The organism is Tannerella sp. (assembly GCF_030528505.1).
In the GTDB taxonomy this organism is placed as follows: Bacteria; Bacteroidota; Bacteroidia; order Bacteroidales; family Tannerellaceae; genus Tannerella.
In genome coordinates, this window is sequence record NZ_JAUMYS010000004.1 from 1 (window position 1) to 57,671 (window position 57,671).

At 47.7% G+C, this 57,671-nt stretch carries 36 protein-coding genes, 3 tRNA genes and 1 other RNA gene (1 of these 40 running past the window's edge); 30 read left to right on the forward strand and 10 right to left on the reverse strand.

Annotated features, from left to right (window positions below):
• Window positions 1–346 precede the first annotated feature (346 nt).
• The 11 genes from Q4A89_RS01120 (at window position 347) to Q4A89_RS01170 (ending at window position 13,397) form a co-directional block, all read left to right on the forward strand.
• Window positions 347–994 carry an outer membrane lipoprotein carrier protein LolA gene (locus Q4A89_RS01120; RefSeq protein ID WP_303183087.1) on the forward strand — a complete coding sequence of 216 codons (648 nt, stop codon included), beginning with the start codon at window positions 347–349 and terminating at the stop codon, window positions 992–994.
• Window positions 972–1,541, forward strand: coding sequence for a hypothetical protein (locus Q4A89_RS01125; RefSeq protein WP_303183089.1), 570 nt, complete (start codon window positions 972–974; stop codon window positions 1,539–1,541). Before Q4A89_RS01120 ends, Q4A89_RS01125 begins: the two co-directional genes overlap by 23 nt.
• Window positions 1,531–1,902: a hypothetical protein gene (locus Q4A89_RS01130; protein ID WP_303183091.1), complete on the forward strand. Its 372-nt coding sequence runs from the start codon at window positions 1,531–1,533 to the stop codon at window positions 1,900–1,902. The genes Q4A89_RS01125 and Q4A89_RS01130 overlap by 11 nt, the downstream gene beginning before the upstream one ends.
• On the forward strand, window positions 1,899–2,681 hold the full coding sequence (locus Q4A89_RS01135) for a glycosyltransferase family 2 protein (RefSeq protein ID WP_303183093.1): 783 nt from the start codon (window positions 1,899–1,901) through the stop codon (window positions 2,679–2,681). Before Q4A89_RS01130 ends, Q4A89_RS01135 begins: the two co-directional genes overlap by 4 nt.
• Entirely contained in the window at window positions 2,678–6,163 is a 3,486-nt protein-coding gene (locus Q4A89_RS01140; RefSeq protein ID WP_303183095.1) for a 1-acyl-sn-glycerol-3-phosphate acyltransferase, read from the forward strand. Before Q4A89_RS01135 ends, Q4A89_RS01140 begins: the two co-directional genes overlap by 4 nt.
• Before the next feature lie 261 nt (window positions 6,164–6,424).
• Window positions 6,425–6,509, forward strand: a tRNA-Ser gene (locus tag Q4A89_RS01145).
• Between the two features lie 183 nt (window positions 6,510–6,692).
• Window positions 6,693–7,283 carry a porin family protein gene (locus tag Q4A89_RS01150; RefSeq protein WP_303183097.1) on the forward strand — a complete coding sequence of 197 codons (591 nt, stop codon included), beginning with the start codon at window positions 6,693–6,695 and terminating at the stop codon, window positions 7,281–7,283.
• Between the two features lie 22 nt (window positions 7,284–7,305).
• Window positions 7,306–9,771 (forward strand): primosomal protein N', encoded by a 2,466-nt coding sequence (gene priA, locus Q4A89_RS01155; RefSeq protein ID WP_303183098.1) that lies wholly within the window; start codon window positions 7,306–7,308, stop codon window positions 9,769–9,771.
• A gap of 167 nt (window positions 9,772–9,938) precedes the next feature.
• Window positions 9,939–11,927, forward strand: a complete 1,989-nt coding sequence (locus tag Q4A89_RS01160; RefSeq protein WP_303183100.1) for a glucosamine-6-phosphate deaminase — start codon at window positions 9,939–9,941, stop codon at window positions 11,925–11,927.
• Window positions 11,928–11,972: 45 nt separating this feature from the next.
• Window positions 11,973–12,881, forward strand: coding sequence for a bile acid:sodium symporter family protein (locus tag Q4A89_RS01165; protein ID WP_303183101.1), 909 nt, complete (start codon window positions 11,973–11,975; stop codon window positions 12,879–12,881).
• Window positions 12,882–12,887: 6 nt separating this feature from the next.
• Window positions 12,888–13,397 carry a nitroreductase family protein gene (locus tag Q4A89_RS01170; protein ID WP_303183158.1) on the forward strand — a complete coding sequence of 170 codons (510 nt, stop codon included), beginning with the start codon at window positions 12,888–12,890 and terminating at the stop codon, window positions 13,395–13,397.
• A gap of 12 nt (window positions 13,398–13,409) precedes the next feature.
• Here Q4A89_RS01170 and Q4A89_RS01175 read toward each other — a convergent pair whose 3' ends face one another.
• From Q4A89_RS01175 to rnpB, 4 genes are all read right to left on the reverse strand, one after another.
• Window positions 13,410–14,615 (reverse strand): cofactor-independent phosphoglycerate mutase, encoded by a 1,206-nt coding sequence (locus Q4A89_RS01175; protein WP_303183103.1) that lies wholly within the window; start codon window positions 14,613–14,615, stop codon window positions 13,410–13,412.
• 6 nt (window positions 14,616–14,621) lie between these two features.
• On the reverse strand, window positions 14,622–17,060 hold the full coding sequence (gene thrA, locus Q4A89_RS01180) for a bifunctional aspartate kinase/homoserine dehydrogenase I (protein WP_303183105.1): 2,439 nt from the start codon (window positions 17,058–17,060) through the stop codon (window positions 14,622–14,624).
• Window positions 17,061–17,302: 242 nt separating this feature from the next.
• On the reverse strand, window positions 17,303–18,667 hold the full coding sequence (locus Q4A89_RS01185; protein WP_303183107.1) for a YihY/virulence factor BrkB family protein: 1,365 nt from the start codon (window positions 18,665–18,667) through the stop codon (window positions 17,303–17,305).
• Between the two features lie 31 nt (window positions 18,668–18,698).
• An RNA gene (gene rnpB, locus Q4A89_RS01190) (RNase P RNA component class A) lies at window positions 18,699–19,069 on the reverse strand.
• A gap of 182 nt (window positions 19,070–19,251) precedes the next feature.
• Between rnpB and Q4A89_RS01195 the strand changes: the two genes are divergently transcribed.
• From Q4A89_RS01195 to Q4A89_RS01215, 5 genes are all read left to right on the forward strand, one after another.
• On the forward strand, window positions 19,252–19,908 hold the full coding sequence (locus tag Q4A89_RS01195; RefSeq protein ID WP_303183109.1) for a toxin-antitoxin system YwqK family antitoxin: 657 nt from the start codon (window positions 19,252–19,254) through the stop codon (window positions 19,906–19,908).
• A 69-nt stretch (window positions 19,909–19,977) separates the two neighbouring features.
• Window positions 19,978–22,137, forward strand: coding sequence for an HRDC domain-containing protein (locus Q4A89_RS01200; RefSeq protein WP_303183111.1), 2,160 nt, complete (start codon window positions 19,978–19,980; stop codon window positions 22,135–22,137).
• Window positions 22,138–22,297: 160 nt separating this feature from the next.
• Window positions 22,298–22,370 (forward strand) — tRNA-Lys (locus Q4A89_RS01205).
• Window positions 22,371–22,628: 258 nt separating this feature from the next.
• Window positions 22,629–23,438, forward strand: coding sequence for a glycogen/starch synthase (locus Q4A89_RS01210; RefSeq protein WP_303183113.1), 810 nt, complete (start codon window positions 22,629–22,631; stop codon window positions 23,436–23,438).
• A gap of 1 nt (window position 23,439) precedes the next feature.
• Window positions 23,440–24,858, forward strand: a complete 1,419-nt coding sequence (locus Q4A89_RS01215) for a DUF4270 domain-containing protein (RefSeq protein ID WP_303183115.1) — start codon at window positions 23,440–23,442, stop codon at window positions 24,856–24,858.
• 281 nt (window positions 24,859–25,139) lie between these two features.
• On the opposite strand, the gene Q4A89_RS01220 is transcribed toward Q4A89_RS01215, so the two are convergent.
• From Q4A89_RS01220 to Q4A89_RS01245, 6 genes are all read right to left on the reverse strand, one after another.
• Entirely contained in the window at window positions 25,140–26,132 is a 993-nt protein-coding gene (locus tag Q4A89_RS01220; protein WP_303183116.1) for a glycosyltransferase family 2 protein, read from the reverse strand.
• 16 nt (window positions 26,133–26,148) lie between these two features.
• The gene (locus Q4A89_RS01225; RefSeq protein WP_303183118.1) at window positions 26,149–28,299 is read right to left on the reverse strand and encodes a S46 family peptidase; all 2,151 of its coding nucleotides are present in this window, start codon (window positions 28,297–28,299) and stop codon (window positions 26,149–26,151) included.
• Window positions 28,296–29,657, reverse strand: coding sequence for a TIGR00341 family protein (locus Q4A89_RS01230; protein WP_303183120.1), 1,362 nt, complete (start codon window positions 29,655–29,657; stop codon window positions 28,296–28,298). The genes Q4A89_RS01225 and Q4A89_RS01230 overlap by 4 nt, the downstream gene beginning before the upstream one ends.
• A complete protein-coding gene (locus tag Q4A89_RS01235; protein WP_303183122.1) occupies window positions 29,657–31,171 on the reverse strand; it encodes a lipopolysaccharide biosynthesis protein in 1,515 nt (504 codons plus the stop codon). The genes Q4A89_RS01230 and Q4A89_RS01235 overlap by 1 nt, the downstream gene beginning before the upstream one ends.
• 5 nt (window positions 31,172–31,176) lie before the next feature.
• The gene (gene ruvB, locus Q4A89_RS01240; protein WP_303183124.1) at window positions 31,177–32,208 is read right to left on the reverse strand and encodes a Holliday junction branch migration DNA helicase RuvB; all 1,032 of its coding nucleotides are present in this window, start codon (window positions 32,206–32,208) and stop codon (window positions 31,177–31,179) included.
• A gap of 298 nt (window positions 32,209–32,506) precedes the next feature.
• Window positions 32,507–32,582, reverse strand: a tRNA-His gene (locus Q4A89_RS01245).
• A 443-nt stretch (window positions 32,583–33,025) separates the two neighbouring features.
• On the opposite strand from Q4A89_RS01245, the gene Q4A89_RS01250 reads away from it, so the two are divergent.
• From Q4A89_RS01250 to Q4A89_RS01315, 14 genes are all read left to right on the forward strand, one after another.
• Window positions 33,026–33,940 (forward strand): dihydrodipicolinate synthase family protein, encoded by a 915-nt coding sequence (locus Q4A89_RS01250; RefSeq protein WP_303183126.1) that lies wholly within the window; start codon window positions 33,026–33,028, stop codon window positions 33,938–33,940.
• A gap of 7 nt (window positions 33,941–33,947) precedes the next feature.
• On the forward strand, window positions 33,948–35,126 hold the full coding sequence (locus Q4A89_RS01255; protein ID WP_303183159.1) for an AGE family epimerase/isomerase: 1,179 nt from the start codon (window positions 33,948–33,950) through the stop codon (window positions 35,124–35,126).
• A gap of 24 nt (window positions 35,127–35,150) precedes the next feature.
• Complete coding sequence (locus tag Q4A89_RS01260; RefSeq protein WP_303183160.1) at window positions 35,151–36,389, forward strand: MFS transporter; 1,239 nt, start codon at window positions 35,151–35,153, stop codon at window positions 36,387–36,389.
• Between the two features lie 132 nt (window positions 36,390–36,521).
• On the forward strand, window positions 36,522–39,812 hold the full coding sequence (locus tag Q4A89_RS01265; protein WP_303183127.1) for a TonB-dependent receptor: 3,291 nt from the start codon (window positions 36,522–36,524) through the stop codon (window positions 39,810–39,812).
• 30 nt (window positions 39,813–39,842) lie between these two features.
• Window positions 39,843–41,411, forward strand: a complete 1,569-nt coding sequence (locus Q4A89_RS01270; RefSeq protein ID WP_303183129.1) for a RagB/SusD family nutrient uptake outer membrane protein — start codon at window positions 39,843–39,845, stop codon at window positions 41,409–41,411.
• 82 nt (window positions 41,412–41,493) lie between these two features.
• Window positions 41,494–43,113 (forward strand): sialidase family protein, encoded by a 1,620-nt coding sequence (locus tag Q4A89_RS01275; RefSeq protein ID WP_303183131.1) that lies wholly within the window; start codon window positions 41,494–41,496, stop codon window positions 43,111–43,113.
• Window positions 43,110–45,107, forward strand: a complete 1,998-nt coding sequence (locus Q4A89_RS01280; RefSeq protein ID WP_303183133.1) for a family 20 glycosylhydrolase — start codon at window positions 43,110–43,112, stop codon at window positions 45,105–45,107. Before Q4A89_RS01275 ends, Q4A89_RS01280 begins: the two co-directional genes overlap by 4 nt.
• 17 nt (window positions 45,108–45,124) lie before the next feature.
• Window positions 45,125–47,203 carry a GDSL-type esterase/lipase family protein gene (locus Q4A89_RS01285; RefSeq protein WP_303183135.1) on the forward strand — a complete coding sequence of 693 codons (2,079 nt, stop codon included), beginning with the start codon at window positions 45,125–45,127 and terminating at the stop codon, window positions 47,201–47,203.
• 7 nt (window positions 47,204–47,210) lie between these two features.
• Complete coding sequence (locus tag Q4A89_RS01290) at window positions 47,211–48,425, forward strand: cyclically-permuted mutarotase family protein (RefSeq protein WP_303183137.1); 1,215 nt, start codon at window positions 47,211–47,213, stop codon at window positions 48,423–48,425.
• A 2,161-nt stretch (window positions 48,426–50,586) separates the two neighbouring features.
• Entirely contained in the window at window positions 50,587–50,883 is a 297-nt protein-coding gene (locus tag Q4A89_RS01295) for a hypothetical protein (protein ID WP_303183138.1), read from the forward strand.
• Window positions 50,880–51,413, forward strand: coding sequence for a hypothetical protein (locus Q4A89_RS01300; protein WP_303183140.1), 534 nt, complete (start codon window positions 50,880–50,882; stop codon window positions 51,411–51,413). Before Q4A89_RS01295 ends, Q4A89_RS01300 begins: the two co-directional genes overlap by 4 nt.
• A 145-nt stretch (window positions 51,414–51,558) precedes the next feature.
• Entirely contained in the window at window positions 51,559–52,779 is a 1,221-nt protein-coding gene (locus Q4A89_RS01305) for a tail fiber domain-containing protein (protein ID WP_303183141.1), read from the forward strand.
• A gap of 21 nt (window positions 52,780–52,800) precedes the next feature.
• Window positions 52,801–53,274, forward strand: a complete 474-nt coding sequence (locus tag Q4A89_RS01310; RefSeq protein ID WP_303183143.1) for a hypothetical protein — start codon at window positions 52,801–52,803, stop codon at window positions 53,272–53,274.
• Between the two features lie 61 nt (window positions 53,275–53,335).
• Window positions 53,336–57,671 carry the 5' portion of an FG-GAP-like repeat-containing protein gene (locus Q4A89_RS01315; protein WP_303183144.1) on the forward strand. The gene runs 1,727 nt beyond the window's last position, so only the first 4,336 of its 6,063 coding nucleotides appear in the window; it begins with the start codon at window positions 53,336–53,338; its stop codon lies off the right edge, out of view.

Below are 57,671 nucleotides of genomic sequence, written 5' to 3' on the forward strand. Positions count from 1 at the left end.
TGTTGAATTGTTGAGTCGTTTGGTTGTCTGAAAACCGACCGCTGTCGGCTAATGATCCGACCGCAAATGACGCAAATTGCGCAAATGAACGCAAACTAAATTTGTAGTCAAACGAAAAGTGAAAAGTGAAAAATGAAACCTTTCGGGTGTTTGAATGTTTAGTTGTTGGATTGTTTATTTATTGAGTTGTTGAATTGTTGAGTCATTTGGTTGTCTGAAAACTGACGGCTGACGGCTGAAAGCTAACCGTTAATCAATCAAAAAGTGAAAAAACCGAAATCATCTCCTTTTTCTTCCTTTTATGCGATTTGTGGACTATCTTTGCCCTCAATTCATTAGGAGGAAAATGAAAACAACGAACAAAATACTTCTGTCGCTGCTTATGTGGTCGTCTGTCGTAACCCTTTCGGCACAAAACAGCTATCAAAAGGCAACCGAAACGCAGAAAAAAGAGATTACGGACAACATCAGACGCGTCGCGCGCGAAATGAAGACGCTCAAAGCGGATTTTACGCAGGTCAAAGAGCTCTCGTTTATGAAAGATCAAGTCACTTCGGAAGGTAAAATGCTGTATAAGCCGAACGACAAGATCCGATGGGAGTATACGCGGCCTTATGCTTACGTCTTTGCGATGGACGGGGATAACGTGCGTATGATATCGGGCGGAAAAACGAACAAAATTCCGGTGCGAGGGAGCAAACTCTTTACCGAAATCAGCCGGGTGATGATAGGAGGCGTCAGCGGCGCGGGGCTGATCGATTCGCCGGACTTTGCGACAGCGTTTATGATCGGTAAAAGCGACTGTAAAATCATGCTGACGCCGCGAAAGAAAGAAGTGAAAGACTTATTCTCGTCGATACAGCTCTATGTAGACCGTTCGGACAGCCGCATTCGTCGTGTGGAGCTGATCGAGAAAAGCGGCGACAAAACAATTATCACGCTAAAGAACATCCAACTCAACACGCCTGTCGATGATTCGGTATTTGCTCATTAGTCTGTCGCTCCTGCTGGCCGGATGCAGTACCGTGCCGGCGTTGCGACGCTCAGCCGATGCCCAACCTTCCGACGCTCCCGTCTGGACGTCCGCGCGACGCTCGGAAACGGAACGAAACACGTACCGGGTCGTGCTGCGGACACCGAAAAACGAACTGTCGGGGCTTTGCATCCTCCGGAAGAATGGCGATACGTGGCGCGGCACGCTGATGAACGAATTCGGCTTTAAAGCGTTCGATTTTTCGACAACGAATCGCCGGTGCGAGTTGCAGGATGTGCAGTCGATGCTCGATAAATGGTATATCCGTCGCACCATCGCGTCGGATCTGCATTTTCTCATCGAGTGCGACCATCCAGAAGCGCCTTTTGCCCGCAAAATCGTACGGTACGAACAACATAACATGCTTGTGGTGAGTCATGGAAAAAAGGAATTGACGGTTTTACCGGACGGCATGCTGCGGCTCGTCAACCGTCGGCATAATCTGACGTACGAATTGCGGAAATTAACGGAAACGGAGACTGATAACACGACACCATATGCTGAATAATACATTTTATACCATCCGTAAGCGTACCGATAGGGAAGGAGGCGTCGACTACCGTGTGTCGCTCAACGCTTCGCACGTCATTTACGAGGCTCACTTTCCCGATAATCCCGTTACGCCCGGCGTGTGCATCATCCAGATGATCAAAGAACTCGTCGAAGCATACCGCGGCACGACGTTGTTTCTCCGGACGATTAAGAACGTGAAATTCGTGAAAGTCATCGACCCGCGAATCGTCAGCGAACTCACCTTCGCGCTCAACGTAACGATACAGGACGACGGGATGATCGCCGTTTCGGGCATCGTAGGCGAAGGCGACACTGTTTTTTCAAAAATAAACCTGCTATTTGAAGAGATGAAATGATGCCGGACCGTGAAACGGACATACGACCGGGAACGGAAGCATTATCCGTCTGCGTAATCATCCCGACCTACAACAACGCCAAGACGCTGCGCGAAGTTTTGGACGCCGCGTTACGACAAAACCTCCCGGTGATCGTCGTAAACGACGGTTCGACCGACGAAACGGCCGCTATCCTGACAGATTTCGCCGGTCGCGTCGAAATAATTTCCTATCACCCTAACAAAGGCAAGGGGCACGCGCTCAAAAACGGATTCGACCGCGCCGAAAAGCTTGGTTATGCCTATGCCATAACGATGGATTCGGACGGACAGCATGCCGCGACCGACATCGCGCGTTTTACGGAGGCCTTGAGCCGGTATCCCGACGCGCTGATCATCGGCCAACGCATCGTCGAAGGCAATATGCCTCCCAAAAACTCGTTCGCCAACCAATTTTCGAACTTCTGGTTCGCCGTACAGACCGCCCGACGCCTGCGCGACACGCAAAACGGCTTCCGTCTCTATCCGCTGCGCGCCATGAAAGGGATGCGACCCTTCTCATCGCGCTACGAAGCCGAGTTGGAACTGCTCGTGCGCTGCCGATGGAAAGGCATACGCATCGTTTCCGTGCCCACGCACGTCTATTACGCGCCCGAAGGGGAACGCGTGACGCATTTTCGGCCGGGAAAGGATTTTGTGCGTATCAGCGTTCTCAACACGATTCTCGTAATCGCCGCGATGCTCTACGGATATCCTTCGATGCTCTATCATTCCCTCTTCAAACGCAGCCCGAAGCCATGACAAAGTTCTTTCTTTCCGTCTACGATTATTTTTCATCGCGCAAAAGCTTGCTTTTTATCCTTTTGCTCGTGCTGATCGCGGTCTTTCTGGGATTAGCTTCGCAAGTGCGTTTTACGGAAGACATCTCACGGTTCCTGCCCTCGGATAAAACGAACGAGCGCATCAACAACGCTTATCGTTACGTCGCTTCTTCGAACAAAATCACGATTTATTGCACCGCGAAGGATTCGACCGACCGCGAAAAGCAGATGCGAGCCGTCGATGCGCTCGTCGAACGGCTGCAAACGGCCACCGACACCACCCAAGTGAAGCATATCCTCTACAAAATAGACCCGGCCGAGATGATGTCTGTCGCCCTGTTCGTCATAGAGAATATGCCTTATTGTCTTGACGATGATGATTATCGCCGGATGGATACGCTTGTAACGCGTAAGGCCTTAGCACGGCAATTAGAGATGGATCGAAACATCCTGACCTCCTCGGCCGGCATGATGGTGCGTCAGCATCTCCTCGCCGATCCCCTCCAACTGACCGCGAACCTCATGAGCAAGCTCCGAGACTTTCAGGCGGGCGCACGATTCGACCTGTATCAGGATTATATCTTCTCGGACGACGGCCAAGCGCTGATCGTTGTGGACTGTGCCATCCCCGCGAGCGAAACATCGGCCAACAAACACTTCGTCGAAACGCTGAATACCTGCATGAGGGAAACGGAGAAAGCCTTCGACGGCATCTCGTTCCGCAGTTTCGGCGCCGCGGAGATCGCTTTGACCAATGCCGGACAAATCCGACGCGATACGCTCCTCTCAAGCCTCTTCGCCGTGGTAATCGTACTCGCGCTCCTGATCTTTACGTTTCGCGACGCGCGAAAAATCGGGCTGATCTTCGCCTCCGTCACCTTCGGCGGTCTGTTTGCTCTCGGACTGATGCACCTTATCCGGGGCGAAGTCTCCATTATCGCCGTCGGCATCAGCTCCATCATGTTCGGCATCGCCATCAATTATCCGCTGCATTTCATCGGACATCATGGAAGCGTGCCCGACTCTCGGTTCGTGATCAAAGACATCATCCAACCGCTCACGATCGGTAACATCACGACCGTAGGCGCTTTCATGAGCCTTGTATTCGTCGGCTCGGATGCCATGTGCGATCTGGGCTGGTTCGCATCCCTGTTGCTTGTCGGTACAATCCTGTTCGTGTTGCTGTTTTTGCCCCATCTGTTGCCTCGTCACGGTCGGAAACCGGTCCGTTCGCACGCGCCTTTCGGACGATTCGTAGACCGCCCCTTCGAAAAGAATCGCTGGCTTGTCGCAATCATCATCGTCGTTACCGTTTTGCTTGCTTTCTCGGGCGATGAGTCGCACTTCGAGGCCGATATGCGAAAAATCAACTACATGACCGATACGCAGCAGCAAGAATACGAACGGATGAGAGGTTTGCTCAACGATCACCGTCATGTACTTTATTACGTGACCGAAGGAAACACGCCCGAAGCAGCCCTGACGGCCAACGAAGAGAGTTTAGCCGGATTAAAGGAGCTGCTGACTGCAGGAGAAATATCGAAAATCGGAGGCATCGGCCATTTTTTGCCTTCGCCCTCACGACAAACCGCGCAGGTGAAGCGCTGGAACAATTTCTGGGAGCAACATCGCGACAGCGTTCGGACTTATCTCGCCGAAGAGGGACAAAAACTCGGTTTTCGTGCCGACGCATTCCATCTCTTCGAGGGAATAATCGGTCACACGTGGGAAAAAACCACTTTGTCGCACTTCGATCCGATCAAAGAAACGTTGGCGCGAAACTACGTCCTCGAAAATGACGGTAAAACGATGATCGTAAACCTGCTTTATGTCGATGGGGACAAAGCGCAGTCGATCGAAGAAAAACTGAATGGACCGAAAAGCGCGTCGTCGTCCATCGCTTTCGATGCCGGCTCGATCACTCGACGTATGATCGCCTCCCTTTCCGATAATTTTAACTACGTTCTCTATATCTGCGGACTGATTGTCTTCGTCTTCCTGCTCTTTTCGCTCGGACGCCTCGAATTGACGCTTATGGCCTTCACACCATTGGCGCTGAGTTGGGTATGGATACTCGGACTGATGGGGCTATTCGATATCAAGTTTAATATTGTCAACATCATTCTGGCTACATTCATTTTCGGGCAAGGAGATGACTATACGATTTTTATGACGGAAGGACTGATGTATGAATATACGTACCGGCGCAAAACTTTATCGTCGTACAAGAACAGTATTGCCCTTTCGGCCGCGATTATGTTCGTCGGGATGGGGATGCTGATCTTTGCCAAACACCCGGCATTGCGTTCGCTGGGCGAAGTAACCGTAGTCGGGATGCTTTCGGTCGTGGTGATGGCCTACGTTTTCCCGCCGTTCCTGTTCGGACTCCTGACGATGCGAAAAGGACGCAAGCGTCTGATGCCCGTAACGCTGAAAAACCTGTTCAGTACCGTATACGCCTTCCTTGTTTTCCTTGTCGCCAGTCCTTTTATCACGTTGGCGGGATGGGGAATGGCAACCTTCGGACGCGCGACGGAAAAGAAGAAGATGGCATACCATCGGTTGCTGTATCGAATCGCCCGGTTTGTGATTTATCGCATTCCGCAAGTGAAAACAACGTTCAACAACTTGTCCGGCGAGACGTTCGAGCGTCCGGGAGTGATTATCTGTAACCATCAATCGCACCTCGATCTGATGTGCATCATGATGCTCACGCCCAAACTCATTATCCTGACGAACGATTGGGTGTGGAATTCGCCTTTTTACGGACAATTGATTCGATATGCCGACTTTTATCCCGTCTCGAACGGTATCGAACAGATGATCGACCGTTTGCGCGACGCCGTCGAACGCGGTTATTCCATCGTAATTTTTCCCGAAGGCACACGATCGCCCGATTGCTCCATCCTTCGCTTTCATCGCGGGGCATTTTATCTCGCCGAACAGTTGCAAATCGATCTCATTCCAGTGATGATTCACGGCGTAGGACATGTATTGCCCAAGCAAGAGTTTATGCTTCGCAAAGGAGAGATCCATATTCAAATCATGTCCCGCATTACTCCCGATGACGCCCGATTCAGTCGTAACTATTCCCAGCGAGCGAAAGAAGTACGCCAATATTACCGACGCGAATACGGAGCAATCTGCCGTGAATACGAGACACCGGCTTATTACGCCGATCTGGTGAAGCATAACTACATCTATAAAGGCCCCGCGGTAGAGCGCGAGGTGCGTGCCAATCTGCGAAAACACAACAATTACGTCGCAGAGATCGCCGCCCTGCCCGACGAAGGAGAAGTGACGATCGAAAACACGGGCTACGGAGAATTTGCTCTCTTGTTGGCTTTGGTAAAAAAGAAACTTCAAATCATTGCCGTAGAACCTGATGACGATAAACGCGAGCTGGCCGAAAATTGCGCTTCCGTGCCTCCGAATTTGCGGTATGTCGCTCGAATTTCTTGATGTGAGAAGGGATAAAAGGTCACAAAAAGGCGCATAAACGTGTGTCGTTGTCGCTTTTTTCATTCGTTACACAGCTATATTGAGTTGGTCGATATAGAAAAAAGATTGTATTTCATTACTTCTTCTTTCTTTTTATTCCATTGTTAAAGATAGAGTTGTAGATGCCGCTTGAATTGTTTGATATGTAAAAATGATTTTGTCGGTAGGGAATTACAGAAAAACAACTATCTTTGCACGACTTTTAGGAAATCCAAACTATTTGGAAAGATGGCAGAGTGGTCGATTGCGGCGGTCTTGAAAACCGTTGAACTGTGAGGTTCCGGGGGTTCGAATCCCTCTCTTTCCGCTGGAGAAGGGGTGTAAATCAGTGATCTGTACGATTTCACCCTTTTCTGTATCCAAAAACTTACGCGCAATAAAAACTACAGAAATTACCTCTTGGCTCTTGGGTTTGTTTATTGAACGGATTGTAATACCTTTGCAATCGAATATAAACATATAATGATAGGAGATAGAGATGATGAAAAAAATGAAGTGGTTTTTATTGGTTGCGGCATTGTTGGCTGCCCCCGCGATGCAGGCACAGTTGCGCTTCGGTGTGAAAGGCGGGGTAAACATTGCCTCCGTGAAGTTTAATCAGGATGTGATCGATTCGGAGAACATCACCGGATTTCATATCGGTCCGATGATTGAGATGGTGATTCCCGTAGCCGGTCTGGGTGTCGATGCGGCAGTAGTGTACAGTCAGAAAGGATTCGGATTGAAAGATAAAGGATACCGAAATGATTACATTGATGTACCGGTCAATCTGAAGTACAAGATTATGTTGCCGCTTGTCAAACCTTACGTGGCGGCCGGCCCGTATGCTTCGTTCCGCGTGTCGGGCGACAAGCTGAGAGATATCCCCGGAAGCATCAGTGAACAATTGAAAACAAAGAGTTTTGGGGCTGGTCTCAATTTTACGGCCGGTGCCGAGGTATTCGATATCGTACAAGTAGGATTGACGTACAGTCTGGGGCTCACGGACAATTATGAAAAGCTTGACACAAAGAACTTCGATGTTGTTTCTACCCTCGGTAAGCCGCATACGTGGATGATTTCGGCTGCCGTATTCTTCTAAAGGAAGATTCCCCTTAGAACGTATGAAATATGCGGATGTCATCCTGCCCTTGCCTTTGGCACAAACGTACACGTATGCGATTCCCGAAAGCATGGAGTCGCAGGTGTGGCCGAACGGCAGGGTGATCGTTCCGTTCGGGGCCAAGCGTTATTATACGGCGATCGTACGGGAGGTACACGAGCGGCCTCCCGACGATTCGTACGCGGTCAAATCCGTTTTTACCACGCTTGATGAGGCGCCTGTCCTGCGCGACCGTCAGCTGCATTTCTGGGAATGGATGGCCTCGTACTACCTCTGTACGTTGGGTGATGTGTATAAAGCGGCTGTTCCTTCCGGCCTGAAGCTCGGAAGTGAAACAGTCGTTTCGCTTTGTGACGATTTTGAAGCTGCCCGGCCTTTGTCGCCCAAGTCGCAGACCGTACTCGATATGCTTGCGACGACGGACAAACCGCAAACCGTGGCGGAGCTTGAGAAGAAAACCGGCTTGCACAACCTGATTCCTGCGTTGACGCAACTTGTGAAGCAAGGAGCTGTAACCGTTCGCGAAGAGCTTAAACGCGGTTTCGTGCCCAAGACGGAAATTTACCTGCGCCTGTCTTCCCTCTATGAGAAAGAAGCGGATCTCGTCTCAGTATTTGAAGCGTTGAGGCGAGCACCGAAACAGGAGAAGCTGTTGCTCTTATTCCTCGACGAAACAAAACCTTTTCGGGGGGGAGAAGGCATACCCGAAATTTCCCGTAAAACTTTACTGAAAACATCGGGTGCCGATCCGTCGGTGCTGAACGGACTGTTGCGGCGCGGAGTGCTCGAGTCGTACCGGAAAGAAATCAGTCGATTACATCTTACGTCGGATCTGCATCCGCCTTATCCTCTGAGCGCGGCACAGCAAACGGCGCTTACCTCGATCAATGAAACGTTTGCGGCGAAATCCGTTTGCCTGTTGCACGGGGCGCCTTCGTGTGGAAAAACGGAGATCTATCTGCATCTGATCCTTGCGACATTGCGGGAGGGGCGGCAGGTCTTGTATCTGTTGCCTGAGATTGCCGTTACGACTCAGATCACCGAACGGCTGGCGCGTGTGTTAGGCACGCGTCTGCTGGTGTATCACTCCGGGATGTCTGACGCGGAGCGAGTGGAGGTATGGAACAGGCTGCTTGAGGCTGGTGAGCCGTTAGTGGTAGTAGGCGTACGTTCGTCGTTGTTTTTGCCGTTTTCCGCTCTGGGGTTGGTCATCGTGGACGAGGAGCAGGAGCCGTCATATAAGCAGCAGGACCCGTCGCCCCGTTATCACGCGCGCAACGCGGCCATTATGCTGGCCTCGATGCACGGCGCCCGAACGCTGCTCGGCTCGGCGACACCTTCGCTCGATTCGTTTTATAATGCCAAAACCGGAAAATACGGGCTGGTCACGCTGCGTGAACGTTACGGTCCCACGTTAGTCCCGCAAATTCATATTGTCGACGTGAAAACGTTGCGACGCAAAAAAATCATGAAGGAGACGCTGTTTTCTCCGTTATTGCGCGAAAAAATCGACGAGGCGCTGACGCACGGACAGCAGGTGATTTTGTTTCAGAACCGGCGCGGGTTTGCTCCCATGCTGGAATGCAAGGTGTGCGGCTATGTGCCGCACTGCATGAACTGCGACGTGACGCTCACGTATCACCGTAGCCGGCATCGGCAGGTTTGCCATTATTGCGGTTATTCGCAGCCTGTGCTGTCGCGTTGCCCCTCGTGTGCGAGCGATGAGCTCAAGATGGTAGGCTTCGGAACGGAGAAAGTCGAAGAGGAGATCGCTATCCTGTTTCCTGACGCCGCCACAGCGCGTCTCGATCTCGACAATGCCCGTACGCGCCGCGCCTACGAGCGTATCCTAACCGATTTTGAAGAGGGGAAGACGCAGATCCTGATCGGAACGCAGATGCTCTCGAAAGGATTGGACTTCAGGAACGTCAGTGTGGTCGGGGTGTTGAACGCCGACAGCCTGATGAACTTTCCGGATTTCCGCGCTTACGAGCGGGCTTTTCAGCTGATGATGCAGGTGAGCGGACGTGCCGGTCGGCGCGCCGGACAGGGAACGGTTATCATTCAGACATCACAGCCTCACCATCCGCTGCTGCGCATGGTGCAAACCTTCGACTACGACGGGATGGCGATCTGGCAGCTGACCGAGCGTAAGCAATATGTTTATCCGCCTTATTGTCGCCTGATCACGGTCGTCATGAGGGCGAAGAACGAAACGACACTGAACCGGTTCGCGGCCATGTACAGCGAGCGGTTGCGGACCGATTTGGGGACGAACGTTATCGGTCCTTTCGTCCCACCGATAGGGCGGGTTCAGACGTTGTTTGTGCGCCAGATAATGTTGAAGATACCGCTTTCCGTCGCTGTGAAAGAGGTGCGTCACACGCTCGAAGCCGCTCATGCGGCGATGCAGCAGACACCGTCGTTCCGTCAGGTCATTTTGCATGCCGATGTCGATCCGCAGTAAGGCGGAACAACGTTTATTGTCCTCAATTCAGTAATTTTTCTGCGTTTTTTATCGTGTACATAATACGAAAACACGGTGTTGGCTGCAAATCGTTTTTAAACGGCGCATGAGACGATATTTTTCGTACCTTTGTGCGGAAAAAAATCAAATATAATAAACGATAGATAATGAGAAATAATTTAAGTTCACAAATTACGTTGACGCGTATACCGGAGAGATACTACAATCCGGAAAATGCTTACGAGTACAGCTCGCTGACACGTTTCGAGAAGATACGGACACACATCTATGCGACGATGGATGAAGGTTCGGCAGCGCTGGCTAAAGAAATCGCCGACGAGATCAGAGAAAATCAAAAGGCCAAAAAGAAGTTCGTCATGGCTATACCGGGCGGACGTTCGCCGCATACGCTTTTTCAACACCTCATTCAGATACATAAAGAAGAGAAGTTGAGCTTTAAGAATGTGATCGTTTTTCTGCTTTACGAATTTTATCCGTTGACGAATGCCGCCAACAGCAACTTGCATCAGTTGCAGGAAGTGTTCCTGAATCATGTGGATATTCCGAAAAAGAACATCTACAGCCCGGACGGATTCATGAATAAAAACGATATTTATGAGTTCTGCCAGCGCTACGAACAACAAATCAACGAATGCGGAGGCATTGATTACATGTTGCTCGGTATCGGACAGGGTGGCACGATCGGTCTCAACAGCGCCGGTACATCGGTTGCCTCACGTACGCATTTGGTGTTGATGGACGCTGCATCGCGCAAGGAATCGGCGCAGTTGTTCAGTTCCATCGAAAACGTGCCCGCAGGCGTGATTACGATGGGGCTCGGAACGATCATGGATGCCAAGAAGGTTGTGCTGATTTCATGGGGCGAAAATAAAGCGAACATCATTCGCAAGACGATCGAAAATCCGGTGACGGACGGTTTGCCTGCTTCGTGTCTCCAGCATCATGCGAATGCCAAAGCGGTCATCGACCTCTCGTCGGCTTATGACCTGACACGTATCAGTCATCCGTGGCTCGTGACAACCTGCGAATGGGACAACAAACTGATTCGTCGCGCTATTGTTTGGCTTTGTCAGTTGACGAACAAACCGATCCTCAAGCTTACCAACAAGGATTACAGTGAACACGGGCTCGGCGAGCTGCTGGCGCTCTATGGATCGGCCTACAATGTGAACATTAAAATATTTAACGATATTCAGCATACCATCACCGGATGGCCGGGCGGGAAGCCGAATGCCGACGACTCGAATCGTCCGGAGCGTGCCGAACCGTATCCGAAGAAGGTCATTCTCTTCAGCCCGCATCCCGACGACGATGTGATCTCGATGGGCGGAACGTTGCGTCGTCTGTGCGACCAGCATCATGATGTGCATGTGGCTTATCAGACGTCGGGCAACATTGCCGTGGGCGATGAAGAAGTAATTCGTTATTGCGAATATTTGTGCGATGTATCTGATAAATATTCGCCGAAAGATAAAACAATCCGGAAAAAAGCGGAAGAGATCATACAGTATCTCCGCTACGACAAGAAAGAAGACGGTACGCCCGAACGCCCCGATGTGTTGTTTATGAAAGGAACGATTCGTCGTGAAGAAGCGCGTCATGGATGTCGTTATTCGGGTGTGAAGGATGAGAATGTACATTTCCTCGATCTGCCGTTCTACGAAACGGGGCTGGTGAAGAAGAACCCCATCAGTCAGAAAGATGTAGATATCATTAAGAAACTCTTGCTCGATGTGAAGCCGAATCAGATTTTCGTTGCCGGCGACCTGGCTGACCCGCACGGAACGCACAAGGTGTGTCTCGACGCCGCGTTGGCCGCGATCGACGAGGTGAAAGATCAGAAGTGGATGAAGGATTGCCGCGTATGGATGTATCGGGGTGCATGGGCCGAATGGGAGATGGATCATATCGAAATGGCCGTGCCGATCAGTCCGGAAGAGTTGCGTTACAAACGGAACGCGATTCTCAAGCATCAGTCGCAGGCTGAAAGCGCTCCGTTCCTTGGCGATGACGAACGTCTCTTCTGGCAACGTGCCGAAGACCGTAACCGCGCGACGGCCGAGATGTACAAGCAACTCGGTTTGGCTTCGTACGAGGCTATCGAGGCGTTCGTGCAGTATATCCCGATCCGGTAACGCAAGCTCCCGAATCGGTAACGGAACATATAAACGGTAACCGAAGTGCGGAAATTCATAAAAGATTGGATGCTTCCGATCGCCATGATTATAGGCGCGCTGGCCCATTCATGGGTCAGCCGCCTTTCTTTTTTGACACCCTACTTGATTTTTGCGATGCTGCTGCTCACGTTCTGTAAAATCTCGCTGAAGGATATTCGTTTCCATCCGGCACACCTCTGGCTGTTAGTGATTCAGCTGGTCGGGAGCGCAGCCGTTTATTGGCTGCTACGTCCGTTCGACGCTGTCGTGGCGCAGGGCGGGATGCTCTGCATGCTGGTTCCTACGGCGACAGCGGCAGCCGTGATTACGGGAATGTTGGGAGGGAATGTCGGCTTCCTGACGGCCTATCTGCTGTTCTGCAATATAGCTGTGGCTATGGCCGCCCCCGTCTATTTCACCTTGACCGGTGTGCATGGCGATGAGATGACGTTTATGCAGTCGGTCTGGTTTATCTGCCGGAAAGTTTTTCCGCTGCTTATCCTGCCCCTGTTTGTGGCGTTAGCGCTTCGGAGATGGACGCCTCGGGTACACCGTTTTTTGCTGAGTATGCCGCGTATGGCTTTCTATCTGTGGACTGTTGCCCTGACCGTAGTGACGGGCATCACCGTTCAGTTTATGCTGAATCAGGATAATGTCGACCATCAAACAGAATACGGTTTGCTGGGTGTGTCGCTCGTTTTATGTGTGTTGCAATTTATACTCGGTCGTCGCATCGGTCGTTATTATGGCGATCCGGTGTCGTCGGGGCAGGGGCTCGGGCAAAAGAATACGATCCTCGCTATCTGGATGGCGCAGACGTATCTACATCCGCTGACGGCGATCGCGCCTTCGGGATATATCTTGTGGCAGAATATGATTAATAGCTATCAGCTGTGGAAAAAAGGAAAGAAAGATAAAGAAAACAATCGATAACGTATGATGAACTTTTTGGAACTTGCAAAAAAGAGACGCTCCGTCAGGAGTTATACATCGCAGACAGTGGAAGAAGAGAAATTACATTATCTGCTCGAATGCGCGCGGCTCGCGCCTTCGGCCGTGAACCGGCAACCATGGCACTTTTTCGTAGTGAAGAGCGAAGAGAAGAAGCACCAGCTGCGGCAATGTTATGCGAGGGACTGGTTTGCTCAAGCGCCTCTTTATATCGTAATTTGTGCCGACGATGCGAACGCTTGGGTACGACAGGCCGACGGTAAGAATCATGCCGATATTGATGCGGCCATTGCGATCGAGCATCTTTGTCTGGCTGCTGCCGATCTAGGTTTGGGTACTTGCTGGGTATGCAATTTCGATGTGGTGAAATGCAGCGAACTTCTTGCTTTGCCGTCACATCAACGGCCGGTTGCCATTCTTCCCGTCGGTTATCCCGATCACACGGAGGTGAAACGCTCCGTCAGGAAGGAACTGAGCGAGATGATGACGGAAGTGTAACTCTTCCCGTTTTTACTTCAATACTTCTTTCATAAACTCGTTGCCATTGAGCAACGGGTATTTTCCATACTGCACGGAAAATTCATCGTAGCGAGTCACCCCATCGGGTGTTATTCCGGGACGATAGATCAGAAAAGGTACGGGCGTGTCGGTGTGCGTACGTAGAGCGCATGGTGTCGGATGGTCGGGCAGTACCGCGATCGTGACGGGAACATCCCACTGACTCAGCGTTTCGAATAGGGGCTTGATAATCCGAGAATCCAAGTCTTCGATGGTACGGACTTTCAGCGCTACATCGCCTGCGTGCCCGGCCTCGTCACTCGCTTCGATATGCAGATATACGAAGTCGTGTGTTTGCAACGCGTGGATAGCGGCTTGCGCTTTGCCGTTGTAGTTCGTGTCGTGCCTGCCGGTAGCTCCTTCGACTCTTATCACGTCCATGCCGGCATACACGCCGATGCCGCGGATCACGTCGACGGCCGAGATGACGGCGCTTGAGCTGATCCCGTACAATTGTTCGAAGGCTTGCATATCCGGGCGGTATCCGGGCGACCAGGGCCAGATGCTGTTGGCCGGATCTTTCTCTTCGTCGATCCGTCGGCGGTTAACCGGATGAGCCGGTAGTATGTCTTGCGATTTTCGAATTAGTTCGTTGAGAAGGGCCGTTGTTTGGTTGGCTTCGGGTACTTGAGCCCTTATCATAGCCGGCCGAAACGGATGCGAGAGGATGTTATGGGGGGGAGTGTAGTCGATTCGTTTGTCGCCTTCTTTGATGACCAGCAGATGCCGGTACGACAGGCCGCGATAAAACCGGACACTTTCGCTTCCCAGCTCGTTGTTAAGAAAGGTGATGAGCTGTTCGGATTCTTCGTCGGTAAGGTCTCCGGCCGAATGACTTTTCAGCGATTCTCCCTCTACGCAGAGCAGGTTACACCGCATGGCCAGTTCGCCCGGATGCAGCTGTACCCCCATACCGGCCGCTTCGAGGACACCGCGCCCTTCGTAGACGGCATGGAGATCGTAGCCCAATACGGAAAGATTAGCCACCTCGCTGCCGGGCGCGAAGCCTTCGGGAACAGTGCGCAGGTATCCGGTCACTCCCAATGCTGCAAGTCGGTCCATATAAGGGGTGGAGGCATATTGCAGTGGCGTGCGATGTCCCAACTCGGCCATCGGCTCATCTGCCATTCCGTCTGCAAGGACAACCAGATACTTCATTTTGCCTCAGCGGACGTTTGCGATGGAGATGATGTCGGCAAACACACCGGCAGCCGTAACGGCCGCTCCGGCTCCGTATCCCTTGATGATCATCGGATAATCGTGATAACGTTCGGTCGAAATCATGATGATATTGTTGCTGCCTTCCAATTCGTAGAACGGATGATGGCTGTCTACCTCGTTCAGTCCGACTTCGCACGAACCTTCCTTCATACTGGCAACGAAACGTAGCCGTTTATTTTCGGCAGCCATTTTTTTACGTTTCTCTTCGAATGCGGCATCGAGTTCCGGGATTTGTTCCCAGAAATTGTCTAGCGTACTGTCGAAATATTGTTCGGGGATAAAGGGTTTTATCTTTACGTCTTTCTGCTCGATTTGATAACCCGCTTCACGTGCCAGAATCACTAATTTTCGGATCACGTCTTTGCCGCTCACGTCGATACGCGGGTCAGGCTCGGCATACCCGGCGTCGACAGCCATGCGGATGGCCTGACTCAGCGTTACCTTTTCGCTGACGGTGTTGAAAATGAAGTTCAACGTGCCTGAAACGACGGCCTCTAACCGGAGGATATGGTCGCCACTGTTGATCAGGTTGTTCATCGTGTTGATAATGGGCAGACCCGCACCTACGTTCGTTTCAAAGAGGTATTTCACGCTGCGCTTACGGGCGGTTTCTTTCAGCAGTTGATAATTCTGTTGCTGCGACGAGGCGGCAATCTTGTTGGCGGCCACGACCGAGACATTGTTATCCAGCAGTTTCTCGTAAATTGCGGTAATCTTTTCGCTCGAAGTACAATCAACGAAGACGGAGTTGAAAATATTCATCCGGATGATCTCATCATACAAAGCTTCGGGCGATGAAGGCGTGCCTTTTTTCTTCAGCTCTTTGATACATGTCGTCAGGTCTAACCCTTCGCGATTGAGCAGCATGCGTTTGGAGTTGGCGATGCCGACCACGTTTATTTTCAATCTGTTCTGCTTCATCAACTTGGGTTGCTGCAATTGGATCTGTTCCAGCAGACGGCTGCCCACCGTACCGATGCCGACGAGAAAGAGGTTAAGTACCTTGTATTCCGAGAGGAAAAACGAGTCGTGGATCGAGTTCAGCGCCTTACGCAATGACTCGAGTTTGATGACGAACGAAATATTTGTTTCGGAAGCTCCCTGTGCACAGGCTATTACGCTGATACCCGCACTTCCCAGCGTGCCGAACAGCTTCCCGGCGACTCCCGGCGTATGCCTCATGTTCTCGCCCACGATGGCGACCGTAGCGAGTCCCTTCTCGGCGATCGTCGGATTCATTTCACCCTGCGAGCGTTCCAAGGCAAACTCTTCGTCGAGTACACGCACGGCCAAATCGGCATCTTCGTTTTTGACGGCGAAGGTCGTGTTATTCTCCGAGCTGGCTTGCGAGACCATAAACACGCTGATTCCGTTTTGCGCCAGTGCCTTGAAAATACGTCGGTTGACACCGATCACACCGACCATTCCCAGCCCCTGTACGGTGATCAGGCACGTGTCGTTGATCGATGAAATACCTTTGATCATGCCCTTTTGCCGGCCTGTATGGGCTTCTTTCGAAATATACGTACCCGGCGCATCGGGGTTGAAGGTGTTGCGTATACGAATCGGGATATTTTTGCGGAGTACCGGGTAGATCGTTGGCGGGTAGATCACTTTGGCACCAAAGTGACAGAGCTCCATGGCCTCAGTGAACGAAAGATGGTCGATAACATACGCCGAGTCGATGACGCGCGGGTCGGCCGTCATGAACCCGTCGACGTCTGTCCATATCTCCAGAATCGAGGCATTCAGTGCCGCAGCCAGAATGGCTGCCGTATAGTCGGAACCGCCACGGCCGAGGTTTGTCACCTCATCGTTTTCGCAGCTCGACGAGATGAAACCCGGAACGAGCGCAACTTGCGGAAGCGACTCGAAAGTAGCTTGGACACGTTTGTTTGTCTCTTCAAAGTCGACGATATGTTTGTTGAATTGCTTGACGGTCTTGATAAATTGACGCGAATCGTAAAGTTTAGCCCCCTTGATGACGTGGGCGATAATTGACGACGAAAGCCGTTCACCGTAACTGACAATCGTGTCAGACGTTTTGGACGATAAATCCTTGATAAGAAAGACGCCGCGAAAAATATTCTCCAATTCGTCAAGCGTCTCCATTACCAGCTTCTCTACCTTTTTCTGTTGTGCTTCCGATACAACACCTTCGATGATGGCGCGGTGACGTGCAACGATTTCGGCAAATTCCTGCTGATAGGCCGGATCTCCTTTCGACGCGAGGTCAGACGTTTTCAGTAGTTTGTCGGTGATCCCGCCCAATGCGGAAACGACAACAATAACAGGCTCTTCGATAGCCTCGACAATCTTTTTGACACTGCGGATACTTTCCGTGGAACCTACCGATGTACCGCCGAATTTCAATACTTTCATTGATGTATGTAATCTGTTTTGCTTAAACCTAAATCAAATCGCAAAGATAGATGTTTTTAGCTGAAAAGAGACTCTCGGTTTTGAAAAATACGGAGCAAGCGCATGAATCTCTATTTGATGAATAAATCGACCCTTTGGGGGGATGGTGTCGTTTTTCTAAAGCAGGACACGGTTTTTTTCAGGATAGTTGCTGTTTCGGCCCAACGGATAATAATCGTTCGTGCGGCGAAAGGTGACGATGGTTATAAATCTTTTAGCAGAGTGTCCTTGTTGGGCAGGTAAAGTTCTTGTCGCTTATCGAGAAAGGTATGCCATTCTTTCCTGAACATCTCGTCCGTATCGATCTTGAAGTTTTCCGACCCGTGCTCGTCGATCTTTCGCAGCAAAAGGCCGACGGTAATCTGATGAATGTCGAAAGCCGGCTGGTAATGAACGATGCGTTCGTCGTCTTCATAATTGACTTCGATCAGAATGCCTAACTCCGTGAGCAGACAAAGAATTCTTGTGGTAAGGCGGATAGGGATGCGGTATGATTCCGAAAGCTCATCGGCGGTGTAGGGTTTTTCTCCTCGTTCGAAGCGTTTGATGATGAGCGTGGCGATAAGGATCGCCAAAAAATCGTGATACCGTCGACTGATATTTTTACTGTCGCGCTCGAAGCTGAACTTTTTCACATTCTGCGAAGCATAGACGATCTCGGCCCCAAACAGGCAGATCAGCCACGATACTTGCAACCACAACATCAGTAAAGGCAAGGCCGCGAAACTTCCGTAGATGGCATTGTATTTGCTGACCCAGATCTGTCCGCTGATGTAGAAATTCTGGAAGATCTGAAAGACACACCCGAAGATAATCCCGGCTATCAGTGCGTTAAGGAAGCGTACTTTCGTGTTCGGGACGAAGATATAGAGTAGCGTGAAGAACAGACTGATGATCACGTAAGGCAGCAGGCTGAGCGTCACATCGGCAATCGGGGTGAGGAAAATATATTCGTTGAGGTAAGAGTTTCGGATCGTTGAAATAAAGATCGAAAGTCCGCTCGAGCAGGTCATGAGTACGGGCAGAATGACGAACATAGCGAGATAGTCGCTAACTTTGCGATGCCACGGGCGGTCTTTCTGTATCTGCCAGATGTCGTTAAAGGTGCGTTCGATGGTCGAAATCAAACTGATGACCGTATAAAACAGCAACACGAGCCCGACGCCGATAAACAGTCCTCCTTTTGCCATGGAGAGGTAATTCTCGGCAAAGTCGAGCGCTTTATCGATCTGAAACGACTGGCTGGGGAAGAAGTCGTACAGCCCTTTTCGTATAATGTCCCGGAAGCCAAACCCGCTTGCGATGCCGACAATAACGGCCAACAACGGCACAATCGCCAGCAGTGTGCTGTACGTCAGCGCCGAGGCGCGTGTCTGTAAATTCTCGCTTTTGAAACCGCGCACGGCCAGAATCACGGTTTTGGCCACGTAAATATAGGATCGGCGTAACCCGCTCATTTCGTTTTCGGTCACCCTCCAAATTTCGTAGGTGACGAAGCGGATCAGGGATGAGACGCCTTCACTGATGCGTTTGAGGAGCGATTTTTTAGTCGTATTATTATCCGGCATTGTTATTGATCATATGTTGTTTATGTGAAAGAAAGGCAGCCGACCTGTAAGCCGGGTTCTGTACTCTGCCTCCCGAAGGAGACGGAGCGTCTGTCATTTATCTTGGCTTACCGTCGCCGGCAAGCTCCTTGCAGTCTACCCCCCGACATCGGACGAGCCGCCCTCCATCGTCGGTATACGTGACCTTACAACCCATCAGACGTATGGACCTCCCGTATTCCGACGGGAGCGGTAAGCTCTTACCTCACCTTTTCACCCTTACCTCACCTTGCGGCGCGGCGGTTCTTTTCTGTTACGTTACTCTGCCCTCGCGGACAGCTTCCCGTTAGGAAGGATGGCGCCCTGTGTTGCCCGGACTTTCCTCTCATCCCCAAAAGAATAAGCGACAGACCGGTCTGCTGCCGAAAGACAAAGATAGTGGAAATAATCGATTCAAGGATGCGGGGAGTAAAAAATGTCAGGGTGTTTTTATCAGGCCGGTGTAAAATCTCCGGGATTTTATCTAAATTTGCAACGTAAACATGCAATCATCGGGTGAAATAACGAAGATGAATCGTAATATTAGAATTAAATAGAAACACATCATGAAAAGACGTATCTTATTTTCCGTATTTTTATGCAGTATCTTATTGCCGATGCTTAGGGCTCAGGAAGTAGTTTATCAGGTAGAAGAAATTACTGTACTCAATTATGGCGACGGGTGTTTTCTGTTTCGCGAACACAATGAAAGCAAGAAGCCCCTTGAGGGAAAGCATCGCATTATTGATGGTTATCTATCGGAGTATATCTTGGCTGAATTTAAAGACGGTATGTATCATGGCAGTTTTCAGCGTTTCAAGTATAATAAAATGGTAGAAGAAGGAATGTATTTTGAAGGGCGTAAAATTGGAGTATATAAAGTTTATTTTTCAGATAGTAAGCAGGTAAAAGAAGAAAGTTTATATACCGAAGGCAAGTTGAACAGTATCCGGAAAACGTATCATGTCGACGGTTCCCTACAATCTGAAAAAGGATACAAAATGAGCGTAGAAGACGGGATTGATCGTAAATATGAATCGCAGACAGGTAAAATCCTTCGTGATATGTTTTATAGAGACGGAGTTCTCGAAGGAAAACAAGAACGACATATCATGAGTAATATCGGGAACTACGTGAAACGTTCGAACTATCGGAACGGAAAATTGCATGGCCCTTATTCCGAGGTGTATACCGAAGGTGAAAAAAGGACAAAATACGTCTGAAAGGTACTTATCAAGATGGCGAAAAGACTGGTGAATGATTGACAACAGGAAGAAATACGATTGGAAGCAATGAACCAGACACAGTGTGTCGATATCTACGCTTTAGCTGAAGAATTTGTTGAACATACGGCTTGTTCTGTTTTTCTGACCGGTAAGGCCGGGACCGGCAAAACCACTTTTCTGAAGCATCTCCGCGAGCGTACGCAGAAGCAGATGGCCGTCGTTGCCCCTACGGGAGTGGCGGCGATCAACGCCGGAGGCGTCACGATCCATTCGTTTTTTCAACTGCCTTTCACTCCGTTCGCCCCGATCCCACAGGGACGGAAAAACCTGATTGCGAAAAGTAAACTCACGACTGTCCGCCGGAAAGTCCTGCAAGAACTTGAGCTGCTCGTCATCGACGAGATCAGTATGGTACGTGCCGATCTGCTCGATGCCGTCGATGCCATGTTGCGCCATTTTCGTTATCGTGCCAACGAACCGTTCGGCGGTGTACAGGTTGTTTATATCGGTGATATGTATCAGCTCTCTCCGGTCGTGCCGGACGAAGAATGGCAACTGCTTTCACAGTTCTACGAAGGGCCTTATTTCTTTCAGAGCAAGGTCGTTCAGCAGCAGCCACCCGTTTTCATCGAACTGGATCGTATCTTCCGACAAACGAATGAACAATTCATCTCCCTGCTGAATGAAGTACGTAACAACTGTTTGACGAAAGCAGGCGAACAATCGCTAAACAGTCGTTACATAGTCAACTTCCGCCCCTCGAATGAAGACGGCTACATTACGCTGACAACGCACAATGCCAAGGCCGACCGTATCAATTACGAAGAACTGGACAAAATCGACAGCGAAAGTTTTTATTTTGATGCGCAAGTACAGGGCGATTTCCCGGAAAAAAGTTTTCCGAACGATGAACGATTGACGTTAAAGAAAGGAGCCCGTGTGATGTTCATCGCCAACGATATGGAAACGCCACGCCGCTACTATAACGGAAAAATCGGAATGGTTGTCGATATCGATGAAGAACATATCCGGGTAAATGCAGACCCTGACGATGAACCGATCGAGGTCAAGCGGGAGACATGGCAAAATATTCATTACACCGTCAACAAAGAGACGAACCAGATCGAAGAGCATAAGCTTGGCAGCTATACGCAATACCCGCTGCGACTGGCCTGGGCTATTACGATTCATAAAAGTCAGGGACTTACGTTCGATCGGGTCGTTATCGATGCGCAGGCCGCGTTTGCTCCGGGTCAGGTTTATGTGGCGCTTAGTCGCTGTCGCTCGCTCGAAGGCATCGTCCTCTCTTCGCCCATCAATACGCAGGCCTTGCAGGTCGACAGACACATTATCCGCTATGTGCAGCAAAAACCTTCGACCAACGAACTAAGGGAACAGATCGCTCTGTTTAAAGAGCGTTACAACGAGCAAGTATTGTTTGAGATATTCAACCTCAGCGATATTCTTTATGAAATGCGCAGGCTTTACGAACAGACCGTCGACGAGAAGGACGCCTTTAATGACGAAACGCTGCCTTTTATCAGCCGGATGATGGACCAGACCGACCGACTGAATCAAGTCATGACCTCATTCCGTAAACAATTGCAATACCTCCTTCACACTTCCGATACACAACGGACAAACGAGCGCATCCAGGCTGCATCGAATTATTTCGTTACGCATCTGACGTCGCTTATCGCGGACGGGGAGAAATCGCCCGCCCGTACCGACAGCCGTGCGTCGGCGCGTGACTATAACGATGCCCTCACGACGATCCTCACTCGTCTAGCTTATAAAAAACATCTGATGGGCGGGATATGCGATGGATTTTCCATAGCCTGTTACTTCGAATTGAAAGCGACATTTACCGCTCCTTCCGGCTCCATCAATGCGTATGCGGCAGCCCATAAAGAATTGAAAACGGAAACGGAGCATCAGACGCTCTTTGGCAGGCTGGCTGCCTTACGGAAAGAATTGTGCGAAGAAACCGGAGCGCCGGCTTATCTTGTAGCCGCCACGAAAACATTGATCGAATTATGCAACATGCTCCCTCAAACACCGGAGGAGTTGATGGGTGTCAAAGGATTTGGAAAGGTGAAGACGCGGAAATACGGCGATCGTTTTCTGGAAATTATCAACGAATATTGTCGCGAATACGGTGTGAGTTCGGGTATTGATGCTCCGCCCCAGACGAGGACAAGAAAGAGGAGAAAAAACGTCCCGTGATTTCACGCCGAAGACAGCGTATAACTGCTTGTGTGTAAAAAATGATTAGAAAACAGTTGATTGGCTGTTTTTTATAAAAAAAGCGACAAAAAGGTTTGCAGAAAACAAAATAACTTCTACTTTTGCACTCGCTAAGTCGGAAAAGACTTTACTATGATATGACTCCGTAGCTCAGTTGGTAGAGCAAATGACTCTTAATCATTGGGTCGAGAGTTCGAGCCTCTCCGGGGTCACAGCATGCAAAAGGTTTCTTAGCAGGGTTTTACGGTGTTGTCGTAAAACCTTGTTTGCGTTTAAGGCAAAACGGTAAAACGAGAACAGTCGATGGTATCACCGGGTCCGTCCGGGGGTGGGTGATACGTCTAAAATCTCCTTGGGACAACGGCCGCAGAGGAAGTACTAACTTTTATTCCCACATCTCATCTCGTCATTTGTTAGAACGAACCGTTTTTTTTTACTACCTTTGTACTCGATTTTATTTAGTCAAAAAAATGGACGCTAAGAAAATATTGTTTATCGCTCAAGAAATCTCACCATATCTGCCGGATTCCGAGATAGCGAATGTATGTCGCCATCTCCCCCAGGGGATACAGGAGCAAGGATGCGAAATCAGAACGTTCATGCCCAAATACGGATGCATCAACGAACGCCGTAATCAACTGCACGAAGTCATCCGGTTATCCGGAATGAACCTGATCATTGACGATACCGATCATCCGCTGATTATCAAGGTCGCTTCGATACAGTCAGCGCGTATGCAGGTCTATTTTATTGACAACGAAGACTTCTTTCAACGCAAAGCGACGGTTTCCGACGAAAAAGGAAACGGATTTAAGGATAACGACGAACGCGCTATCTTTTACGTGCGTGGAGTCTTTGAGACCATCAAAAAACTTCGGTGGATACCCGACATCATTCATTGTCATGGTTGGTTTACGGCCCTGGCTCCTCTCTATCTGAAACGAATGTATTCGGACGATCCGTGCTTTGCTCGAACTAAAGTAGTGTACTCGGTTTACGATAAGTCGTTTAAACCTACCCTCAACAAAGATTTGACTAAAAAGCTGAAACAAGACGGCGCCGCGACAAGGGACTTGAAAATATTGGAAAAAAACGATTATCTTTCCTTATCTAAATTAGCCGTGCAGTTTTCGGACGGGGTGATACAGGGCAGCTCGAAAATGGATAAAAAGTTAGGAGAATTTATTACTCAAAGCAAGAAACGTTTTCTTCCCTATCAGGACACAGAACATTATGTTCAGGCGTATAACGAATTCTACAATACGATTTTAAAGAGATAAAATGAAAATAAAATATGCAGTATCCTTCCTGCTTTTGGGAGGGATTTCACTTTTTAGTGGATGCAACGACGACTTGACATTGGTCGGCTCTACCATTCAACCACAAAGTGATCGTAATACGGTCTATATCGATACGTTTCAGATAAAGGCCTCCACCGTGAAGCGGGATTCGCTCTATGCTAAAACAACAAAGAGCTTGCTGGGTGAGATTTACGACCCGTTATACGGACATTTGAAATCGGACTATCTGTGTCAGTTTTATTGTGCCGAGAATTATCAGTTTCCTCATAAGCCTCACAAAGGAGTGATTGATTCGGTCAAATTGAAGATTCGCTTCTCTTTTTGGAAAGGAGACGGACATGCACTGATGCGGGCAAGGGTGTATGCCGTCAACAAACCTCTGGAAAAGAATCATTATACCAACTTGAATCCTGCAGATTATTCCGATATGCAAAATGCATTGGGAACACAGGTATATACGGCATTCGGTTGTTTTAGTGATTCTTTTTCAATACCGGGAACCAGAGACCCGAAAACGCGCAAAGAGATTAGAATAGCAAAATATTCGTTAAACATCGCACTGCCGAAAGAACTGGGTGCCCGATTTTATAACGAAACGGTCAACAACCCGTCATCGTTTGCTACACAGGACGCATTCAACCGCTTTTTCCCGGGATTATATATCATGACCGATTATGGAAGTGGAAATATTTTGGACGTATCTGATACACAGTTGTATTTCTATTACCAACGCCCGAAAAGCAGCAAGAACGACACGCTGATTCGTGACTCCGTCATGTTTCAGGTTACGAAAGAAGTAATACAGCATACCCGATTCCAGAATACCGACGAAGAAAAATTGTTGGAGCCTAACGACCAATATGCGTTTGTTAAAACGCCGGCCGGCATTTATCCCCGCTTAGTGATTCCGACCCGGGAAATTGCCAAAACCATAAAAGACCGTTTTACGAACAGTTTGATGTTCAGCTTAAAGTATGAGCCTCAGGAGAACTGGAAGTATGCGGTGTCTCCCCCGCCTCATCTGATGCTTATGCCGGAAGACTCGCTACGGACATTTTTTGAGAATCGAAGCCTCGAAAATAATGTGACGACGTTTCTATCGACAGACAATCTAATTGGAGAACATGGCTATAACGCAACTACTCGGACGTATCATTTCCGGAATATCATCAGCTTGCTGAATGTACACATAAAAGAGAAACCGGATGAAGATCTTCGCCTTCTGGTTGTCCCGGTGGAAAGGGACGCGGCAGCCACAACCGATGGATACGGAAATCCAACGGGCTACTACACCAGAGCAATCCATAACTACCTGATGCTTTCGGGGATAAAAATCCCGATTGATCAGAAACATATGAAAATCGTTGTACTTTCCAGCAAATATCATACAGGTAAGTGATTCAAAAAAGGGCATGCTAAGCCATTCTCGATAAAAATACAAGATGTCAGAGAGATAAAAAAGGCGGTGTGTCATAACGGGCAAACTGCTTCGTTGCTTGCGGAATGAGAGCTCGGTCACATACCTTAGTATGCTCCCTCACCCTCATCCTTAGCGCCTTGCTTTTTACCCATTCTTACACACCTAAAGAGGGTGTACCCAAATTGCATTTTGACACACCCTCTTTTGCATTGATGGGATATGCACTTTCAGAAGAATGCTTCTATCTTATATGCTCTGTTTTATTTATAAACCCTTTTCAGCGTTTCCAAATCTTCTAATCCGTGTCTCAGGATAATCTTATCAATAAAAGAACGGATAAATCCGAGACCATAACCGAAAATCTGAATGAACGAAGCGGCAACCGACAGTCCCGCGATGTGGAGGCTTCTCGTTTTCAGCAGCGCATCGGTGAATAAAAGCAAGACGTAAGCCGCAGGAAATAACAGGAGCCATGGTGAAAGAAAAACGGCCAGCAACAGCACAACAATACTTCCGATGACGAACAGCGCCGGCAACGTATGCACCGGCTTGAGCGAATCGGGATATAGCTTGTAGAGGTTGATGCGTGCCTGTCCGAAGATATGCACCTGTTTGTAGAACTTCTTCAAATCGCCGCGGCGCTTGTGATACACAAACGCGTTGTGGTAGAGCTTCGTGACGAAACCGGCTTTGTGGATACGTATGCTGAGGTCGATATCTTCCCCATACATATCTTTGAAACCGCCGACCTTTTCATAAACCGCCCTCGAAAATCCCATGTTGAACGTACGCGGCTTGAATTTCTCCATATTCGTTTTTCCGCCGCGTATGCCGCCGGTCGTCCAGAAAGAAGTCATGGCGTAACTGATCGCTTTCTGCGTGGTCGTAAATGACGGATGTTCCCTGTCCGGTCCGCCGAAGCAGTCCGCATAATCTTCGGTCAGGTTGCTTTTAACCGTCTCGAAGTAATCCGGAGGAATGATGCAGTCCGAGTCAAAGAAGATCAAATAATCCCCTTTCGCATGCCTCATCCCGACATTGCGGGTATCACTACGTCCGGAGTTTTCCTTGACGATATAGTTGATGCTCAGTTTCGACCGGAAAGCCTCGACTTCGGCCGTGCAGGGCCGAGTAGACCCGTCTTCGACCAAGACCAGTTCGAAGTCGTTGCACGTCTGTACGGCGAGGCTTTCCAGTAGCTCCCGGGCTTCATCCGGGCGGTTGTATATAGGAACAATGATCGAAAAAAACATGTATTCCGTTCGTCGGTTATTTGACTAATTTCAGTTCTTCGAGCAAGCGAGGGCATTTTCCCCATTTATCGATCATCCAGAGCACGTAACGGATATCGACGCAGATAGTACGCTGCAAATCCGGTTCGAAAGCGATGTCGCCGCTCATGGCTTCCCAGTTGCCGTCGAAAGCCAGTCCGATAACACGTCCGTTTTTATCGAAAACGGGACTTCCCGAGTTACCTCCCGTGATGTCGTTGTTCGAGAGGAAGCACAATTGCAGTTCGCCCTGTTTGTTTGCGTACGGGCCGAAGTCACGCGCTTTGACCATATTCAGGATTTCCGGTTGTACCCAAAATTCACTGCTTTTCGGGTCTTCTTTTTCGAGAATTCCCTTATCGGTCGTATAGAAGTTGTACCAGCCCGCATCGTAGGGACGATATCCGCCGATCGAGCCGTAGCTCATACGCATAGTAAAGTTCGCATCGGAATAGAAGCTTTTCTCGGGATGCATTTCCTGCAATCCGGCCAGATAGAGGCGCTCGCCTTTGTCGATGTCGTTGTCCCATGCGGCCAGTTGCTGCTGTACCTCGTACATCGCGAACGTCGCCGACAGAGATAGTACGGCCGCCGGGTCTTTCTTCATCGTCTTTTCATACTGTTTTTTGTTCTTCAGCAAGGCCGAGACTTTATCGAACGAAGTCAATACCGTGTTTGCGAAGACATCGGCTGCATATTTCTCATAATCGCCCTTGTATTTCTTGTCTACCTTGCGGTAAATGTCGGGCAAGAGCGACGCGGGTACACGCTCTTTCACGATTTTCATCATGGCGGCCAATACATGTTGGTCGAGTGCCGGTTCGTAATCTTTGTAGAATGCCCGGATATCGTTATTCAGCCGTTCTTCGATTTCTTCGGGCGTACTCTTTTCCACATCCACACTGTTGATGATCCGTGCCAGACGAATAATTTCCGTACCTCCGGCAAACGCTTCCATTAAATACGTCGCATATTTCTGATATTCGGCCGACGAGGTGTAACCTTTTTCCAACAGGTTGAGCACATCTCCATATTTCGCCATACGCTCCGGTGTCTGATTCACCCATGCCGCGAAAGCAGCTTCTTCCGTCTTCTTCCGCTCAATTACATTGAGACGGGCTAACCCGCGGTTCATCCCGATCGAGTTTTTCCAATAGTTCGAACTGCCCGCATATTTTGAGGCATATTTGATACGCACCGCATCACTCGCCAACATGGCTTTCTTCCAAATGTCTTGCTTGATGCCTCTTACCTCGATACGGGGTATGTTGCTGTCCTCGATACGCTGCCGTACCCCCCACGAACTGAGGTAACGATTGGTGCGACCCGGGAAACCGATCGTCATGGCGTAATCTTTTTCGTCGTAGCCCTGCAACGAGACCTCGGCTACATAATCCGGCTTGTAGGGGCGGTTGCTCGCGCTGTATTCGGCCGGTTGATTGTTGGCGTCGGCGTAGACACGGAAAGCGGAAAAGTCGCATGTATGACGTGGATACATCCAGTTATCCGTGTCGCCTCCGAATTTGCCGAGCGAAGACGGGGGCGCAAAGGCTAAACGCACGTCGCGGAAAACGTTATAGACAACCAGATAGTATTTATTCCGGCTGTAGAACGGAATCACTCTGGCACTTAACGATGAGTTGTCTTTTGCGATCGAGTCGCAGATTGCCTGCCCGATCGAATCGGCCTTGGTGATACGCTTGAATTCATCGTCTATCCCTTTGATATGCGATAAAATACGTCCGCTCACATCAACCGTTTCCTTCAAGTACTGCACCTTCAATCCTTCGACAGGCAATTCCTCTTGCAGGCTGTGGGAGATGAATCCGTTTTTCAGGTAATCGTGCGTTACGCTGCTCAACTTCTGGATCGCACCGTAGCCGCAATGATGATTCGTAAAGATAAGGCCCTGCTCCGAAACCGTAATGCCCGTACAGCCACCTCCGAAGATAACAACCGCGTTGGCTACACAAGAATTCGTTTCGCTGTATAGCGTTTCGAGGGGGACCGTAAGACCCAGCTCCTGCATACGTGTCAAGTTTTCCTTGTTCAACTCTTTCAATACCCACATTCCTTCGTCGGCCAATGTTTGTCCGACTGTTGCCAGTAGCAGTACGACTGCTACCCAAATTTTGTTTGTTCGTTTCATTTATTATCGATTATAAGTTTGATATTTTTCTCTTTCGTACGAGCCGAGAGCCATTGCCGCAACTGCTTCCGCTCCTCAGCCCCGATTTCCTTTTGCGTTCTCAGATAAACGAGCAGCACCGTATCCTGCTTTGCCTTATTCGTTTCCACGATATAGGTCTGCGTACATGAAAGCCGTTCGATATGAGGGTAGAGTACCCGCATTTCGGGAACGATGGTACGTGCCATATCCGATGTTTTCCTGTAATGTTCCAGATGATGTTTCAGCGAATCGATTTCTTTAGCCTGTGCCTGAAGCAAATCTTCGCTGTTGGTATAAAGGTCTTGCATCAACATGTTTTTGAGTTCGTGAATGTTGATCTCCTCATTTCCGAATCCCTGCTGCACGACAAGATCAATGCCTTTCAATCCGTAAGCGGGCATTTTCAATTGAGCCGCTGAAATCATGATATCGGGTACGGTTTGGCCGATCAACACCACCTTGATTTCTTTCTTGTCACGCGTATTGGTCACCGTGCGGTTTAGAATCTGTGTGTTGGGGAAGTGTAGCTCTTCGTTGATGAACTTGCGGACCTGCTGATCGAAAAAGGTCGCTTCAAATACACGATAACTTAGATAGATGCTTGGCACAATCGTGCAAATGACAATGATCGTCATATACCGTCGTACGGTTTTTTCCCGCTTCTTATCGACAAACGACTTGCGAGGGTATTTCAGTACGCGCACAACAATATACGTTGCTACGCTGATAAAAACCGTATTGATAAAATAGAGGTAAAAAGCGCCGAAGAAATAACTTAAGTTGCCGCTTGCCAGTCCGAACCCGGCTGTACAGAGAGGAGGCATCAATGCCGTTGCAATCGCCACACCGGGAATCACGTTACCTTTCGATTTCGTGGAACTGGCTACGATGCCGGCAAGCCCTCCGAAGAACGCGATCAGAACATCGTAAATACTTGGGGAAGTACGCGCCAGTAATTCGCTTTGTGCTTCGCTGATGGGCGAGATGAGGAAAAAAACGGTTGAAGTAGCCACACTGAAAGCCGTTGCCGTCAGGTAGTGACGAAGTGAGCGCTTGACCAGATCGAAGTCGGTGATACCCAGCCCTAGCCCAAATCCCATAATCGGCCCCATAAGGGGTGAGATAAGCATCGCACCGATGATGACGGCCGTCGAATTCGTGTTCAGCCCCAAGGACGCAATGAACACGGCAAAAATCAAAACCCATAGATTGGTACCCCTGAACTCGACTCCTTTTTTCAAAGACTCAATCGTGTCTATTTCATCTTCTTTTTCTTGTCGTACATCGAAATGACGGATTAGATAAGTTTTAATCTGTTGGTATAAAGTATTTTCCATTATTTGATTTTTTTTATATGACTAAAATATCGATTAATATAAGGGAGTTCGGCCAACGGCAAGTCTCGTCTGGCAACGATTCCTATAAAAATAAGGAAGCACATTGTCCGGTATAACAAGCGTAAGGCGATGGAATCAATTGGCGGTGACATGGCAATGAAATAACATCCGGCAGCCATACCGGCATAAATAAATGCTGAGCGCAGGTCGTAAGCGACAGGATAATATTTCTGTCCGACTGCGTAAGAAAGTAACATCATCAGCAGGTTACTGGCGAATGAAGCCCATGCACAGGCCATAAATCCATATTGCGGAACGAACAACACGATGATGGCCACCGTCATTGCGCAACCGGCCAAGGAAAAGCCGGCACCCCATTGCGTACGGTCCGTGAGCTTGTACCATATCGAGAGATTGAAATAGATACCGAAAAAAAACTCGCCGAGCATCACGATGGGAATCACACGAAGACCATCATAGTACTTCGCACCTACAAAATGTTTCAGCAAATCAAGGTAGAACATTACGCCGAGGAAAATGATTAAAGCAAAGATGATAAAATATTTCATCGCTTCAACATACGATTTTTTGTTATCGACGTCTTTGTGTTTCGCAAAAATAAACGGTTCGTAAGCGTAACGAAACGCCTGAATGAACATAACCATTACCACCGCTATCCGAAAACAGGCGCCGTAAATACCGAGCTGCGAATCGGCATACGCTTTGTCGTCGAACAGGAGTGGAAACAGAATTTTATCTGCGGTCTGGTTAAATATTCCCGCGATACCGAGGATAAGTATCGGAAACGAATAGCCGAGCATCTTCCTTAGGCGTTGCATATCCGGCTTGGTACGCAGGCCGGGCATCATATCGGGCAACAGCATCAAAAACGTAAAAACCGTTGTGAAGACATTCGCGATGATGATGTAGCCTACCCCATAATCAGGACGGTAGAACCACCTGATCCATTCGGGATACGAAGCGTCGATAAGAGGACAGAGAACGAGAAAGAAGATGTTCAGAAAAATATTCAGAAAAATGCTCAACAGCTTGATCGTTGCAAACCGGATCGCTTTGTTTCGGTAACGAAGGTAGGCGAACGGGATGCAACAAAAAGAGTCGACGGCTACGATGCCCGCCATCATACCGATGTATTCCGGATGTGTGGAGTAGCCTAGTGCACCACTTACGGGCATAAGAAATACCCACATGCTGAGGGTGAACAGGAGTGAAGTGCTCCCGACGAAACCAAGCGTGGATGCATAGACGCGCATCGGCTCGCGTTCGTCGGCTTTGTTGATGAAACGGAAAAAACCTGTTTCCATCCCTCCGGTAAGGATAATGAGAAGCAGGGCGGTCCATCCGTAGAGGTTCGTGACGATCCCGTATTCACCCGTGTCGGTCAACACGCGCGTGTACATGGGCACAAGCATCCAGTTCAGGAATCTCCCGATCATGCTGCTCAACCCGTAGATGGCAGTTTCCTTCGCCAGACGTTTCATCCCTCCCGCCATGCCGCTTATTGAAATAAATCTCCGGAACGTCCCGCAATCGTTTTTCCCAGATGTTCGTAGGCAAGTGCCGTCACCTCGCGGCCACGCGGCGTACGTTTGAGGAATCCCTCCTGAATGAGGAACGGCTCGTAAACTTCTTCGAGCGTACCCGGGTCTTCGCTCAACGCCGTAGCGATCGTGGTCAACCCGACGGGTCCACCATGAAACTTATCGATCAGAAGATTGAGTATTTTATTGTCGATCTGGTCGAGTCCGTAACGGTCGATATGTAAAGCTTCCAAGGCATAACATGCGATGGCTTTATCGATTTTTCCGGTGCCTTTTACCTGAGCAAAGTCGCGTACGCGTCGCAATAAGGCATTGGCAATACGGGGGGTACCGCGGCTGCGACTCGCAATCTCTCGTGCGGCATCAACGGCGCAGCCGATGTTCAGGATACCCGCGCTGCGAAGGATAATCTTCGTCAGAGTCTCCGTATCGTAATATTCGAGGTGCAGATTAATGCCGAAACGGGCGCGTAGCGGCCCTGTCAGCAGACCGCTGCGTGTCGTTGCCCCTATAAGCGTGAACGGAGCAAGGTCGATCTGAATCGAGCGGGCGCTTGGCCCTTTGTCGATCAAGATATCAATCCGGTAATCTTCCATCGCCGAGTAGAGATATTCCTCTACTATAGGGCTGAGCCGGTGAATCTCATCAATGAAAAGCACGTCATTCTTTTCGAGCGAAGTGAGCAAGCCGGCTAAGTCGCCCGGTTTGTCGAGAACCGGGCCGGAGGTTACTTTAAAACCTACATCCAGCTCATTGGAGATGATGTTCGAAAGCGTCGTTTTGCCTAATCCGGGAGGGCCGTGTAACAATACATGATCTAGCGCCTCCTGACGCATACGGGCAGCCGCTACGAAAACTTTCAGATTCTCGACTACTTCGGGCTGACCGCTGAAACTCTCGAACGACAGCGGACGCAGAGCGTTCTCGTATTCTCGCTCTGTTTCCGGCATTTTATTTCCGGCCTTATGTATATCAAACTCTTCTTCCATCGTCGGACATCTTCAATAGGCCTGCAAACTTACATAAAAAATGCGACTCTTATGCTACCCATAGAGAGAACGCTTTAAAATAATGTATACTTTTGAAAAGAGCCTTTTCAGCGTTTGTTTCGTTTCACCGTGATCAATGTTACAAAGACGCCTATATTTAAAATGAATCGATAATTTATTCTCTAACCTTTTTATCCGATTTTTGTGTTGGGTCGAAATCTTAGAGCTTGAGTATGAACAGCTATAAAAAAGAAAGAGATTTTCGGTTTTTCCGAAAACCTCTTTCTTATTCCTTGATGGGTGAAAGATGGGACTCGAACCCACGACCCCCGGAACCACAATCCGATGCTCTAACCAGCTGAGCTACATTCACCATTATAGTGCATCTTTTTTAATGCGCTGCAAAGATAATGATTTTTTTGCACCTGCAAGCGATTGGTGGAAATTTTTCTATTGTTGGCGGGCTAAAAAGGAAAGATTTGTTTTTGTTCGTAACGTTTGTCTTTCGTTTGAAAGATGGGGATAAACCTTATTCTGAATCGTATGTAAAAAAGAATAGCTATACGGAAGAAACGATGCTCTATATATCCGACGATGCTAAAAAAAGAAGAGGAGGAATAAAGGTGGAGACAATCTGAGTTACTTTTTTCGAAATGGAAGAAAATGCGGAGAAGAGGCTTCAGACACGATGATTTTATAGGTTATAGAGTGGTTTGTAAATTAATTTAATAATATCTTGTTTTTAAAATAATAATTTTATTTATCTTTGCGCCGTAAAATAATTTTTTGGGCAATGTTTCATAGATAAAGAAAAAAGATGAAAAAAATAAAAGGTTTGATCGATGCTCCGTTTACGCCGTTCGACGAAAAAGGCGAGGTGAATTATGCTCCGATAGCAGCATATGCGGATTTGTTGGCGCGTAACGGGTTAAAAGGTGTTTTTATTAACGGTTCGTCTGGCGAAGGCTACATGCTGACAGAGGACGAACGGATGAAACTGGCCGAAAAATGGGTTTCGGTTGTTCCGTCGGGTTTTAAAGTAATTGTTCATGTGGGGAGCACGTGTGTGAAATCGAGCCGGCGTCTGGCTGCTCATGCTCAGGAGATCGGGGCATGGGGGACAGGTGCGATGGCGTCGCCGTTTCCCAAAGTGGCGCGTGTGGAAGAATTGGTACAATATTGTGAAGAGATTGCGAGCGCCGCACCCGAACTTCCCTTCTATTATTATCATATACCGGCTTTCAACGGTGCTTACCTGTCGATGGTCGAGTTTTTGCAAACGATAGACGGACGTATCCCCAACTTCGCCGGTATTAAATATACATATGAGAGCCTGTATGAATACAACCAGTGTCGTCTCTACAAGAACGGCAAGTTCGATATGTTGCACGGGCAGGACGAGACGATTCTTCCGTGTCTGGCTATGGGAGGAGCACAAGGCGGAATCGGCGGCACAACGAACTATAACGGCCGCGAACTGGTCGGAATCATCGAAGCATGGGGAGCCGGCGATCTGGAAACGGCGCGCGAACGGCAGAATTTTTCGCAGGAGGTCATCAATGTGATTTGCAATTATCGTGGAAATATTGTCGGAGGAAAGCGAATCATGAAGTTGATCGGACTTGATCTCGGGAAAAACCGTACCCCTTTCCGTAATATGACCGATGCCGAAGAAGCTTCGATGAAAAAAGAGCTCGAAGCAATCGGATTTTTTGAAAGATGTAATAAATAAAATGGATATGAATATCAAGGAGTATTTAGGTTACTGGGCTGAAAAATATAAAAATGATTTATTGACGGATATTTTTCCGTTCTGGATAAAATATGGGGTGGATCGCGTTAACGGAGGCTATTACACGTGTGTCGATCGGGACGGAATGTTGTATGACCCGACAAAATCGGTTTGGTTTCAGGGGCGCTTCGCGTTTGTGCTGGCGTATGCGTATAACCATATCGAGCGTAACGAAGAATGGTTAGCCTTGTCGAAATCAGGTATTGATTTTATTGAAAGATACTGTACCGATAGCGACGGACGGATGTATTTTGAAGTCACTGCCGACGGTACGCCTTTGCGTAAGCGTCGTTATCTTTTCTCCGAATCGTTTGCGGCGATTGCCATGTCGGAATATGCGATTGCTTCGGGCGATAGGACGTATGCCGAAAAAGCCCTGGCTCTGTTTAAATTGATCCTTAAATATAAGAATACACCGGGCTTGACGGAGCCCAAATACCTGCCGGCTTTTCAGGCGAAAGGGCACTCGCTCTGTATGATTCTGATCAATACGGCATCACGTATTCGAGCTGCCATCCACGATGAGGTGCTGACACAGCAGATCGATGAGTCGATCGACGAGATTCGTCAGCATTTTATGCATCCCGAATATCGTGCGCTGCTTGAGACGGTAGGCCCTAACGGTGAGTTTATCGACACGTCGGCAGGCCGGTTAATCAATCCGGGACATTGCATCGAAACGGCATGGTTTCTGATGGAAGAAGCTGCGTTCAGAAACGGGGATAAGGCGTTACTTGAAACGGCGCTGACCATTCTCGACTGGTCGTGGGAGTGGGGATGGGACACGGAATTCGGCGGTATCATCAATTTCCGTGACTGTCGCAAGTTCCCGGCGCAGGACTATTCGCAGGATATGAAGTTCTGGTGGCCGCAGACCGAGACGGTAATCGCCGCACTTTACGCTTATCAGGCTACCGGCGATGAAAAATATCTGGAGATGCACCGTCAGGTGAACGAATACATGTATGCCCGCTTCCCCGACAGTCAATACGGTGAATGGTACGGCTACCTGCATCGCGACGGAACCGTGGCGCAGCCCGCTAAAGGAAATCTCTTCAAAGGGCCGTTCCATATTCCGCGCATGATGATCAAGGCGCATCTCTTGTGTCGTGAACTCATGGCTTAAATGATCGATTAAAATCTGATGATGATGAAAAACTCAAAATATTACCCTTGGATCGTTGTAGCTCTCTTGTGGGTCGTGGCGTTGCTGAACTATCTGGATCGGCAGATGCTCTCGACCATGAGAGATGCGATGATGATCGATATTGCCGAGCTGGAATCGGCTGCAAACTTCGGGCGACTGATGGCCGTTTTCCTTTGGATCTACGGCTTTATGAGTCCGGTAGCCGGCATGATTGCCGACCGTGTGAATCGTAAATGGTTGATTGTCGGGAGTCTTTTTGTTTGGTCGTTTGTTACGCTGATGATGGGCTTCTGTAGCACTTTCGAACAGGTTTACTGGCTGCGTGCATTGATGGGAGTCAGCGAAGCGCTCTATATCCCTGCGGGGTTGTCGCTGATTACCGACTATCATCGCGAGAAAACACGTTCGCTCGCTGTCGGCATCCACATGACGGGGTTGTATGTCGGGCAGGCACTGGGTGGCTTTGGGGCAACGATTTCCAGTGCTTTCAGTTGGCATGTAACTTTCCAGAGCTTCGGATGGATCGGTATGATATACAGTATCGTGTTGATTCTTTTCCTGAAAGACAAAAAGAGCGAGGCGCCGGTAAGCACTCCGAAACCTACCTCGCTGGGCGAAACCCTAAAATCAGCGTTGAAAGGCTTTGGTATGCTGGCTGGTAATATTTCGTTTTGGGTCATTTTGCTCTATTTTGCAACACCGAGCCTCCCGGGATGGGCGACGAAGAACTGGCTTCCAACGCTTTTCTCCGAAAACCTGTCCATCGACATGACGCAGGCCGGACCGTTATCGACGATCGTCATTGCCGTGTCGTCGTTCATCGGAGTGATTGCCGGAGGAATCCTTTCCGACCGATGGATACAGCGCAACCTCCGGGGACGCATCTATACGGGAGCAATCGGGCTGGCACTGATGATTCCGTCACTGCTGTTACTTGGTTTCGGCCACAACCTGACGACGATTATCGGGGGAGGATTGTGTTTCGGTATTGGCTACGGCATGTTCGATGCGAATAACATGCCCATTCTGTGTCAGTTTATTTCGTCGAAATACCGTGCCACTGCCTACGGAGTCATGAACATGACAGGAGTATTTGCCGGTGCGGTGATTACGAATATTCTGGGAAGGTCGACCGATGCCGGCAACCTCGGAAAAGACTTCGCGATGCTGGCAGTCGTTGTTGCTGTCGCTCTCGTCATACAACTATTCTTCCTGCGTCCTCAGACCGCAGACAAGAAGTGAAGAATAAATACCTCTATTAATTAATAAATATTCAAACTTATGGAAAGTGTGTTAAAAAATGTTGTAATGGGGGGGGTATTTTTATTAATATCTCTACATCCCAATGGAGTGCATGCCAAAAGTGACTTTGGCATGAGTGAGATGAGTGTCTCTCAACAAAACAAAAATGTTTCAGGTACAGTTACTGATCAATTGGGTGAACCGGTGATTGGTGCTTCTGTTGTGGAGAAAGGTACGAGGAACGGAACGGTTACGGATATTGACGGGAATTATTCCTTATCGACTGCTTCGAATGCCGTTCTTGTTTTTTCTTACATTGGGTATGCTTCACAGGAGATTTCGGTGGCAGGAAAAACGAAGATCGACGTCGTATTGAAAGAAGATGTAGCCCAACTAAGCGAAGTTGTCGTGACAGGCTATGGCGGACGGCAGCTACGTTCCAAAGTCACCAACTCTATTTCAAAAGTGAAGGAGGAGACGTTAAGTCAAGGGTTGTTTTCAAATCCGGCACAAGCCTTGTCGGGTGCGGTAGCCGGTTTGTCCGTCAGTCAGACTTCAGGAAATCCCGGAGCTGCTCCAACTCTGGTGCTTCGTGGAGGAACGAACTTTGACGGTTCGGGATCGCCTTTGATTCTGATCGATGGACAGGTGCGCAGCTCATTAAGCGATATCAATCCCGACGATATTGAGTCGATGGAAGTGTTGAAAGATGCCGGTGCAACAGCTATCTACGGGGCGCGTGCTAACGACGGGGTTATTCTGGTAACCACCAAGCGAGGAAAAAGCGGCCGTGCCGAGGTGAATCTGAAAGCCAAGTTCGGGATGAACTATTTTCATGATTCATATCAATTTCTCGATGCCGGTCAGTACTTGTTTTGGATGCGTTCGGCTTACAAGAACGCTTATATGGATGAATTGAAGAATCCGGACGGCACAAAAGTCAAGTCTTGGTCCAGTTTGGGGAGTTTGACGGGTGCCACACCTTATGGAACAGGAAACGCTTATTTCGACAAAGATGGAGTGACTCCCTTAGATGGCAACAAGCATGCAACGGCTGTATGGAGCCCGATGAAATATAACGACAAACTCGCTTTCTTGCTCGATCAGGGATGGCAAACAATGACCGATCCGGTATATGGTGACAAGATCATCTATAAAAATACGTTTATGGATGAATTCAACATTCAATCTCCGGCCTATTCACAGGATTATAACTTGAGTGTAAACGGCGGAAACGATAAAGGAAACTACTACGCGGGCTTAGGGTATAATAAGAGTGACGGAACGGCCTATGGCAACTGGTATAAGCGGATTACGTTCACGTTGAATGCCGACTATAAACTAAAAGAATGGCTGACTTCGAACTCAAGTTTTGCTTTTGCCGATGCTACCTGGTACGGTTTGCCTCCCTCGCAGGCGGATGAAGCGAATTACTTCTCGCGAGTATTCTCCGTGCCTCCTACATTTCGGGGATACAATGCGAAAGGCGAAATGTTGCTCGGACCGAATGCAGGCGACGGAAACCAGCGGTATAACTTTAAACAGTTTATCCGTGATAACAATACCGATAAGTTTACCATCAATCAGTCGTTTACACTTGACTTGATGAAAGGTCTCTCGCTTAAACTCGGAACAATCTGGTATTTCTCGGAAGAGAAGTATGAGTCATTCAACAAGGACTATCTCCGTTCGCCGGGTAATATGAACACGGCACGCAACACGTTTGCTTCTTATAAACGTACATTGGATCAGACCTACAATGCCATCTTGAATTATAAGCGTCAGATTAACAAAGATCATTACCTCGATGCAATGGCAGGTTTTGAATATTATGATTCGTATGAGAAGGGGTTCAATGCGGCCGGCTCCGGAGCGCCGACAGATGATTTTATGGATTTGGGACTGACTTCGAAAAAAGAAAATCAGCGGAGTATCGATTCGTGGCATTCACGTCAGCGCATTATGTCGTTCTTCGGACGCGTGAATTACGACTATCAAAGCAAATACCTGCTTTCGGTCGTCATGCGAAAAGACGGTTATTCGAAGTTGGCCGAAGAAAATCGGTGGGGAATCTTTCCGGGAGTCTCGGCCGGATGGGTATTTAACAAAGAAGAGTTCATGGCCAGCACAGCCGATATCCTCTCGTTCGGTAAACTGCGTGCCAGTTTCGGATTGAACGGAAATGTAAATAAAAACTTTGTGGGCAACTATACTGTACAGGGATCGTATGGAAGTCTGACATACAACGGCTCTACCGGATTCTTGTTGGGATCGATTCCCAACCCTTACTTGTTATGGGAGAAGTCGCGCACATTCGAAGTCGGGCTCGATCTTGGATTCCTTGAAAACCGCATCAACGCGAACCTGACGTATTATAATCGTCTGACAACTGATAAATATGCCAATATCACGATTCCATCTACATCGGGGGTTCGATCGGTCGTATCCAATAACGGTAAATTTCAGAATCAGGGACTTGAATTTGAGTTGGCTTTCCGCATTATCGACAGCAAAGACTGGAAATGGAACGTAAACTGGAACGGAGCCATGAATACGAATAAAGTGATACAGCTTCCGGATAACGGCCTTGAGCGTAATCGCCAGAATGCTTTTCAGGTATATACCGGCAATGGCGATGAGAAGATGTGGGTCGGCGGTTATCAGGAAGGTCAGCGCCCGAATGATCTTTACGTCTTTATGGCCGAAGGAATCTATCGTTCGCAGGACGAAATTCCGCAGGGACTGATCGATATCACATCCGGAGGGTTCGGCTCGACAGGACGCCCGCTTTACGGAGGCACCGAAGGATATAATAAATTGTCGGAATCGCAGAAAAAGAACGCGCTTCCCATTCAACCGGGCGATGTCAAATGGAAAGATGTCAACGGCGACGGGGTGATCGATAACTTCGACATGGTGAAGATCGGAAATACGGTACCGAAATGGACCGGAGGGATCAGCACATCTTTGAGCTGGAAGAGCTTGACCCTCTCTGCACGTATGGACTATGCCTTGGGATTCAAAGCGATCGACTGGAAAACACCTTGGTTTATGGGAGCCGCACAGGGAACCTTTAATACGATTGCCGAGACGAAAGATACTTGGACTCCCGATAACCCGAATGCTGCTTATCCGAAATACGTCTGGGCCGACCAGTTGGGTAAACGCAATTATGCACGCACTACATCCATGTTCGTATACAAGGGCGATTATCTCGCTTTACGCGAATTGACACTAGCTTACAAGTTACCGTCGTTATGGATTCAGAAAGCTCGACTCAATGCCGTAGAACTCTCCGTGACCGGACAGAACTTAGGGTATCTGACGCAGGCCAAACACCTCTTCTCTCCCGAAAAAGCGAACAATAACGGCGGCTATCCGTTGCCACGTACGGTTATTTTCGGGCTTAATTTAACTTTTTAATATAATTAACGAATATACAATATATAGCATATGAAAAAGATAGTCAATCATATCGTCTTATGGATCGCTTCCATCGTTGTTTTCATGTCGTGCGATTCATTGAATCTGGCTCCCGAAGATTATTTCGGAAGCGGAAATTTTTGGAAAAACGAAGCGCAGGTGAACGGTGCACTTATTGGCTTGCACGGAAACTTGAGAAACAGCTATTTCATGTTCTATCATCTGGGCGAAATGCGGGGAGGTACCCAGCGTGTAGGCACTTCGTCATTGAACACCAGTCTCGACTATGCCAACGAACGATCTAATCTACTCGATAAGGATCGCACAGGTATCATCAATTGGTATGGGCTTTACAGCAATATCTTTCATGTGAACCATTTTATCGATCAGGTCGAAAACAAATGTACGTTTTTGAGCGACGAGAACCGTAAAAATCTGCTGGCACAGGCTTACGGGTTCAGAGCACTGTACTATTTTATGCTCTATAAGACGTATGGCGGTGTGCCGATCGTTACGGAAACCGAAATCCTCAACGGAAAGGCAACAGCCGAGAAATTCTATGTCGAACGGGCTACGCCGCAGGCTACGATGGAGTTCATCAAGAAAGACATCCTGAAATCGGAAGAATATTATGCCGGTAAGACGGTAAGCAACAACGATCCGAAGATGATGTGGTCGAAGGCCGCTACCTTGATGCTCAAAGCCGAAATCTATTTATGGGCGGCCAAAGTATCCATCCATGGATATACGGCTACCGGTACGGACGATCTGAAAGTCGCGAAAACGGCACTGAATGAAATCGTCGGTAAATTCGAACTCCTGAAAGACTTCGGAAGCATTTTCAGTACAAGTAACCGTAATAACAAGGAAGTTATTTTTACGCTGCATTTTGCCGATCGCGAAGCGACAAATGCTGCAGGGACATTTCTTTATCAGGATGCCGTGTTTATCAATCAGGTATACGGCCGTAACGGAAAGAAGATTGAAAAAGATACACTTAATCTGAAAGGTACAGGCGGAGTATTTCGTAGCGAATACACGTACGATTTCTGGTCTTCATACCATACGAACGATACTCGTCGTGATGCTACATTCCTCGAATATTACAATAAACCGGAACAGACTCCTGCCACTTTCGGATGTGTGATGAAGAAAGGCGTTGGTTCGATCAATGAAAATAACAATCGTGTCTACGATGCCGACGTTATCGTCTATCGTTATGCCGATGCATTACTGATGATGGCGGAAGTGAGCAATGCGTTGGGAGAGCCGTGTGCCGATTATATCAATCAGGTGCGTAAACGCGCTTATGGTAACCATTACGAAGAACATTCGTATAAGGAAAGCGATTTTGCCACCAATGAACTGGCTATTTTGCATGAGCGCGATAAAGAGTTCGTATGGGAAGGCAAGCGTTGGTTCGACGTCGTACGCATGCAGGATGCTTCGAAAAACTCACTGGCTTTCTCTGCAACGGCCAATTATCCCGCCGGCAGTCCGCTTATCAGTGTATCCGAAAAGCACAAACTGCTCTGGCCTCTCGACATCAATACGATGAACATCAATCCCCTCCTCAAGCAGACGCCGGGATATGAATAATGAATAAATAACAAGCCCAAAGGAAGTGCGATTCGAAAAAATATGCCTTTCTTTGGGCTTTTAAATGATAAAACGCAATCGTATGAAAAAGTTTTTTTGGATCGTTGGATTGTTTGCATCGATGCAGACGTTAGGAGCGGCGGATAGTGTGTATGTACAAAACCCGCAGATTCCGATCCTGATCGACCGGACGGACAATGTGCTGTTCCGTATCCGCATTCCTGACGCGACGAAAGGCGATGTGTTGAACCGCTTGACCATACGCTTCGGCAACGAAGACAAACTGACGGAGGTAAAAGCCGTTCGTCTGTTTTATGCCGGGACGGAAGCGCCCACAAAAGGCGGCTCCCATTTCGCACCGGTGACGTATGTTTCTTCGCACAATATCCGTAACACACGATCGGCCAATCCGTCCTATTCTGTGCGGCAGGACGAAGTGACGACCGTCGCAAATACGCTGACGCTGAAAACACGTCAGCCAATGGTCAAAGGCATCAACTATTTTTGGGTGAGTGTGGAGATGGATCGAAAGACTTCACTGCTGTCGAAGCTCACCCCGACGGTGACGGAGGCCGTTATCAACGATAAACCGGCCGTTATTGCCGGCGAACCGGCCGCTGTGCGTCGTATGGGAATCGGAGTACGCCATGCGGGCGACGACGGATCGGCCGCTTACCGTATCCCCGGGTTAGTGACCACGAGCCAAGGAACATTGCTCGGAGTCTATGATGTACGTTACAATAACAGTGCCGATTTGCAGGAGCATGTCGACGTGGGGCTGAGCCGCAGCACCGACAAAGGGCAGACATGGGAGCCGATGCGTATAGCCATGTCGTTCGGCGAGGCCGACGGACTGCCGTCGGGACAGAATGGAGTCGGCGATCCGTCCATCCTTGTCGATGAACGCACGAACACCGTCTGGGTGGTTGCGGCATGGACGAACGGAATGGGCAATGCGCGCGCATGGACGAATTCCATGCCCGGAATGACACCCGATGAAACAGCCCAACTGATGATGGTGAAAAGTACGGACGACGGCCGAACATGGAGCAAACCGATCAATATCACGTCGCAGGTGAAAGATCCTTCGTGGTGCTTCCTGCTGCAAGGGCCGGGAAGGGGAATCACGATGCAGGACGGCACACTGGTCTTCCCGATTCAGTTTATCGACTCCGTACGTGTCCCTCACGCAGGCATTATGTACAGCAAAGACCGTGGGGAAACGTGGCATATCCATCAACCGGCGCGTACCAACACCACGGAGGCGCAAGTGGCCGAGCTGGAGCCCGGTGTACTGATGCTGAACATGCGCGATAATCGCGGAGGAAGCCGTGCCGTCAGTACGACGCGCGACTTGGGGAAAAGTTGGACGGAACACTCGTCGAACCGCAGCGCCCTGCCGGAATCGATTTGCATGGCAAGTTTGATTAGCATCAAAGCGAAAGACAACGTCACCGGCAAAGACCTCTTGCTCTTCTCGAATCCCAACACGACGAAAGGGCGCCATCACATCACCATCAAGGCGAGTCTCGACGGAGGCGTTACGTGGTTGCCCGCGCATCAGGTACTTCTCGACGAAGAAGAAGGCTGGGGATACTCGTGTCTGTCGATGATCGACAGTGAGACCGTCGGGATATTTTACGAATCGAGTGTGGCGCACATGACCTTTCAGGCTGTTAAAATCAAAGACCTGATACGATGAAGCATCGTTTGTCTTTTCTTTGGGCCGCTTTTGCTTTCGTAGCCTTGTCCGTAAGGAGCGAACTGCTCCCTTTGCCTCAACAGATAAGCCGGTCGGACGAAATGTTTCTTTGTGAAGAAGTCGATTTTCGGGTACCGGAAGAGATAAAAGGCATGGTGACGGAATGGGCGGACGAATGGCAGGTCAAAGAAAAGACAAACGCTTCGCGACGCTTCGAAGTAGGCTGGGTAACCGATATCCCCGAAGCGCTTCGCAACAAAGACGAAGCGTATACGCTGCATGTTTCGCAGGAACATATACGCATCGAGGCGATAACACCGGAAGGAGTCTATCGGGCGATGCAAACACTCCGTCAACTGACGGAACGCACCGAACGGGGCGTACGCGTGCACGGCTGCCGGATCACCGATTGGCCTGCTTTCCGTATCCGCGGATGGATGCACGACGTCGGACGGTCGTATATCTCGCTCGAAGAGCTGAAACGGGAGATCGTCCTGTTGTCCCGTTACAAAATCAACACGTTTCATTGGCATCTCACCGAGAATCAAGCGTGGAGGCTCGAAAGCAAACGTTACCCCGAACTTAACGACAGCGCCCGGATGACTCGTTTGCCGGGAAAATACTACACACAAGAGGAAGCACGCGAACTGGTCGACTTCTGCCGGAAACATTTCGTGACCCTCATCCCCGAAATCGACATGCCCGGACATAGTGCAGCCTTTGAACGCGCCTTTGGTTGCAGTATGCAGAGCGAAAAGGGCATGAATATCCTGAAGACACTGATTGATGAAGCGTGTGAAGTCTTTGATGTGCCGTATCTGCATATCGGAACGGACGAGGTCGAGTTTACAAATCCTCATTTTGTGCCTGAAATGGTCGCTTTTGTCCGTGCTCGGGGTAAAAAAGTCATTTCGTGGAATCCGGGTTGGACATATCAGCCCGGCGAGATCGACATGACGCAACTTTGGAGCTATCGCGGCAAAGCGCAGCCGGGCATACCGGCCATTGATTCGCGCTTTCATTATCTGAATCACTTCGATACGTTCGGAGATATCGTTGCGCTGTACAACAGCCGTATTTATAACGAAGAACACGACAGTAAAGACCTCGCGGGCGTCATCCTCGGCATCTGGAACGACCGTGTTCTGCCCGATGAACGGAGTATCATCCTTCAGAACAGCTTTTATCCGAACATGCTTGCCATAGCCGAACGCGCGTGGCGGGGTGGGGGACTGGAATACTTCGACCGGAACGGCGTTATCCTTCCCGACGAACATTCCGAACCGTTCCGAGCATTTGCCGATTTCGAACGACGGATGCTTTGGCACAAAACTCATCATTTTAAAGGGTATCCGTTCCCTTACGTCAAGCAAACGCATGTGAAATGGACGGTAACGGACGCTTTTCCGAACGGAGGTGATCTTTCGAAAGCGTTTCCGCCCGAAGAACAGATCCAAACAACGTATGAATATAAGGGTAAGACGTACGGAACGCGTACCGTGACAGGCTCGGGCATCTACCTGCGCCATGTATGGGGCGATTTGGTGCCTGCGCTCTACGAACATCCGCAGGAAAATCATACCGCTTACGCCTATACATGGGTTTACGCTCCGCAGGAGCAGGATGCAGGCATGTGGATCGAGTTCCAGAACTACAGTCGTTCGGAACCCGACTTGCCTCCTCGTCAAGGTACATGGGATAATCGGCAAAGCAGCATCCGTCTGAACGGTAAAGAAATCGCGCCGCCCGTCTGGACAGCTACGCATACCGGGAAAAGCAACGAGATGATGCTGGGTAACGAGAATTGCGTGGCACGCGCGCCCGTACGTGTCCGCCTTCGCAAAGGTTGGAACCACGTGTTTCTGAAACTGCCCGTCGGGAGGTTTACAACTCCCGAAGTGCGGCTCGTAAAATGGATGTTTACCGTCGCATTTGTCACCCCCGACGGAGAGCAGGCGCTCGAAGGACTGATTTTTTCGCCCGAACCGAAATAACACATCAACGATATACAATGAAAAAGTATTGGATAGGAATAATATGGATGCTGACCTGTGTAAGTATGGGGTTGGCACAGAAGACAGTGAAAGTAGCTTGTGTAGGAAACAGCGTTACGTACGGAACAGGCATCAAGCATCGTGAAACCGACGCGTATCCCGCGCAATTACAGCGATTATTGGGCAAAGGATACGAGGTAGGCAGTTTCGGTAAACCGGGAGCGACGCTTTTGAATAAGGGTTTCCGCCCATACACGCAGCAGGAAGAATACAGAAAGGCGGTCGAGTTTGCAGGCGACTGGGTGATTATTCATTTGGGACTGAACGATACCGACCCGAAGGCATGGCCGAACTACAGAGATGAGTTTTTGCACGATTATCTGGCGTTGATCGATACGTTTCGCCGCGTCAACCCCGCATGTCGCATCTGGGTATGCCGGATGACGCCGATTGCGCACCGGCATCGCCGGTTTAAATCCGGCACGCGCGACTGGTATTGGATGATTCAGGAGAAAATCGAACAGGTGGCGCGATGGGCCGGCGTAGGATTGATTGATTTGCAGGAACCGTTATACCATCGTCCCGATTTGTTGCCCGATGCTCTTCATCCCGATGAGGAAGGCGCCGGATTACTGGCGAAGACCGTTTATCAGGCCGTGACCGGCGATTTCGGAGGACTGAAAATGCCTGCCATCTATTCGGATCATATGGTCTTGCAGCGGGATCGCGCGTTAACGATCGAGGGAACGGCCGATGCGGGAGAGACCGTCACCGTAACGATCGCGAAGCAGACAAAAACGGTCCGAACATCCGATAACGGACGATGGACCGTCATGCTCGGCCCCATGCCCGCGCAGACAGGACTGGTGCTTACCGTCGCGACGCCTTCGCGCAAACTTACTTACAGGCAGGTGGCCGTCGGTGAAGTATGGCTTTGCTCGGGACAGTCGAACATGGCGTTCCGAACGTCGGAGGCCGACGCCGCGGAACGTGCGAAACTGCTCGATTTCGCGCGGAAGAATCCGCAGATACGCTTCTTCGACATGAAACCTCGCTGGCATACCGGCGCGTCGACATGGAGCAAGACCGCGCTCGACTCGTTGAACCGCCTGCAATATTACCACGACACGCGATGGGAGCCGTGCGACGAACGAACGGCCGACCGTTTTTCGGCCATTGCCATGGCTTTCGGCCGCATGCTCTCCGACAGCCTCGGAGTACCCGTGGGATTGATTTCGAATGCCGTGAGCGGCTCGCCGGCCGAGGCGTGGATCGACCGGAAAACGGTGGAATTTGAATTCCCCGACCTCTTATACGACTGGACGAAGAACGATTTCATACAAGATTGGGTGCGTGAGCGTGCGACATTGAACCTCAAAGAAGCGACGATCCCGTTGCAGCGTCATCCTTACGAACCTTGTTATCTGTTCGAGGCGGGCATCGCTCCATTAGCGCGTTATCCGCTCAAAGGTGTGCTGTGGTACCAAGGGGAGTCGAACGCGCATAATTTGGAAGCGTACAGTAAGCTCTTTCCGATGCTGGTAAACAGTTGGAGAAGCTATTGGAGAGAAACATTGCCCTTCTATTTCGTGCAATTATCGAGCCTGAACCGTCCGACTTGGGCGTGGTTTCGTGATACGCAGCGTCGTCTGGCCGAAGAAATTCCGTCGTGCGAAATGGCGGTAAGTAGTGATCGCGGAGATTCGCTCGACGTGCATCCCAGACGCAAGACCGACGTCGGCGAACGGCTGGCGCGCATCGCGTTGAACCACAGTTACGGACAATCGTCCGTCATTCCTTCAGGACCTTCGTTCCTCTCGGCCGCGTTTCGTGAGCAGGCCGTCTGGCTTTCGTTCCGTTACGCCGAAGGATTGACAACATCCGACGGAAAACCGCTGTGTACGTTCGAATTGGCCGGCGAAGACGAACGTTTCTATCCGGCCGAGGCCGAAATTGTCGGGCATCGTCTCCGACTGCGTTCGCCGCAGGTACCACGTCCGCGGAAAGTACGTTACGGATGGCAGCCGTTTACGCGGGCCAACCTGATTAACGGAGCGGGATTGCCGGCTTCGACGTTTCAGGCCGTGATTGAATAAGCAAGAAATGAATAAAATACATTATATCGTCTGTGTCGCGCTGGGGCTTGCGCTTGGGAGCGCGTGTCGGTCCGGCGGCACGGACAAAAAAGAAGAAACGGAAATGATACAGTGGAATCGTCTGCCCGATTTACCGGGCATGGAGGGGACAGCCTCGCTCGGCGTCTCCGCGCCTTTTACGGGAATCATAGGCAACCGTCTGATTGTAGCCGGGGGATGCAACTTCCCCGATAAACCGGTGGCCGAAGGAGGCACCAAGCGATATTATGCCGAAATTTGGGCGCTCGACTTGTCGGCCGACAGCGCCCAATGGACGAAGGCGGGCCTGTTGCCTCGTGCCGTGGCCTATGGCGCGAGCATCGGCACACCCTACGGAATCGTCTGTGCAGGAGGCAACGACAGCGAGTCCTCGTTTACGGATGTCTTTTTACTTTCCGCGAACGACACGGCCGAGGCCTGCACTATCCGTCCTCTGCCGTCGCTCCCCATGGCCATGGACAACTTCGCCGCGACGTACATGGACGGAAAAATCTACGTAGCGGGAGGAAATGCGAACGGAATACCGTCTCATGCTTTCTATTGCCTCGATCTTTCCGTGCGAACGGACTCCGGTCGATGGGAAAAGCTTCCCGATTTTCCCGGAGCGGCGCGCATACAGCCCGTTTTAGTGGCGCAACGCTGCGGAAACGACGAATATCGCCTCTATTTAGCCGGAGGATTTCAGCCCGGAACAACCGAAACGCCGCCCCGGATTCCTGACGAAGTCCTCGCATTCTCGCCTCGCACCGGAACATGGGAAACGGAAACCGCTCTGCCTCCTTTGAGCGACGGAAATCCGCGCACACTGACCGGAGGATGCGCCGTAGCTTGCGCCGACAGTGCCATACTCTTCTTCGGCGGAGTAAATTATACGCGTTTCTTCGATGCGGTCGACCGTCTGCGCCAAATGGCTCAGGCCCGCGCTGCCAACGATACGCGACGGTTAGACACATTGCAAAGCGAAGCGGCCGATTATCTCCGCCATCCGGTCGATTGGTATCGCTTCAACGACGAGGTGCTTCATTACGACGTGCATTCGCGCACTTGGAGTAATCGAGGCGCTTATGAAGCCGTGGCGCGTGCCGGAGCCGGCGCGTTGTTCCATAATCATCGGCTGATTGTCATAAACGGCGAAATCAAGCCCGGCATCCGTACCCCTCGCGTAAGCGTCGGCACGTTCTGAAAAAGCATCCTTCACGTTCTGACGGCGCGAGCATAAATAAAATCTTGCGCCTTTATTTCTCAGATACGATACAAGGGTGTGTCAAAATGCAATATTTGGGCACCCCCTCTTTAGGTGTGTAAGAATGGTTAAAAAGCAAGGCGCTAAGGATGAGGGTGAGGGAGCATACTAAGGTATGTGACCGAGCTCTCATTCCACAAGCAACGAAGCCGTTTGCCCGTTATGACACACCGCCGCTGTATATAAAACATACATCTCACCTTTCCGAATTATATGGTAAGACTATTTTTCCGAATCATCTACCCGGTAAATAATCATTAAGCCTTGACAATAGATTAATTCAGGCTTTCAGCCCTTTAAATAAGATATATACGTCAAATACCCCACCCTTACGGGATGGGGCTGAAATAAAGCAGGCTTTCAGTCCTACCTGAAAGATACCGAGATGGATAAGTATTAAAATATTGAATTATTTAGTTGTTGGCTAAACGCTAAACAAAGAAGATTCAAACAACTAAATCTCAGAAAGACCGAATACTGATAGCTGAATACTCTAACAGCCCTGAAAGGGCGTATTAATTCAGCCCAATGCGAAGCGTTGGGAGAAAAAAAGTCCACCACCTCGGCAAAGGGCTGTAAGCCTGATATAATCTTTTATGTTACGCGTTAGAAAAGCAGGAAAATGATCAGATATGGATCGGTTGATCGTAGTTGTTTTTTTCTATTACGGGATTTGAGTTAAGACTGCTTCTTCAAATCATCTACCCTAAAAATAACCCCAAAAAAACAGCCCTGAAAGGGCGTATTAATTCAGCCCAATGCGAAGCATTGGGAGAAAAAAAGTCCACCATCTTGGCAAAGGGCTGTAAGCCTGATATAATCTTCCATGTTATGCGTTAGAAAAGCAGGAAAATGATCAGATATAGGTCGATTAATCCTAGTTGTTTTTTTCTATTATGGAATTTGAGTTAAGACTGCTTCTTCGAATCATCTACCCTAAAAATAACCATAAAAAAAACAGCCCTGAAAGGGCGTATTAATTCAGCCCAATGCGAAGCATTAGGAGAAAAAAAATCCACCACCTCGGCAAAGGGCTGTAAGCCTGATATAATCTTTTATGTTACGCGTTAGAAAAGCAGGAAAATGATCAGATATGGATCGGTTGATCGTAGTTGTTTTTTTCTATTACGGGATTTGAGTTAAGACTATTTCCCAAATAGATGTATTTATTAAAAATAAATTAATGTTTTTTACTTCAAGAGTTGTGGTATGTGAAAGATGTGTTTAGAGTGGTTATTCTTCTTATAATAATACTTATATATCTGTTCTTAGGATATGGTGTTCGGCTATGAATACTTCGCTTTGTATATAAAATATATAATTATTTATTGAGACCATAAAATAAATCATAGAGAAGACAAGTCTAACAGTTAAAAGGATGAAATAATTTTATCTGAATTGTTAATAAGGATAGCAACAATATAGTTGATAAGACGAATATTCTATTTGATTTATTATAAACTATAAATAAATAGATGACCTATGTTAATGAAAGTACGAATCACATACTTTATTTGTTACAAACCGTAAATAAGAATATGAACAATGTTAATAAAAATACGAATATATGACTTAATCTTATCCATATATTGTTTAATCATACGCACTTGTTACTTAATCATTACAATATTCTCTTTAATCTTGTGCACATACAACTTTATCATCACAATCTATTCCCTAAACATACGCATATTCTTTCTAAAAAAGAGCATTTACTAAAGCATTATAGGAATATATTTGCCAATCTATAGAGAAATATATTTTATCTCTGCAATAAAATAATTACTTTCAACAAAGCAATAAAAACAGTTGAATACATTATAAAGAAAAAAGATAGATTCAGAACATCAATACCCTTTTCCGGCTCTATATCTCTCAATAATTAAATTATAAAGAGTTTAATTATGATATAATCGAATAGCTATCATGTGAAATTAATAACAAGTCAAAATATAAATTCAACTTTTATACGCTAAAAGAAATCTTTTTCTTTAATTTGCATTGAAGTGTTATATTTTATAGATCAAAGCCTGAAAATTTGTTTTTCTAAATTTATTTATCATCTTTGCAGCGATAACTATGTTAAACACATCATTGAGATATGAGCCAAAAAAACATTTATTTGTTTTTATGTCTTTTCTTTTTTATTGAAGCATATGCTCAAGAAAGAGAAAGACATATGATTAATCGATTCGGAGGTAGTTTTATGCAGATATTGGTGAGTGCAACTACTATCACAAGCATCAAAGAAGTAAGCAAGGGGCCACTGCAAAGTTCTTTTTTGCGTTTAAATATAATAAGTCTGAATTTAGACGAAAAGCAATTTTATCATGATAGAGAACAATATAGTACCTTAGAGAAAAAAACAGGCAAAATATTATTTGGGCTTTCGGAATGACGGTCATTGCTTTCTTTTTAGCAATGATTGCCATAAAAGTTTCTTTAATAAATCGCCGATTAAAGTGTGTCCATATAAAATATATCGAACAAAATCAACGATTACGAGAATGGTTGAAAGAATTAAGGATATGTGAAAGGCAAACACGAAAACGTTTATGTGAAATAGAAGAACAAATGAAGCAGCAGCAGATAGAAAATAAGATAGAAAATGAGCCTATTTTATCGAAATTCCATCATTCCGGAGAATGGAGACCGATAGATGAAGATTGGAAGATGCTTACACAAATTGTTGATAAAACATATAATGGATTTACTTATCGCTTGAAGGTAATTGCTCCTTCTCTTGAAGAACGCGATATCAGGGCATGTTTGTTACTTAAAATCGGAGTCAGAAGAAGAAATATGGCTCCTTTGCTTTTTATGACGGAATCCGGTGTATCCATGCATCATGTTCGGTTGTATAAAAAGATAACCGGTCAAACAACAAAATCATCAATACCTTTACATGACTTTATACGGGATTTCTAAAGCTATGTGGACTGTCACAAAAAAATCACATATTGTCAGGATGTAAATATGACATTTTTGTGACAGTCTTTTCTTGTTGAAAAAATGACATAACCATTAAGTTTGCAAGAGTATTTATTTTATCAATAATTAAAATAGTGAAAAAATGAAAAAGATTATTGGCATTACATTTTTATGTATTTTTTCTTCCACATTGTTTGCTCAGTTAAAGGTTTCGCATGATGGAAAGGTAAGTATTGGAATTACTCAGGCCCCCGTCTCTAATTTTGCTGTAGGCGCACCGGGATATCCTCATATGCGAAATATATTTGAAAGTGATATGGTAACGATGATTATTAATGGAAAAGGAAAGAGTCCTTATCATCTAAACTATTGGGGTACGGCGCTTATGGCTAGGAATGTGGTTTCATCTGCTCGTGGAGATATAGGGATTGATTGCGCTGTATCAAGTCCTTCTGCATTAAATTCGGGCCGAGCTATTGGGATTGTTGGTACGGCCGCCAATGCGACACCCGGTTATAATTATGGAGTAATCGGTAATCTGAACGGAAGCAATAATGGTACAGGAATTTTAGGAACAATCGGAACGCTTCAAGGTATTTATATTGACGGAAAGTATGCCGGATATTTCAATGGTAATGTAAAGGTCACAGGAACAATTATTGGTACGGTAACAGGTAATTCGGATATCCGTTATAAACAAAACGTAGAAGAAATAGGTAGTAATGGTATAGTTTCTGCTTTGGGGAAGCATCAATATTCCGTTTTGGATAAGATCACGGCTCTCCGTCCGATATCATATAATTATAAACAAGTCTATTTTGAACCACAAAGCGATACGTTGAAATCGAATAAGCGAGGTTTATTTGATGAACATTCTCTAATGTTCCGGAAAAAACATTTCGGATTGGCTGCTCAAGAGTTGCAAAAAATATATCCTGAGTTGGTTTATGAAGAAGATAATGGTTATTTATCGGTTAATTACATTGAAATTATTCCTCTTCTGATACAATCCATTAAAGAGTTAAAGGCAGAAGTCGATCGTTTATCATTCGGCTCTATACGATTACAGTCCGGCATGTTATCCGATGAAATCTCTGATATTTCCAATCCCGTGTTGTATCAAAATGCTCCCAATCCATTTACGGACCATACGGAGATCAAATTTTCATTACCTGAAAGTATTCGTAATGCTTCCATTTGTATTTTCAATATGCAGGGTAATATGGTAAAGCAAATATCCATAAATAGTGATCAGCATTCAGTTATTGTGGATGGGCTTAAATTAGGCCCGGGAATGTATCTATATTCTCTGATTGCAGAAGGGAAGCTTGTTGATACAAAACGAATGATTTTAACTAAATAGCGGAATGAAAGTGATAAGGCTATGAAAATAAATGTATTTATAAGAAAGTATACCTTCCTTATTTCTTTTGCATTTATTGTTTGTCGATTTTCTGCGCAACAAGATCAAAAAAAAGAAATAGAAAAGGATCGTACCGTAAAACAGGAAGTAGATAGCAGCTCAACGGTCATACAACTCAGGTCGTGTGTTAACAGTTTTACCAATCAAACCATTTCATCTTATCAGACCGTATATGGTTGTAATAGTCTAACAGTTACTAATGTGAAGGTATTGAGTGGGGGAAATTTATCTCTCATGGCACCGGGTGAAATAATTATCAATGGAGTTTTCGATGTGATGAAAGGAGGAGTATTGAATGTCGGTACCACAGTAAATCCTCCTCCTCCTCCCCCGCCTGCACCATCCACTTTCCAATACTTGTATGATGCATCCGGTAATCGGGTTGCTCGCCGTCTTGGTTCTGTAAAAAGAACTGAAAATGAATATAACAGATGAAAAAAAATATTGGAATACATACGTGAAAAACTTTTCATTCATTGATTTTATTAGAACAAATATGAAACCAATAACGATAACTATTTATATAATATGTAGCTGCCTTATCCTTGGAGTGACAGGATATGCACAGAAGACGAATGTTTATACAGCAGAGAGCGAGGCTTCTTCGGACAATTATAATCCATCCGGATATCGTATATGGGGAAACTATCATAATGAGACAGATGATGCTAATGAGTTGGATGCTTGGCAACTTCCTTCTTTCTATTACAATATGTTAAAACCTCAATTGAAAAATAAATATCCGCGGGACGAGAAAAGAACCTTTTCACCTGCCTCATTGTCAAGAGGTATGGCTGTCGGTTCGACAGTTGGTATGGCCGAAATTACTCTTACAGGAGCAGCCAGCTATAGTGTTCCAATCGAAGTGCCGGAAGGTATTAACGGATTTAAGCCTGATATATCTGTGCGGTATAGTAGTCAATCGGGTATCGGTTTATTGGGATACGGATGGAATCTGTCGGCATTTTCTATCATATCACGCAGTGGTAAAACATTTTATCATGATGGTATGTCAAAAGCTCCCACCTTATCGCATGAAGATAATGTGGTGTTGGACGGACAGAGGCTGATGTTGATTTCCGGACAGAATCTGATGAACGGAGCTAAATACAGGCTGGAAAATGATCCGACGGTAGATATTACCTATAAAATAATCGGTTCATTTCAGGGGTTTACAGTAAAAAGTAAAGATGGAACAATAAGAGAATTTGGTGTAACTTCAGATTCAAACATCGAAACTTCAGATGGTACTGCTTTGTTTTGGCTGTTATCTCGAGTGATTGATAAACAGGGAAATGTGATTTCGTATCAATATGAAGAAGTAATAAACAATGGAGAGTTTTATCTAAATCGTATAGAATATGCATCCGGACGCAGTATTCGGTTTTCATACGAAACAAGAAAAGATAAGCAAACAGGATATTATGCAGGAGCGGTATTAAACAGCAACAAAATTCTGAAAAATATATCTACCTATATCGGTCAGATGCAGCTTAAGCAATATCAGTTTAATTATAATACGTACGAGAACGGTCTTTATACCCAGCTGACGGAAATTATTGAGAGCGGACAAAATGGCCAAAAATATAATCCGACCCGCATATATTATGGATATCCGGATTCGTATAAAAATGAATATATTGCTGCTTTGTCGGAACAACGAAAAGGAAATAAGCCGCTGTTTGCCGATTTTAACGGAGATGGCCGTATGGATTTTCTGTCGTATCCGGAAGAGTTATCGGGTAATTCTAAGGAAGATGTAGCCACCTTGTTTTTATCGCTTCATGGAATTGGCGAAACTTATTTTGCCAAGAAGTGTACGATTCCGATACGTGCTTTCGGAGAATTTCGATATTTTATGTTGGCAGACGTAAACGGCGATAAGAAAATGGATGTAATTCATGTTTCCAGAGCGCACAATGGAACGGAACGCTATAATTATTATGTGTTTGACGGAGAGAAGCTTGTATATCAATATAAAGGATTTAATACGAATGGAAATGAGGCATTTGTCGGAGATTTTGATGGAGATGGGAGGCATGATATTTTAATTAAAAACAATTCGAAGGTATTTGATGGCGAAGGACGTGAAATTGCCTCAGGGGGTATTACCGACTGGGGATCGGATTACATTAAATATTATTATCCGAACAGTAGGTATATATGTGATTTGAATGGAAACGGAAAGTCGGAATTATTGGTAATCGACAGGCATGGGGCTAAAGTTTATGAGTTGAATGGAAGACAGTTTGTGGAATTGTCGGAATTCAGGACTTCACAGATAAAAAATTACTATTTTCCTTATTTTGGCGACTTTAACGGAGACGGTAAAACAGACATTTTGATACAGCGATGGCATCAGGGAGATTATGACGATGTAAGTATTCTGTTTTCAACCGGAAAAGGATATGTAAAACAGGACGTTTTAAATGCTGATATTCGGGCTAAGGTATTTGTGGCAGACTTTAATAGAGATGGGAAATCGGATATTTTTCATATGCAGATCGTAGATAATGTTGTCAGAATGAAGGTGGGAATTTTTCATGGAAATGGCTTTCATACCACTTATCACTCATCGAATTTACGACCTGGAGACGTCTATTTATCATATAATAATATCGAATATGATGATTATCTGTTTCAGGTGGCTGATTTTGACGGCGATGGTCGATCGGAATTCTGCTGTGCCCGTTATATGAATACTTACATTATCAGGTCTTTTTCTGATCCTCAGAATCTGCTTGTAGAAACAATCTCGAATGGATTAGGAGCATATACTTCATTTCAGTACGCACCGATAACAAGTAATTCCGTTTGTGCCGTCACGGGAAATAACGAATCTTTTCCCGTAATCAACAGTCGATACCCTTTATATGTAGTCAGCAATATCACACAGAGTACAGGGGCTTATTCCGAAGCAACAAGGTATCGATATAAAGACCCTCGTACCCATGTGCAGGGGAAAGGGTTCCTGGGATTCGGAGAAGTAGAAGCAATTGATGATAATAAAGACCGAAAAGTAATTACTACATACGGATATGAGAAGGATTATTTTTATCCTTTTATTAAGGAACAGAAGATCATGACACGTTCCGGAATGAAAATTTCTACTTCGGTATATGAAAATTCATATGTCTATAATGGTTCCAAACGAGTTGTCCCCTATGTGCGGAAAAGTACGACCACCGATCATCTGACAGGAGTGGTGAAGACTGCTGAATGCACTCAAATCGATACATGGGCTAACCCGTTAAGCATTGTTACACGCCATGGAAATGATGTGACTGAAACGGTCACTGCATCTTATATTAACCGTGAAGCAGAGAACCTGTGGATAATCGGTCTGCCTCAATCTGTGGAAAAAAGAGTAACCAAAGAGACGGGAACATGGATAGACAAGCAGGTATTTACGTATAATGCCGGATATTTGCCCCGGAAAATAGTCAATTTTACAGGGGATGGGAACAAACAGACATCTGAAGATGTTTTTGATTATGACAGATACGGAAATATGATTACGCATTCGACACGTGCCTATGCATCGCCTCATGTATTGACAACCAGAACGGAATATTCGTCCGACGGTCTGTATATGCTTAGAACCATCGACCCGTTGTCGAGAGTAACGACTCATACCTACAATTCGTCAGGGCAGCTTGCTTCAACAAAAGATTTTTTGAATACTACGACTGCGTATGAATATGATGGTATGGGAAGATTGGTAAAAACCGTCTATCCGGATCAAACCCAGTCGTCGGTTGTTTATTCATGGGAAAATGCTGTTGTAAACAGCGTGTATGGCATGACGGAGACGCTCACGGGAAAACCGGAACGAAAAATATATTTCGATGCCTTCGGAAGAAAAGTAAGAGAGTGCATCCGCCAAACGGATGGACAGGACGTATGTACGGATACGAAATATGATAATGCCGGCCGCATCTCTCAGGAATCATTGCCTTTTAAAGGAGGTGCCGCTTCAAAATGGAATACTTATGGATATGACAGCTACGGCCGACTTTCCCAACAGACCCATGCTTCCGGAAAAACGACGACTTATACGTATGCCGGAAACAGTATTACGGAAACAAAAAACGGGATATCTCATAAAAGTGTCTATAATGCAATGGGTGAACAGGTCAGTGTTACGGATCCTGCCGGTACGATTACTTATACGTTGCGTCCCGATGGCCAGCCGGTAACGATCACAGCTCCGGGAAATGTTAAAACAACCTTTTCTTATGACGCTTACGGGCGGCAGACAGCCATACATGATCCGAGTGCCGGTAATCGCACCTTCGTTTACGATGCTTCAGGCAATCTTCAACGCGAAACGGATGCCGACAATCGTGTCAAGACGATGAGTTATGACGTATATGGGAGGCTTACGTCGAAGGTGTTACCCGAGTTTACTACCTCGTATGCATATAACGGCTATGGACAACTGACGACGGAGAGTTCAAACAATGGAATATCATCCGTATACGAATATGACAGTTACGGAAGATTGGCTAAAGAGCGCAATAATGCCCCCGACGGTAAATGGCTTGAAAAGACATATACGTATACCGCAGGGAATCTTGCGTCTGTTCGCTACGCTTCACAGTCGGGGGCTATCGGTACGGAAGCATATACCTACTCGCATGGCCATATGAACGGTATCCATTGGGAAAGCAGCCCTGTATGGAAGCTCAATGCGGAAAATCCGTTCAGCCAGCCTTTGTCGGTTACGACAGGGCCGGTAACGCGTACTTATACGTACGATGTCTATGGGATTCCGACGGGACGGACCGCTCAATCGCCAGCCGGGGGTACGTTCTTGAATTCCACCTACG

Coding starts and splice junctions, on each gene's coding strand:
- Q4A89_RS01160 (WP_303183100.1), top strand. CDS start 9,939: ATGAGAAATAATTTAAGTTCACAAATTACGTTGACGCGTATACCGGAG.
- Q4A89_RS01280 (WP_303183133.1), top strand. CDS start 43,110: ATGAAGCATCGTTTGTCTTTTCTTTGGGCCGCTTTTGCTTTCGTAGCC.
- Q4A89_RS01175 (WP_303183103.1), bottom strand. CDS start 14,615: ATGAAGTATCTGGTTGTCCTTGCAGACGGAATGGCAGATGAGCCGATG.
- Q4A89_RS01295 (WP_303183138.1), top strand. CDS start 50,587: ATGAGCCAAAAAAACATTTATTTGTTTTTATGTCTTTTCTTTTTTATT.
- Q4A89_RS01185 (WP_303183107.1), bottom strand. CDS start 18,667: ATGCCGGATAATAATACGACTAAAAAATCGCTCCTCAAACGCATCAGT.
- Q4A89_RS01235 (WP_303183122.1), bottom strand. CDS start 31,171: ATGGCGGGAGGGATGAAACGTCTGGCGAAGGAAACTGCCATCTACGGG.
- Q4A89_RS01220 (WP_303183116.1), bottom strand. CDS start 26,132: ATGTTTTTTTCGATCATTGTTCCTATATACAACCGCCCGGATGAAGCC.
- Q4A89_RS01275 (WP_303183131.1), top strand. CDS start 41,494: ATGAAAAAGTTTTTTTGGATCGTTGGATTGTTTGCATCGATGCAGACG.
- Q4A89_RS01210 (WP_303183113.1), top strand. CDS start 22,629: ATGGACGCTAAGAAAATATTGTTTATCGCTCAAGAAATCTCACCATAT.
- Q4A89_RS01170 (WP_303183158.1), top strand. CDS start 12,888: ATGAACTTTTTGGAACTTGCAAAAAAGAGACGCTCCGTCAGGAGTTAT.
- Q4A89_RS01255 (WP_303183159.1), top strand. CDS start 33,948: ATGAATATCAAGGAGTATTTAGGTTACTGGGCTGAAAAATATAAAAAT.
- Q4A89_RS01305 (WP_303183141.1), top strand. CDS start 51,559: ATGAAAAAGATTATTGGCATTACATTTTTATGTATTTTTTCTTCCACA.
- Q4A89_RS01270 (WP_303183129.1), top strand. CDS start 39,843: ATGAAAAAGATAGTCAATCATATCGTCTTATGGATCGCTTCCATCGTT.
- Q4A89_RS01135 (WP_303183093.1), top strand. CDS start 1,899: ATGATGCCGGACCGTGAAACGGACATACGACCGGGAACGGAAGCATTA.
- Q4A89_RS01150 (WP_303183097.1), top strand. CDS start 6,693: ATGAAGTGGTTTTTATTGGTTGCGGCATTGTTGGCTGCCCCCGCGATG.
- Q4A89_RS01310 (WP_303183143.1), top strand. CDS start 52,801: ATGAAAATAAATGTATTTATAAGAAAGTATACCTTCCTTATTTCTTTT.
- Q4A89_RS01195 (WP_303183109.1), top strand. CDS start 19,252: ATGAAAAGACGTATCTTATTTTCCGTATTTTTATGCAGTATCTTATTG.
- Q4A89_RS01200 (WP_303183111.1), top strand. CDS start 19,978: ATGAACCAGACACAGTGTGTCGATATCTACGCTTTAGCTGAAGAATTT.
- Q4A89_RS01265 (WP_303183127.1), top strand. CDS start 36,522: ATGAGTGAGATGAGTGTCTCTCAACAAAACAAAAATGTTTCAGGTACA.
- thrA (WP_303183105.1), bottom strand. CDS start 17,060: ATGAAAGTATTGAAATTCGGCGGTACATCGGTAGGTTCCACGGAAAGT.
- Q4A89_RS01250 (WP_303183126.1), top strand. CDS start 33,026: ATGAAAAAAATAAAAGGTTTGATCGATGCTCCGTTTACGCCGTTCGAC.
- Q4A89_RS01215 (WP_303183115.1), top strand. CDS start 23,440: ATGAAAATAAAATATGCAGTATCCTTCCTGCTTTTGGGAGGGATTTCA.
- Q4A89_RS01300 (WP_303183140.1), top strand. CDS start 50,880: ATGACGGTCATTGCTTTCTTTTTAGCAATGATTGCCATAAAAGTTTCT.
- Q4A89_RS01120 (WP_303183087.1), top strand. CDS start 347: ATGAAAACAACGAACAAAATACTTCTGTCGCTGCTTATGTGGTCGTCT.
- Q4A89_RS01225 (WP_303183118.1), bottom strand. CDS start 28,299: ATGAAACGAACAAACAAAATTTGGGTAGCAGTCGTACTGCTACTGGCA.
- ruvB (WP_303183124.1), bottom strand. CDS start 32,208: ATGGAAGAAGAGTTTGATATACATAAGGCCGGAAATAAAATGCCGGAA.
- Q4A89_RS01285 (WP_303183135.1), top strand. CDS start 45,125: ATGAAAAAGTATTGGATAGGAATAATATGGATGCTGACCTGTGTAAGT.
- Q4A89_RS01140 (WP_303183095.1), top strand. CDS start 2,678: ATGACAAAGTTCTTTCTTTCCGTCTACGATTATTTTTCATCGCGCAAA.
- Q4A89_RS01290 (WP_303183137.1), top strand. CDS start 47,211: ATGAATAAAATACATTATATCGTCTGTGTCGCGCTGGGGCTTGCGCTT.
- Q4A89_RS01260 (WP_303183160.1), top strand. CDS start 35,151: ATGAAAAACTCAAAATATTACCCTTGGATCGTTGTAGCTCTCTTGTGG.
- Q4A89_RS01230 (WP_303183120.1), bottom strand. CDS start 29,657: ATGGAAAATACTTTATACCAACAGATTAAAACTTATCTAATCCGTCAT.
- priA (WP_303183098.1), top strand. CDS start 7,306: ATGAAATATGCGGATGTCATCCTGCCCTTGCCTTTGGCACAAACGTAC.
- Q4A89_RS01125 (WP_303183089.1), top strand. CDS start 972: ATGATTCGGTATTTGCTCATTAGTCTGTCGCTCCTGCTGGCCGGATGC.
- Q4A89_RS01130 (WP_303183091.1), top strand. CDS start 1,531: ATGCTGAATAATACATTTTATACCATCCGTAAGCGTACCGATAGGGAA.